This is a genomic window from Klebsiella sp. R445, from assembly GCF_051131755.1.
In the GTDB taxonomy this organism is placed as follows: Bacteria; Pseudomonadota; Gammaproteobacteria; order Enterobacterales; family Enterobacteriaceae; genus Klebsiella; species Klebsiella lignicola.
Map to the genome: position 1 here is coordinate 2,754,655 of NZ_CP180446.1, position 57,671 is coordinate 2,812,325.

At 55.9% G+C, this 57,671-nt stretch carries 54 protein-coding genes and 1 tRNA gene (2 of these 55 only partly in view); 43 read left to right on the plus strand and 12 right to left on the minus strand.

All coding sequences use genetic code 11. From position 1 onward, the window contains the following. From ACMYSN_RS12905 to ACMYSN_RS12920, 4 genes are all read left to right on the plus strand, one after another. Positions 1–1,086 carry the 3' portion of a protein-disulfide reductase DsbD gene (locus ACMYSN_RS12905; RefSeq protein WP_462495117.1) on the plus strand. Its footprint begins 726 nt before the window's first position, so the window shows 1,086 of its 1,812 coding nt (coding positions 727–1,812); its start codon lies beyond the left edge, outside the window; it ends in the stop codon at positions 1,084–1,086. 35 nt (positions 1,087–1,121) lie between these two features. Continuing rightward, a complete protein-coding gene (locus tag ACMYSN_RS12910; RefSeq protein WP_123757980.1) occupies positions 1,122–1,697 on the plus strand; it encodes a transcriptional regulator in 576 nt (191 codons plus the stop codon). 151 nt (positions 1,698–1,848) lie between these two features. Further along, positions 1,849–3,936 (plus strand): DUF1176 domain-containing protein, encoded by a 2,088-nt coding sequence (locus ACMYSN_RS12915; RefSeq protein WP_462495118.1) that lies wholly within the window; start codon positions 1,849–1,851, stop codon positions 3,934–3,936. Between the two features lie 115 nt (positions 3,937–4,051). Next, positions 4,052–4,127: transfer RNA gene (locus ACMYSN_RS12920), tRNA-Phe, on the plus strand. Positions 4,128–5,436: 1,309 nt separating this feature from the next. Here the strand turns inward: ACMYSN_RS12920 and ACMYSN_RS12925 are convergent. Together ACMYSN_RS12925 and ACMYSN_RS12930 are read right to left on the minus strand one after the other, a co-directional pair. After that, positions 5,437–5,955, minus strand: a complete 519-nt coding sequence (locus tag ACMYSN_RS12925) for a hypothetical protein (RefSeq protein ID WP_462495119.1) — start codon at positions 5,953–5,955, stop codon at positions 5,437–5,439. Continuing rightward, positions 5,945–6,805, minus strand: coding sequence for a winged helix-turn-helix domain-containing protein (locus tag ACMYSN_RS12930; RefSeq protein WP_462495120.1), 861 nt, complete (start codon positions 6,803–6,805; stop codon positions 5,945–5,947). Before ACMYSN_RS12930 ends, ACMYSN_RS12925 begins: the two co-directional genes overlap by 11 nt. A 586-nt stretch (positions 6,806–7,391) precedes the next feature. Here ACMYSN_RS12930 and ACMYSN_RS12935 point away from each other — a divergent pair. The 9 genes from ACMYSN_RS12935 to ACMYSN_RS12975 are packed head-to-tail and all read left to right on the plus strand — an operon-like array spanning position 7,392 to position 16,474. Further along, positions 7,392–7,940: a fimbrial protein gene (locus ACMYSN_RS12935; protein ID WP_462495121.1), complete on the plus strand. Its 549-nt coding sequence runs from the start codon at positions 7,392–7,394 to the stop codon at positions 7,938–7,940. 21 nt (positions 7,941–7,961) lie between these two features. Further along, a complete protein-coding gene (locus tag ACMYSN_RS12940) occupies positions 7,962–8,558 on the plus strand; it encodes a fimbrial protein (protein WP_462495122.1) in 597 nt (198 codons plus the stop codon). Between the two features lie 40 nt (positions 8,559–8,598). Next, the gene (locus ACMYSN_RS12945; RefSeq protein ID WP_462495123.1) at positions 8,599–11,085 is read left to right on the plus strand and encodes a fimbria/pilus outer membrane usher protein; all 2,487 of its coding nucleotides are present in this window, start codon (positions 8,599–8,601) and stop codon (positions 11,083–11,085) included. Further along, positions 11,082–11,870 carry a fimbrial biogenesis chaperone gene (locus ACMYSN_RS12950; RefSeq protein WP_462498253.1) on the plus strand — a complete coding sequence of 263 codons (789 nt, stop codon included), beginning with the start codon at positions 11,082–11,084 and terminating at the stop codon, positions 11,868–11,870. Before ACMYSN_RS12945 ends, ACMYSN_RS12950 begins: the two co-directional genes overlap by 4 nt. Before the next feature lie 23 nt (positions 11,871–11,893). After that, a complete protein-coding gene (locus tag ACMYSN_RS12955) occupies positions 11,894–12,499 on the plus strand; it encodes a fimbrial protein (protein WP_462495124.1) in 606 nt (201 codons plus the stop codon). Beyond that, the gene (locus ACMYSN_RS12960; protein ID WP_462495125.1) at positions 12,496–13,560 is read left to right on the plus strand and encodes a fimbrial protein; all 1,065 of its coding nucleotides are present in this window, start codon (positions 12,496–12,498) and stop codon (positions 13,558–13,560) included. The genes ACMYSN_RS12955 and ACMYSN_RS12960 overlap by 4 nt, the downstream gene beginning before the upstream one ends. A gap of 26 nt (positions 13,561–13,586) precedes the next feature. Continuing rightward, a complete protein-coding gene (locus ACMYSN_RS12965) occupies positions 13,587–14,111 on the plus strand; it encodes a fimbrial protein (protein ID WP_462495126.1) in 525 nt (174 codons plus the stop codon). Position 14,112: 1 nt separating this feature from the next. Beyond that, the gene (locus ACMYSN_RS12970) at positions 14,113–15,756 is read left to right on the plus strand and encodes a PglL family O-oligosaccharyltransferase (protein ID WP_462495127.1); all 1,644 of its coding nucleotides are present in this window, start codon (positions 14,113–14,115) and stop codon (positions 15,754–15,756) included. A 1-nt stretch (position 15,757) separates the two neighbouring features. Next, the gene (locus ACMYSN_RS12975) at positions 15,758–16,474 is read left to right on the plus strand and encodes an EAL domain-containing protein (protein WP_462495128.1); all 717 of its coding nucleotides are present in this window, start codon (positions 15,758–15,760) and stop codon (positions 16,472–16,474) included. 112 nt (positions 16,475–16,586) lie between these two features. On the opposite strand, the gene ACMYSN_RS12980 is transcribed toward ACMYSN_RS12975, so the two are convergent. Beyond that, a complete protein-coding gene (locus ACMYSN_RS12980; RefSeq protein ID WP_123757806.1) occupies positions 16,587–17,378 on the minus strand; it encodes a DsbA family protein in 792 nt (263 codons plus the stop codon). Between the two features lie 182 nt (positions 17,379–17,560). On the opposite strand from ACMYSN_RS12980, the gene ACMYSN_RS12985 reads away from it, so the two are divergent. From ACMYSN_RS12985 to cbpM, 3 genes are all read left to right on the plus strand, one after another. Then, on the plus strand, positions 17,561–18,244 hold the full coding sequence (locus ACMYSN_RS12985) for a TerC family protein (protein ID WP_462495129.1): 684 nt from the start codon (positions 17,561–17,563) through the stop codon (positions 18,242–18,244). Between the two features lie 137 nt (positions 18,245–18,381). Further along, complete coding sequence (cbpA, locus tag ACMYSN_RS12990) at positions 18,382–19,299, plus strand: curved DNA-binding protein (RefSeq protein WP_462495130.1); 918 nt, start codon at positions 18,382–18,384, stop codon at positions 19,297–19,299. Then, positions 19,299–19,604, plus strand: coding sequence for a chaperone modulator CbpM (gene cbpM / locus ACMYSN_RS12995; protein WP_174509922.1), 306 nt, complete (start codon positions 19,299–19,301; stop codon positions 19,602–19,604). Before cbpA ends, cbpM begins: the two co-directional genes overlap by 1 nt. Positions 19,605–19,659: 55 nt before the next feature. Here the strand turns inward: cbpM and melA are convergent, their stop codons facing one another. After that, entirely contained in the window at positions 19,660–21,006 is a 1,347-nt protein-coding gene (gene melA, locus ACMYSN_RS13000; protein WP_462495131.1) for an alpha-glucosidase/alpha-galactosidase, read from the minus strand. Between the two features lie 241 nt (positions 21,007–21,247). Between melA and melR the strand changes: the two genes are divergently transcribed. Then, a complete protein-coding gene (gene melR / locus ACMYSN_RS13005) occupies positions 21,248–22,156 on the plus strand; it encodes a transcriptional regulator MelR (protein WP_462495132.1) in 909 nt (302 codons plus the stop codon). A 59-nt stretch (positions 22,157–22,215) separates the two neighbouring features. Here melR and proP read toward each other — a convergent pair whose 3' ends face one another. Then, a complete protein-coding gene (gene proP, locus ACMYSN_RS13010) occupies positions 22,216–23,718 on the minus strand; it encodes a proline/betaine transporter (protein ID WP_462495133.1) in 1,503 nt (500 codons plus the stop codon). A gap of 543 nt (positions 23,719–24,261) precedes the next feature. On the opposite strand from proP, the gene ACMYSN_RS13015 reads away from it, so the two are divergent. The 12 genes from ACMYSN_RS13015 to phnP all read left to right on the plus strand — a co-directional run bounded on the left by ACMYSN_RS13015 (position 24,262) and on the right by phnP (position 33,070). Then, complete coding sequence (locus ACMYSN_RS13015; protein ID WP_123757800.1) at positions 24,262–24,597, plus strand: zinc ribbon domain-containing protein YjdM; 336 nt, start codon at positions 24,262–24,264, stop codon at positions 24,595–24,597. 197 nt (positions 24,598–24,794) lie between these two features. Further along, positions 24,795–25,229, plus strand: a complete 435-nt coding sequence (gene yjdN / locus ACMYSN_RS13020) for a VOC family protein (protein WP_462495134.1) — start codon at positions 24,795–24,797, stop codon at positions 25,227–25,229. Between the two features lie 162 nt (positions 25,230–25,391). Further along, positions 25,392–26,117: a phosphonate metabolism transcriptional regulator PhnF gene (phnF, locus tag ACMYSN_RS13025; protein WP_462495135.1), complete on the plus strand. Its 726-nt coding sequence runs from the start codon at positions 25,392–25,394 to the stop codon at positions 26,115–26,117. Further along, the gene (gene phnG, locus ACMYSN_RS13030) at positions 26,118–26,570 is read left to right on the plus strand and encodes a phosphonate C-P lyase system protein PhnG (RefSeq protein ID WP_174509926.1); all 453 of its coding nucleotides are present in this window, start codon (positions 26,118–26,120) and stop codon (positions 26,568–26,570) included. Next, a complete protein-coding gene (gene phnH / locus ACMYSN_RS13035) occupies positions 26,567–27,151 on the plus strand; it encodes a phosphonate C-P lyase system protein PhnH (RefSeq protein ID WP_123757796.1) in 585 nt (194 codons plus the stop codon). The genes phnG and phnH overlap by 4 nt, the downstream gene beginning before the upstream one ends. Continuing rightward, the gene (locus ACMYSN_RS13040) at positions 27,151–28,215 is read left to right on the plus strand and encodes a carbon-phosphorus lyase complex subunit (protein ID WP_462495136.1); all 1,065 of its coding nucleotides are present in this window, start codon (positions 27,151–27,153) and stop codon (positions 28,213–28,215) included. The genes phnH and ACMYSN_RS13040 overlap by 1 nt, the downstream gene beginning before the upstream one ends. Next, on the plus strand, positions 28,208–29,056 hold the full coding sequence (locus ACMYSN_RS13045) for an alpha-D-ribose 1-methylphosphonate 5-phosphate C-P-lyase PhnJ (RefSeq protein ID WP_123757976.1): 849 nt from the start codon (positions 28,208–28,210) through the stop codon (positions 29,054–29,056). The genes ACMYSN_RS13040 and ACMYSN_RS13045 overlap by 8 nt, the downstream gene beginning before the upstream one ends. Continuing rightward, positions 29,053–29,811, plus strand: a complete 759-nt coding sequence (gene phnK / locus ACMYSN_RS13050; RefSeq protein WP_462495137.1) for a phosphonate C-P lyase system protein PhnK — start codon at positions 29,053–29,055, stop codon at positions 29,809–29,811. Before ACMYSN_RS13045 ends, phnK begins: the two co-directional genes overlap by 4 nt. A gap of 50 nt (positions 29,812–29,861) precedes the next feature. Continuing rightward, positions 29,862–30,548 (plus strand): phosphonate C-P lyase system protein PhnL, encoded by a 687-nt coding sequence (phnL, locus tag ACMYSN_RS13055; protein WP_462498254.1) that lies wholly within the window; start codon positions 29,862–29,864, stop codon positions 30,546–30,548. Continuing rightward, complete coding sequence (gene phnM, locus ACMYSN_RS13060) at positions 30,545–31,681, plus strand: alpha-D-ribose 1-methylphosphonate 5-triphosphate diphosphatase (RefSeq protein WP_462495138.1); 1,137 nt, start codon at positions 30,545–30,547, stop codon at positions 31,679–31,681. Before phnL ends, phnM begins: the two co-directional genes overlap by 4 nt. Further along, entirely contained in the window at positions 31,681–32,250 is a 570-nt protein-coding gene (phnN, locus tag ACMYSN_RS13065; RefSeq protein ID WP_462495139.1) for a ribose 1,5-bisphosphokinase, read from the plus strand. The genes phnM and phnN overlap by 1 nt, the downstream gene beginning before the upstream one ends. A gap of 61 nt (positions 32,251–32,311) precedes the next feature. Continuing rightward, positions 32,312–33,070 carry an MBL fold metallo-hydrolase gene (phnP, locus tag ACMYSN_RS13070; protein ID WP_462495140.1) on the plus strand — a complete coding sequence of 253 codons (759 nt, stop codon included), beginning with the start codon at positions 32,312–32,314 and terminating at the stop codon, positions 33,068–33,070. Positions 33,071–33,095: 25 nt separating this feature from the next. Here phnP and yjdP read toward each other — a convergent pair whose 3' ends face one another. Together yjdP and rpiB are read right to left on the minus strand one after the other, a co-directional pair. Further along, positions 33,096–33,446, minus strand: coding sequence for a DDRRRQL repeat protein YjdP (gene yjdP / locus ACMYSN_RS13075; RefSeq protein ID WP_174509930.1), 351 nt, complete (start codon positions 33,444–33,446; stop codon positions 33,096–33,098). 69 nt (positions 33,447–33,515) lie between these two features. Next, entirely contained in the window at positions 33,516–33,965 is a 450-nt protein-coding gene (gene rpiB, locus ACMYSN_RS13080; RefSeq protein WP_462495141.1) for an RpiB/LacA/LacB family sugar-phosphate isomerase, read from the minus strand. A gap of 364 nt (positions 33,966–34,329) precedes the next feature. Between rpiB and ACMYSN_RS13085 the strand changes: the two genes are divergently transcribed. From ACMYSN_RS13085 to ACMYSN_RS13120, 8 genes are all read left to right on the plus strand, one after another. Next, on the plus strand, positions 34,330–35,217 hold the full coding sequence (locus tag ACMYSN_RS13085) for a MurR/RpiR family transcriptional regulator (RefSeq protein ID WP_123757787.1): 888 nt from the start codon (positions 34,330–34,332) through the stop codon (positions 35,215–35,217). Between the two features lie 63 nt (positions 35,218–35,280). Further along, positions 35,281–36,216 (plus strand): D-allose ABC transporter substrate-binding protein, encoded by a 936-nt coding sequence (gene alsB, locus ACMYSN_RS13090; RefSeq protein ID WP_462495142.1) that lies wholly within the window; start codon positions 35,281–35,283, stop codon positions 36,214–36,216. 76 nt (positions 36,217–36,292) lie between these two features. Next, positions 36,293–37,825 (plus strand): D-allose ABC transporter ATP-binding protein AlsA, encoded by a 1,533-nt coding sequence (alsA, locus tag ACMYSN_RS13095; protein ID WP_462495143.1) that lies wholly within the window; start codon positions 36,293–36,295, stop codon positions 37,823–37,825. Beyond that, a complete protein-coding gene (gene alsC / locus ACMYSN_RS13100; protein WP_462495144.1) occupies positions 37,804–38,784 on the plus strand; it encodes an ABC transporter permease in 981 nt (326 codons plus the stop codon). The genes alsA and alsC overlap by 22 nt, the downstream gene beginning before the upstream one ends. A 10-nt stretch (positions 38,785–38,794) precedes the next feature. After that, positions 38,795–39,490, plus strand: coding sequence for a ribulose-phosphate 3-epimerase (gene alsE / locus ACMYSN_RS13105; RefSeq protein WP_462498255.1), 696 nt, complete (start codon positions 38,795–38,797; stop codon positions 39,488–39,490). After that, a complete protein-coding gene (gene alsK, locus ACMYSN_RS13110) occupies positions 39,474–40,385 on the plus strand; it encodes an allose kinase (protein ID WP_462495145.1) in 912 nt (303 codons plus the stop codon). The genes alsE and alsK overlap by 17 nt, the downstream gene beginning before the upstream one ends. A gap of 262 nt (positions 40,386–40,647) precedes the next feature. Further along, the gene (fdhF, locus tag ACMYSN_RS13115) at positions 40,648–42,795 is read left to right on the plus strand and encodes a formate dehydrogenase subunit alpha (protein WP_462495146.1); all 2,148 of its coding nucleotides are present in this window, start codon (positions 40,648–40,650) and stop codon (positions 42,793–42,795) included. A 160-nt stretch (positions 42,796–42,955) separates the two neighbouring features. Next, complete coding sequence (locus ACMYSN_RS13120; RefSeq protein WP_462495147.1) at positions 42,956–43,639, plus strand: tetratricopeptide repeat protein; 684 nt, start codon at positions 42,956–42,958, stop codon at positions 43,637–43,639. A 36-nt stretch (positions 43,640–43,675) separates the two neighbouring features. On the opposite strand, the gene gltP is transcribed toward ACMYSN_RS13120, so the two are convergent. Then, positions 43,676–44,989 carry a glutamate/aspartate:proton symporter GltP gene (gltP, locus tag ACMYSN_RS13125; RefSeq protein WP_123757779.1) on the minus strand — a complete coding sequence of 438 codons (1,314 nt, stop codon included), beginning with the start codon at positions 44,987–44,989 and terminating at the stop codon, positions 43,676–43,678. Positions 44,990–45,400: 411 nt separating this feature from the next. On the opposite strand from gltP, the gene acs reads away from it, so the two are divergent. The 3 genes from acs to actP all read left to right on the plus strand — a co-directional run bounded on the left by acs (position 45,401) and on the right by actP (position 49,501). Then, the gene (gene acs, locus ACMYSN_RS13130) at positions 45,401–47,359 is read left to right on the plus strand and encodes an acetate--CoA ligase (RefSeq protein ID WP_123757778.1); all 1,959 of its coding nucleotides are present in this window, start codon (positions 45,401–45,403) and stop codon (positions 47,357–47,359) included. 181 nt (positions 47,360–47,540) lie between these two features. Continuing rightward, positions 47,541–47,855, plus strand: coding sequence for a DUF485 domain-containing protein (locus ACMYSN_RS13135; protein ID WP_434586755.1), 315 nt, complete (start codon positions 47,541–47,543; stop codon positions 47,853–47,855). Beyond that, positions 47,852–49,501, plus strand: a complete 1,650-nt coding sequence (actP, locus tag ACMYSN_RS13140) for a cation acetate symporter (RefSeq protein ID WP_462495148.1) — start codon at positions 47,852–47,854, stop codon at positions 49,499–49,501. Before ACMYSN_RS13135 ends, actP begins: the two co-directional genes overlap by 4 nt. Before the next feature lie 212 nt (positions 49,502–49,713). Here the strand turns inward: actP and ACMYSN_RS13145 are convergent, their stop codons facing one another. Beyond that, positions 49,714–51,291 carry a hypothetical protein gene (locus ACMYSN_RS13145; RefSeq protein WP_462495149.1) on the minus strand — a complete coding sequence of 526 codons (1,578 nt, stop codon included), beginning with the start codon at positions 51,289–51,291 and terminating at the stop codon, positions 49,714–49,716. A gap of 47 nt (positions 51,292–51,338) precedes the next feature. On the opposite strand from ACMYSN_RS13145, the gene ACMYSN_RS13150 reads away from it, so the two are divergent. Both ACMYSN_RS13150 and ACMYSN_RS13155 read left to right on the plus strand, forming a co-directional pair. Then, positions 51,339–52,634, plus strand: coding sequence for a Gfo/Idh/MocA family protein (locus tag ACMYSN_RS13150; protein WP_462495150.1), 1,296 nt, complete (start codon positions 51,339–51,341; stop codon positions 52,632–52,634). A gap of 108 nt (positions 52,635–52,742) precedes the next feature. Further along, entirely contained in the window at positions 52,743–54,020 is a 1,278-nt protein-coding gene (locus ACMYSN_RS13155) for an ABC transporter substrate-binding protein (protein WP_462495151.1), read from the plus strand. A 50-nt stretch (positions 54,021–54,070) separates the two neighbouring features. On the opposite strand, the gene ACMYSN_RS13160 is transcribed toward ACMYSN_RS13155, so the two are convergent. Both ACMYSN_RS13160 and ACMYSN_RS13165 read right to left on the minus strand, forming a co-directional pair. Continuing rightward, positions 54,071–54,760, minus strand: a complete 690-nt coding sequence (locus tag ACMYSN_RS13160; protein ID WP_462495152.1) for an LrgB family protein — start codon at positions 54,758–54,760, stop codon at positions 54,071–54,073. After that, on the minus strand, positions 54,753–55,163 hold the full coding sequence (locus tag ACMYSN_RS13165) for a CidA/LrgA family protein (RefSeq protein WP_462495153.1): 411 nt from the start codon (positions 55,161–55,163) through the stop codon (positions 54,753–54,755). The genes ACMYSN_RS13160 and ACMYSN_RS13165 overlap by 8 nt, the downstream gene beginning before the upstream one ends. Before the next feature lie 103 nt (positions 55,164–55,266). Between ACMYSN_RS13165 and ACMYSN_RS13170 the strand changes: the two genes are divergently transcribed. Next, positions 55,267–56,148: a LysR family transcriptional regulator gene (locus ACMYSN_RS13170; RefSeq protein WP_123757769.1), complete on the plus strand. Its 882-nt coding sequence runs from the start codon at positions 55,267–55,269 to the stop codon at positions 56,146–56,148. A 95-nt stretch (positions 56,149–56,243) separates the two neighbouring features. Here the strand turns inward: ACMYSN_RS13170 and ACMYSN_RS13175 are convergent, their stop codons facing one another. Next, on the minus strand, positions 56,244–57,671 hold the 3' portion of the coding sequence (locus ACMYSN_RS13175) for a Na+/H+ antiporter (protein ID WP_123757767.1). The gene runs 219 nt beyond the window's last position; only the last 1,428 of its 1,647 coding nucleotides appear in the window; the start codon falls outside the window, past its right edge — the gene reads right to left on this strand; its stop codon occupies positions 56,244–56,246.

Genomic DNA, 57,671 nt, shown 5'->3' on the forward strand with positions numbered 1-57,671 from the left:
GCCCGGGCGTTGCTACTGGCGTTTATCTACGTCCAGGGGATGGCGTTGACCTATACCGCGCTGGGCCTGGTGGTCGCCGCCGCCGGTTTACAGTTCCAGGCGGCGCTGCAGCACCCCTATGTGCTGATTGGCCTCTCGGTGGTCTTTATCCTGCTGGCGCTGTCGATGTTTGGCCTGTTTACCCTACAACTCCCCTCTGCCGTGCAGACCCGCCTGACGCTGATGAGCAACAAACGCCAGGGTGGTTCCCCCGGCGGCGTCTTTGCGATGGGGGCCATTGCCGGGCTGATCTGCTCGCCCTGCACCACCGCGCCGCTGAGCGCCATCCTGCTGTATATTGCCCAAAGCGGTAATCTGTGGCTCGGCGGCGGCACGCTGTATCTCTATGCGCTGGGCATGGGGCTTCCACTGATCCTGGTGACCGTTTTTGGCAACCGCCTGTTGCCGAAGAGCGGGCCGTGGATGGGCCACGTGAAGAGCGTATTTGGTTTTGTGATCCTGGCGCTGCCGGTCTTTTTACTGGAGCGTATCGTCGGTGAACCCTGGGGGCTGCGCCTGTGGTCGCTGCTGGGCGTAGCCTTCTTTAGCTGGGCCTTTATTACCTTGCTCGGTGCCACCCGTCCGTGGCTGCGTATCGCGCAAATCATGATGTTCGGCGCCGCGCTGGTCAGCGCTCGCCCGCTGCAGGACTGGGCATTTGGCGCGCCCGCCGCGCAACAGCAGGCGCACCTGGCCTTTACGCGCGTCGGTAACATCGCAGAACTCGATCGCGCGCTGGCGCAGGCAAAAGGCAAGCCGGTGATGCTCGACCTGTACGCCGACTGGTGCGTAGCCTGCAAAGAGTTCGAGAAATACACCTTTAGCGCGGCAGAAGTACAACAGGCCCTGAAAGGGACCGTTCTGCTGCAGATCGATGTGACGAAGAACAGCGCCGACGATGTGGCATTGCTGAAGCACCTGCAGGTGCTCGGCCTGCCCACGATTCTGTTCTTTAATGCACGGGGAGAAGAACAGCCCGCGCAACGTGTGACCGGGTTTATGGATGCAGCCGCATTCAGCGCCCATTTGCGTGATTGGCAACCGTGAACGACACTTTAGGAGGAAAAATGGAGGAGAAGACCGTGCAACGTGAAGATGTCCTGGGTGAAGCCATACAAATTCTCGAAATAGAAGGTATTGCCAACACCACGCTGGAAATGGTCGCCGAACGCGTCTCTTACCCGCTCGATGACCTCAAACGTTTTTGGCCCGATCGCGACGCGCTGCTGTACGATGCGCTGCGCTATCTCAGCCATCAGGTTGATGTCTGGCGTCGGCAGTTGCTGCTCGACGACTCGCTCACGCCGGAACAAAAGCTGCTGGCTCGCTACGGCGCATTGACCAAATGCGTGAGCAACCATCGCTATCCCGGCTGTTTGTTTATCGCCGCCTGCACCTTTTTCCCGGATGCGCAGCATCCTGTTCATCAACTGGCGGAACAGCAAAAACAGGCCTCGCTGGCCTATACTCACGAGCTGTTGACGCTGCTGGAAGTGGACGATCCGGCGATGGTCGCCAAACAGATGGAGCTGATCGTCGAAGGCTGCCTGAGCCGTATGCTGGTCAAACGTAGCCAGGAAGATGTCGATACCGCGCAGCGGCTGGCAGAAGACATTCTGCGCTTTGCCCAGTGCCGGAGCGGCGGTGCGTTAACCTGATAGTAGTCGGCAGGTCGTCGTTCCACGCGCCTGAAATTCAGGGCGACGCCCGTTGGTGGGTAAACGGGGAATGAACGGCCGACTAACACAGATGCAACTTGATGTCCGCAGCGTATAATCCCCCTACACCACTCTGTCTACCGGGATTGAAATGCGACGTCTCCTTTGGGCTGCTATCATCGGGCTGTGTCCGTTATTGCTCCAGGCAGCACCACTTCAAGGGTTTTCTTTCGCCTATAAAGACTGGGAAGTCGCCTGCGATAACACCGGCACCTGCCGGGCCGCTGGCTATGGCGTCAACATCGGTGAGATTAGCGTTCTGCTGACCCGTGACGCCGGCGCCGGGCAACGCGTAAACGCCCAGGTGACCTTCGCCCAGACCGATAATGATATTCCCTCCGATGCCACGGTGAGCCTGCAGATCGACGGCCAGGATCGCGGCACCCTGGAGGCGAAAGACGACAGCCACTTCCGTTTCGATAGTACCCAGACCGCCGCGCTAATTGAGGCACTGGAGCACAGCCGGCAGATCGAAATCGCGCTCAATGGCCAGCGTAAGCCGCTCTCCAGCGCCGGCAGCAGCGCGGTATTCCTCAAGATTGATGAATTTCAGCAGCGACTGGGTACCGCAGATGCGCTGGCCCGCAAAGGCGATGCCGACGATGACGGCACGCTTAACCCACTTCCTGCGCCGGAGATTATCGCCGCCCCAACGCCACACAACGCGTCGGCCGAGCCGTTGACGGCAAAACAGCGCCAGAAGCTGTTGCCAGCGCTCATCCCTCAGTTGAACAGCCACTGTGACGACTGGCAGAATAACGCGATTCCAGCGCAGGAGCGCCAGATAACATCTACGCCGCTGGATAAGAGCCATTCGCTCATTCAGGCACTGTGCTGGCGTGCGGCCTATAACGACGGCTACGCGATGTGGGTGGTGGATAACGCCCTGCGTACGCCACCTGTCGCCATTACCACCGATGCCTCCAGCTACGCCGACGGCGTGATCACGTTCTTCAATAAAGGCCGCGGCATCGCCGACTGCGTCAGCGGTGAAGAGCGGGTCTGGGACGGCACCACCTTTGTTCAGAGCCTGAAGTACAGCACCGGGATGTGCCGTGAAATCACGCCCGGCGGCACCTGGATGTTGCCAACCTTCGTCAGCCAGGTACGGCCAAAACAGCAGAAAGAGGCCGATAACATCGCGCTGAAAGCGTTGTATAACGCGGTGCTGAAAGAGCAGAAGGCCAACCCGGAGCTGGCACTAAAAAAGGTGGCCGAGCAATTCCCCCTGACCGGGCACATCACCAACTTCACGCTGACCTACGCCGATGATTCTCTGGTGTCGACCAACAAACCCGCTGTCGGTATCAGCGACGATGAATGGCAGGCGTTCCTCCACTCCGATATCGACGCCGACTCGGAAAACGGCAAGGTCAGCTTTACGCTTGTCGATCTGGATAACGACGGCAAGCGCGATTTAATCATCGACAGCTATATCGGCGGCACCGGGCTCTTCAGCTATACCGGGGTACTGAAACGCGGCGACAGTACGTTTGATAGCGTCGATCGGGGCGACAGCGACGACGACGATGATTTTGACGCCGGGGTGCCTGGCGCACTGTTTTCACTCAACGGGCGCGGCGCCAATCAGTGGAACCAGTGGGTCAGAATCAACGGGCAGGTGTATGCGCTGTGGTACAACGGCCAGTTTGGCGAGGACAATCTTTATCTGCTGCGGCCCTTCAGCCCGACCGACAGAACGCCAGCAGTGACGATTCGCTATCGTTACGAGCTGAAAACCCTGAGTTCACCAGAACAGGGCCAGCCGCTCTCCCCGGCGCTGAATGCCCAGGATCAGGCGGACCTGCTCAAGTCGCTGGATCTGATGCAAAGCAATCTGCTGAAAGACAAAAAAGGCAACGCTGAGGATGAGCCAATCTGTCCGATACCGCCCGGCACCTCATCTGATGAAGCGGATAACTACTACAGCGGCGTGGCCTCTTATTATGTCTATGAAACGGTAGCCTATATTCCCGTCTGGATCGCCGGAAAATGCTTTATCGGCACGGTGGTCAGCCATCACGGCGCCTACCGTCACGGCGTCGATGCCGAGATCATGATCAGCTCCCCTCGCGAAGACGAAGACGTCATCGGTGGCTACACGATTTCCGGCGTACGCCATATGATCTCGGCCATCAGCGGCTGGAAACCCCGTGAAGGCGACAACGGGATGATGTGATACACAGGGAAAATCCCCCTTTTGCGGCGTAACTGCCGCAAAGTTAAGCAATCAGCAGGAAAATCAAGAAATTTGGTTGACGCACAGAGTGGATTACGGTTTAATGCGCCCCGTTGCCCGGATAGCTCAGTCGGTAGAGCAGGGGATTGAAAATCCCCGTGTCCTTGGTTCGATTCCGAGTCCGGGCACCACTAATTTAAAGAAACCAGCCTAAGGGCTGGTTTTTTGCTTTCTGCGATCCGGACTCTCCATCGAACTCCGTTCGATTATTCGCGATAAACCGCTCACCCCTTCGGGGCCAGCGCGACAAGCGCGCTGTTCAACGCCTGCGGCGTTAGTCCGAGTCCGGGCACCACTAGCCGTAAAAATGAAAAAGCCCCAGTAATAAAATACTGAGGCTTTTATGATACTTTCAAATTAATATCTAACATTAATCAACTTAGTTATTTAATACTACTGCTAAAGATGTACATGTTTTCACAGGATATATCAGTACTTCAGATGCTGCTATCCTCCTGAAATCCTATTAGAAAAATTTCTATCCTGTTTATTTCATTGAGAATTATCCTTACGACGCTTCTCAATAAGTACATCGCCCGCGCGATATATACTCTTTGATGCGTTGCCTTACTATCTTCGCCATCTTCTGGTTGCCGTAACAGCTACCTATCGAACCGCGAAATAACTTTCAACAACAAGGCCTTACATCATCGCGCCATCGTCCACATTATGCGATTGTAGAGCTTTACTACGTGGCCTTAAAACCTCTTCACACGCGGCATAAACTTTCTGCTCAATGCTGAAGAGCCCAAACAACAATTACTTCGTGGCCTTTATCGCATCTGACTTACTTTATCAGGTAAGTTTTACCTGATAAATCATACCGGTTAATAACACTCTAGCTAAATTAATTCCTTATCGGCCTTAAGGTCAATTTACTCGTTATTAACTCTCTGTCAATACTGTATTTTAACACAGTGTTGATTAGGTAATTCGCACTAAACCGCTCACCCTTTCTGGTCCGCTCGACAGGCGTGCGGGCAGGACCATTAAATTTCCCGCAGAGCTACTTTTCCAGACCGATAAAGTGGACCCGGGCTTTCGGCGGCATCAGCTCCGGATGGCGATATCCCGGATCCCTAAGTCGCCGACCTGTTCATTACAGGCCACCCTAATCCAGCAATTGTTCATGCCAGGCCGTAATCTTTTTATCTTTAACGGTCAGGGTGAGTTGTCCCAGATATCCGGCACGGCATCAGTCAGTTTCATGATATTCACCTCGGGGTCTGTTTTCCCCAGATGAGCCATCACAATGATAAGGTCGGTCTGGCTTTTAATCCGGAGTCGCAACCATCGCAATTTGTAGTTATAAACAACGCTGCCAGACCTCCACGTAAATGTTCCAGTCTCTCACCAAAAGAGACTAAAGGAGGAGAACACAACATCCTCCCTATCGCCTCTCACGGATTCGCCCTTATGTCAGAAAATATGACGCGAGCGCTAGTGGGTAAAGTGGTTCATCACACAGGCGTAGCGCGGTGAGAACTGGTCTCCGATGATGACCGTTTCGCGATCAATGCGTTTGACCATATATAGCTTATCCCCACGCTCATAGGCATCAAAGAAAAGATAATCGATGGCATCTGGCGCATTATCATCCGGCGAATTTTCACGACCTGATGGATTAATGTTGTACACGCCCGCCGCGTGCCCCAGTGGCCGGGAATAGCGAAAGAAAAGTTTGCGGTTAACAACATACTGGCCACCTTCAGCTTTCAGCGTTCCCTGTACAGACAAGGAAAAATTACCGGAGTGATAGCTGGTAATCAACAAAATCCCCTCAAGATTCATCTTTGATTTATGGATATCAAGGGATGAGCTGAATTCAGATGAACAGGAAAAGCTAATTTCATTTTTTTTGGCATCACGGCTTACCAGTAAAAAAGCTATCACCGCCCCTCCAATAATGATGATCACCAGTGACCAAAAAAATGGCGACAGATCCCTCTCAGTCTTCATACCACTCCTCGCGATGATGATACTGGCTGTGGCAATAGTAATAGCCATTGTTACGCCCACACTCAGCTGCAAATTTCCAGTTTATCAGGTCATGATTACTGGCCCAGGCATTGAGATACAGGTCTTTTTTCACAGAACAGTCCGGTGCAATCCCGGTATCCTTAAAAATATCCTGAGCACTTTTATCCGTAATATTGTCGGTGCTGGCATTCCCGAGAATATGAATATGGCATTGTTGCCACTCGATGGTCCTCAGGACCGAAACGTCAATCATCGGAATGTTATTGGGTATCCAGGTCCACCAATATGTTGCCAGCACCGCAATGCTGGTAATTAATCCCGTCAGTCCGATCGCCCAGCGGCTTGTTTTCCTGCTGTGTTCTTTTACGTTACCGGCATCAACAGTGAGTCCCTTATCGTTTTCAGGTGCTTCGAGCAACTGAAAATTAATACCAAACTCGCCGATTTTGAATCCCATTCGAGGTACCGTCACAATCACCTCAGCCGGATGGCCAATAGAGGTGATCACTTTACGTATAAAAGAGATATGCTGATTCAGGTTCGCATCCGTTGCCCTGGCGCCATTACGTTGAAAAACATTAAGCAGAACCTCATCGCGTGTGGACACTTCACTACCGTTTTGCAACAAATAAAGTAGTAATTGTGATGCGACATTATTGAGATGACCTGTCTTCCCGGACCCAACGTCTTTTAACGAATTCTTTTGCGGCCTGAACACCAGCCCGCCGTCAATTATCACAGATTTAATCTTGCATATTGGGATATGAGAAACCAATGATGTCTCCTTGATACAGGAATCTCCCTGAATAAATGATTGAGGCGTAAGCATATCACAATTCATTTATCATTTTTGCGTTTACCAAAGATCGCTTTATTATCCACTTAATAACATTTTATTAACTCCCACCTCATGACTGAATACTCCGCATGCAAAAAGTGGCTATCTTATTGTCACCCCTACACTTTGATATCCCAGTTTTTATTTACAAAGAATTTATAAATACCTGAAGACAGGGATACACAGATAAATAAAAATCACAAAGACAGATAAAAACACTATAAAAATAGATAAATACAGAATATAAAACCATATTCAGTATAATAATACAGCTAAATTCGCATAAAAACGCACCACAACGTCATCACTGCAACAGGTTCCCCTGAGTTTGATTCAAACCCTAACTTTGCATTGCCTCATTTTCTTACCGACTTAATATAGGTCACCGAAACGATGCACATGGCAGCTCATGATAATGACAGTTTAATTATTTACCGGCTGACACACAGACCATCTTCACCAGAAGATGTAAAGAAACTGACGTGACCATTCGCTAAAAAGGTATTTCTGGCGAAGAAATATCTTTTGCAGAAGCATCGTTGTAATAACCCAAAACAGAAACAAGGTTAGAATAAACATGAATATGAAAAATGTAGCTGTCGCCTGTGCGCTGATGGCCGGTATGACAATGACTGCAACCTCTGCTTTCGCGGCAAAAAATGTTGACCCGACCAATGGTAAAATTCAGTTTAGCGGCACCCTGGTCAACTCTGCGTGCGGTCTGGCTCCGGAATCCAGCCCGGTACAGGTTAATTTTGGTGAAATCCCGACATCGCAATTAAAAGACAATCAGCGCGCCGGAACCAAGCATGCAAAAATTATGCTGCAGGGCTGCGATACTACCGTCGCTAAAACGGCAACCGTGACTTATACCCCGGCAACCATCGACCCGGACAATGCCGCTCTCGCCGCCTTCACTTCCGGTACCGCCCATGGCGCAGGTATTGGCATGATTGACAGCGGTAACCAGGACGTGAAATGGGGCGAAGCAGCATCCCAGGTCAATATTACTGACGGCAAAACCGATATCGACTTCGTTGCTTATTTGCAGGCAAATAATGCCTCCGATACCGTAACACCTGGTGACTTTGAGTCCACCGTGAACTTCCAGATCGATTACCAGTAACGATATCGGGCAGGTGCCTCAGTGCACCTGCTCAAAACGTTTTATCAATGCGATAAAGGGAGTGCGGTGATGCCTGGATGGCGGATGCTCTTGCTTTTTATTTTCCTTCCATCGACATGGACTCTGGCTAATACCGGCAACAACGCCAAAACGCCAGGGAAAATGCATTTGCAGGGAACAATAATCGAAGCCGCTTGTTATGTTGATCATAATGACCAGGATCTCACGGTGGAATTCAATAATATTTCAGCAAGAGATATTAGCGGCTCCCCTAAAAACATTTCAGCACATGATTTTAGCATTCATTTACTGGGATGTTCCTTAGGCGACTCACAACATCCTGGCAGTATATTTCATAGTGCCAGTATTACTTTTTATAGTGTCTCAGATCGCCAGCGCAAAGATCATTTAAATGTGAAAACTGATGCTGGAGATTTATCAATCACGATATTTGATAAATATGGCAATCCCATTCAACCTGGCGTTCCCTCGCCGGATTATGCGCTAAATCCAGGGAAAAATACGCTCAGATTTACCGCACATTTAATTTCCGAAGATGGACATATCAGCTCCGGTGAATTTAACGCCAACATGCATTTTGTTGTGAATTATCTCTAAGCAGTTCTGGTAATAAAGGTCCTGAAGGTGAGTAAAAAAGATGACTAATCTGAATACATCCAAAACGCTTCTGGCACTTTTTATTACCCTGGCCTGCTCTTCTCCAGCCACCGCTGACGATGCCGTGGAATTCAATACTGCCGTACTGGATGCCAGCGACCGACAAAATGTTGATTTACAGCGTTTTTCAGAAGGTAACTATGTGGCTCCGGGTGATTATTTGCTGGATGTGCACATCAACGGCCAGGAGATCGCTCAGCAGCAGATCCACTACATTACCGATGCCGACCACCCGCATAAAACACTGGCCTGCCTCAGTGCAGAACAACTCGACCTGTTAGCGCTAAAGGAAGAGGCGCTGACCTACGTCCGGGCGCATTCTGAACGTTGCCTCGACATCTCGCACTTACCCGGCATTGTGCTGAACAATAGCGCCGGGGTCCTGGACATCACCATCCCCCAGGCATGGATGAAATATAGCGACCCAAACTGGACGCCACCTGAACGTTGGGACAACGGTATCGCCGGGCTCATTTTTGACTACAACCTGTCTGGCCAGGCAACACGCTATCAGCAGGATGGCGGTAGCTACCAATCCCTGTCCGGCTATGGTCAGACGGGATTTAACATCGGTGCCTGGCGTTTTCGTAGCCAGTATCAGGCTAATTACACCTCCGATACGCAAGGCACACGCTTTGACTGGGATCAGTTTTACGCCTATCGCCCACTGCCCATGCTGGCGGCAAAGCTCACGCTTGGTGAAATCTACCTGAATTCACAGCTCTTCGATTCTATTCGTTTTACCGGCGCTAACCTCGCCAGCGACGAGCGTATGCTGCCGCCGAATCTGCAGGGCTATGCTCCGCAGGTGCACGGCATTGCCAGAAGTAATGCCAAAGTGACGGTGAGCCAACAACAACGCGTGATCTATCAAACCACCGTCCCTGCAGGCCCCTTCAATATCGAAGACTTACGCAGTTCGGTGCGCGGTACTCTGGATGTCCGGGTGGAAGAGCAGGATGGGACAGTGCAGACCTTTCAGGTCAATACCGCGGATATTCCCTATCTGACGCGCCCGGGCTATGTACGTTACAACACCTCGGCAGGGAAACCTTCGCGCTACAATCACGACCTCCAGGGGCCTACGTTTTACAGCGGTGATTTCTCATGGGGGGTCAGCAACGCGTGGTCCCTGTATGGCGGCGCGCTGCTGACCGGTAATCGCTATAACGCCTGGTCTCTGGGGATCGGGCGTGACCTGAGCCTGCTTGGCGCGCTCTCGGCGGATGTCACCCAGTCGATAAGCCGGGTAAAAGATCAAAACCAACAAAAAGGCTTGTCCTTCAAGCTCAGCTACGCCAAGACCTTTGACGAGTACAACAGCGCCATTACCTTTGCCGGATATCGTTTTTCCCAGAGAAATTTCCGCTCTTTCTCGCAGTTCCTCGATGAGCAGTATGAAAACAATGACAGCTCCGGGCGTGAAAAAGAGATGTATACCCTCACCGGGAATAAAACTTTTTTTGCTGACGATCCGCGCCTTGCCACCACGCTGTATCTGACCTATGCCCACCAGAACTACTGGGATCGGCGCTCGCAGGACCGCTATGGCCTGTCCGTCGGGCATACCTTCTCGTTCGCCGGTGTGGAAGGGGTCAGCGCCAACCTTGCAGCGTATCGTTCTGAATATCAGGGAAAGCGCGATGACAGCTTTTCTCTGTCCCTGTCCATCCCGTGGCGAGACGGGCGATCGACTGAATATCAACTGCAAAACAGCGGCAACCGGACCAGCCAGATGGTTTCCTATTCGGATAACCGCGATCGCAATAACCCATGGCGCATACGTGCAGGCCTGTCAGATGAAGGGCGAACGGCCTTTGATGGTTACTACCAGCACCGCAGCATGATGGCGGAACTGGAGTCCAACGTCAGCTGGCAGCAGGATCGCTACCTTTCCATCGGGGGAACCGTGCGCGGTGGTTTTACCGCCACGCGGCATGGTGCCGCGCTGCACAACAGCCAGGCCTCGATGAACACCGCCCGTGTGATGGTCGATACCGATGGCGTCGCCAACGTCCCGCTTAACGGCGAACAGGCACACTCCAACCGCTATGGGATTGCGGTCGTGCCAGACATCGTCAGCTACAACAGCTTTGATACCCGGATTGATGTCGATGCCATGGATGAAGATATCGCCGCCACCAAAGCGATTGTCACCAGCACGCTAACGGAAGGAGCCATCGGCTACCAACGCTTTGCCGTGGCGCAGGGGGAAAAGATGATGGCCATGCTGCGTCTTGCCGACGGTTCTGCCCCTCCTTTTGGTGCAGAAGTGTTTAATGCCAACGGCGTCAGCGTCGCCATGGTCATGGACAACGGTGAAAGCTGGATCGCTGGCGTTAAACCGGATGAAACGCTCTCCGTTGCATGGGGAGGCCGGACGCAGTGTCACCTGCAGGTTCCCCGACAAATCAACCCCCAGGGCAATGTCTTACTGCCTTGCCAATTCTCTCAACCAGCAAAATGAATAGCGTGATGAAAAAACAATCTTATTTATCTGTCCGGCGTTGGCTGATGTCCGTTACATGCGGCCTGCTACTGGCCGCCGCCGTCGATTCCGCCTGGGCAGGCGTTGCCCTTGACCGCACCCGGCTCATCATCAACGACAACGATCGCTCGGTGAGCGCGAATTTATTGAATACCAGCTCCACAACCCCGTTCCTGGCGCAATCCTGGGTGGAGGATGCCAGCGGCGCCAAAGTGACATCGCCGCTGATGGTGCTCCCGCCTTTGCAACGCATTAATGGCGGCCAGAAAGGGATTGCCCGCGTCACCAAAACCAGTGGGATTGCCGCGTTACCGCAGGACCGCGAAAGCCTGTTCTACCTTAACGTGCGTGAAATTCCCCCCAAGCCGGATAAGCCCAATGTGCTGCAGCTGGCGATGCAGTCCCGCATCAAACTGTTCTATCGCCCTTCCGCCATTGTGCCGCCGGAGCCCGGTGCGGTGTGGCAAAACCAGGTGGTGTTTCACAAAAAAGGGCGCCAGTGGTCAGTGGAAAACCCGACCCCCTACTTTGTGACCGTGATTGGGCTAAGCCGCAAACCTGAAGCAGAAGGCAGTGGCAGGCTGACGGATTTCCCGGGAATGATGGTGGCCCCCAAATCCTCGATGGACTTCAAGGTCACCGACGCCAGCATCAGCCAGTTCACCATGATGTACGTGAATGATTTTGGCGGTCATCCGGAACTCAAATATCGCTGCACAGGCGACACCTGCCGGGCATTGCCGGCCGCCCAGCAGCCCAGGTAACACGTGTGATCGGGGGTTCAACAATGAAAAAGCATCTATGTGCGCTGCTGCTGGCCGGCTACGCCTGCGCTGTTCAGGCCGATAACGGTCGTCGGGATATGAGCCATGTCTCTGGTGAATATGGCAACGTTCACTTCCACGGCCGTGTTTATGTTTCTCCGTGCGTACTGGACATGGCATCGCGCGACCAAAGCATCGATCTCGGGGAGATTTCCGCCAGGGCTTTTCATCAGGCAGGCGATCGCAGCCACCCGGTGCTGGTGACCTTAAACCTCAACGATTGTCTGAAAGGGTCGGGCCACAAGCTCCAGGACGTCGCCGGGCAAACCTCTGCCGCCCCGTTGTTCGCACACAGTACAACGGGACAAGGGGTGTCATTAACGTTGATGGCGGAGAGCGCGCGGGAAAATAGCGATCTCGCGCGTATTCATGGTGATGTCGAGGGAGCAGGCATCCGCGTGATGAATGAAGGCCAACAGCTGATCCACCTCAGCCAGCCACAACGCATGTGGATCGTTAAGCCTGGCAACAATGCGATTCACTTTCTCTCCGCGCTGGAATCGACCGGGACGGAAGTGAGCGCGGGTGAGTTTCACGGATTGCTCAGACTGCAGCTGGAGTATTTATGACCGTATTTTTCAACGCACTGCTCGGCTCGGCGTTATTACTCAGCCCTCTGGCCGCGTCAGCTTTCACGCAAGGGGAAGGTGAGCCGCAGGGGGGAATGCCGCACCAGTATGATATCGAACTGAAATCGTTAGATATGAGCAAGAACCATATCGGTGGCCGGACTAACCCTTTCACCTGGAATCTGAACGGCCAGTATACGGTCAATTTCCACTGCCCCCTGGAGAATATTCGCCGGGGAGCTATCCATTACTCCACGCTTTCAACCATGCCGCTCTCATCAGAGGGGCCCAATCGCTATCGCCTGAATGAATACCTGGACGTTGAAGTGTCGGTGTGGATTGCCGGAAATTACCGCGACTACGTCCGGGCGCCGTTCACCAATGTATCCAATCGCCTGACCAACAACTCGTGCTCGACGCGTACGGGTGTCGCGAAGATCAGAAACGTGGAAAGCGGCTCCAAAGGAAAAGTAGTCTTTATCGTCACCAAACCGATTATTAACGGCATCAACATTGCCTCTCAGTCGCTGCTCGACGTGGCGGGACGAATGGGCACGGCCGGTCCCACGCCGACCACCTCCATTTCTCGCGTGGTGATTAAATCCGGGATTATTACCGTACCGGACAAATGCACCTTTAACCGCGGTGACAAAATCACGATTGAATTCGGTAACTTACCCGGCTCTGGCGATAAGCTCAACGGCACCAACTTTAGCAAATCCATCCCCATCCATGTTGAATGCGAGGGCGGGAGCTTTGACCAGGGCGCGCTGAATATCAATCTGGCGGTCCAGACCAGTACCGCCTCCGGAACCGCCAGTTTCAACAACCAGTTTCTCGGAACGCTGAGCAACGGACAAAAGCGCGACGATCTCGGCATCATCCTCAAAGAAGAAAGCGGCCGCACCGTGGTACCCAATCAGTTCTATAACATCAAAGGGTTCTATCAAAACCAGGGGGACTGGAATCTCACCGCCGCGCCGGTTGCCAATCCCGGGGCCGGCAGTGTGAAAGAGGGGGAATTTGAAGCCTCTGCCACCGTCGTGGCACAGTTTCAGTGAGGTACCTGATGACATACCGGCTATTCATGACGTTGCTCCTTCTGCTGCCCGTCAGTCCCGTCAAGGCGGATACCAAACTCGTTGGCGGCGATATGCATTTTCACGGCACCGTCATGGCGCTGGCCTGCAGCCTTGCGCCCAACGCGGACAAAATTGAAGTTGATTTCGGCCATATCGCCGTAAAAGACCTCTACCTGACCGGGCGCAGCCAGCCGCACGCATTCACCCTCTCATTGCGGGATTGTAATCCCAACGTTTTTGCCACCCTGTCCGTCACCTTTAACGGCACGGAAAATGCGCACCTGCCCAATCATCTGGCGTTAAATTCCGCGGGGCCAGGCAGCGCATCGGGCATCGCCATTGGGCTGAGTGAGCAGAATGGCACAGCCATTCAACTGGGCCAAAGCACTTCCCGCCAGACCGTTACCGAAGGGCCCATGGATTTAACCTTCCTGAGCTGGGTAGAAGCGGAGCCCGAGGCCCTGAAAAACCAGACCATCGAATATGGTCCTTTCAGCGCCAGTGGAACCTGGACCCTGAATTATCAATAGCATGAGCATTCTTTTTTCTCCGGCACGCCGCGTCCTGCTGGGCCTGAGTCTGGCATTCTGGGGAGCGGCGCTCCCTCTTTACTGGCCCAATAACGGAGGAAGTGGCCTGTCGCTACCGCTGAATATTATCGCCTGGATCTATGCCGCGCTGGTGATGGGCGGCGTCTCCTGCGTGCTACGCCGACACCCCTGGCGCATCACCACGCCATTGCGCTTTATACTCGCGGGTACGTTCCTGCTGACGGTGCTGTGTTTGCTGACGGCGGCGATCTGGCGTGCAGAGGCCACACTTGTCGGCGGTGCGCTCATCGGTGGAGCCCTATTTTACCTGGTACTGCTGCAGATACCGCTCACGGGAAAAACGCTGACCGCCCTGCTCTCAATGCTATGGGGAGCCAACCTGATCCAGTGCCTGGTGTTTCTCATCCAGTACCTGCATCTGCCCCTCGCGCAGCTCTGGGAATTTCCGTTATGGCGAGAGACTCGTCCGTATGGCGTTTTCCAGCAGGTCAATCTGATGGCCAGCTTCACGGCCAGCGGCACGCTGATCTCCGCCATACTGGCCTTGCGAACCGGCTCCCGATACCGTATCGGTACCGGCATGGTACTGATGGGATTCGTGGTGCATGGGTGCCAATCGCAAACTGGATACCTGGCCCTGTTTATCGGCTGGCCCCTGCTGCTGCTGGTGTCTCCTGCACGCCAGCCGTTGCTCCGGTTATTGCTGCTGCTGTTACTGGGGGTCGCCGCAGGCGAAGCCGTACACCGCTTGCTGTCCGTCGCAACAATTGACCATCTGACGTCCGCCTCGACACGCTGGGAGATCCTGCGCTTTTCGTGGGCGTTGATTGCCCGTCATCCCTGGCTGGGCTCAGGGGTTGGCAGCTTTCCGTCTCTGTTCCTGACGCAGTATGGCCACACCGGGCTGAGCCGGATTTCGCACCCGCATAACGAGTTGATACTGTGGTGGGTGGAAGGAGGCATTGTCGGGCTACTCGGGGTTGCCTGTTTTATCGCCGGCGGCCTCTGGCTCTGGCTGACGGGTAATATCTGGCATCGCACCTGTTTACTGGCCGGGACGCCGGTCTTGATTCATATGCTAACGGAATACCCCGTTTGGCAATCAACGCCGCACTGGCTGCTACTGATCATCCTGATACGCTGTGCCGATCGCCCGGTTCAGGGAAAGCGGCTCACCGGGACCGCAACGGCGACGATCCGCATCGCAACACTAATCCTGACGCTGCTGCTCATCCCGCTTCTGCTAACCACGCTGCACACCCAACAGCGCCTGACCGCCCTTGAAAGACTTGGCGAACAGTATCGACTTCAGGCACCGGTCCCCCCTGACGCCTGGCTGCTTGCCACTCGCTACCGGTTCGATATCAACATGGGCTATCTGCAGCACTACCAGCAGACGAAAGACGAGCGCTGGCTCCTCGCGTTTCACCGCTGGGCAACCGACTACGTCCGCATTCATCCCGATCCGAATGTCTCTTTCACACGCATTCTGATTGCCCTGCATCAGCAAGATGTCACCACGGCCCGCCAGCTGGCGGCCCGCTTTTATCTTGAATACCCGCTTGACCGTCGGATCGCCTGGCTACAGGACAGACGACGCCCTTTCAATCAACGGAATGATTAACATGAGCAGACAGAGAGAAAACACCCTGACCCCACCGGCAGCGGAGCGCCATCATGAACTGGAGCAAATTTGCGGTATCCGGCTGGAAATGATCCACTTCTTCGCCGATGTTGAAACTAACGTCCGGGAAGTCTTAAGCCAGGTGAAGACGCACGATTCACTGGATGCGTTCTTTCGTCATCTCTCTGCTCAGGCGAAACAGCAGCTCTTTTTGTGGCAAGTCCGCCAGGTTACCCCTCTCTCAGGGCGATTCTCGATCAATCTATCTCTCAACATGATCATCCAGCCGACCTTTGTGCAGTCGCTGGTAACCCAGGCGGACCCGGCGCGCATTATCATTGAAATCCAAGATCCGGGGACCCTGCTGCACCTCGGCCACAGCGAACAACACAATGTGCTGACCTCCCTGCGCATACTCCGTCGGGCAGGGTTTAACGTCTGGCTGGATGATCTATATCCGCAGCAACTGCCCGCCTGGCAATCATCTGGGATGCGCTTTGATGCCGTAAAAATCTCGAATACGCTGTTCCACCAGTTCAGAGCCGAAGAGCACCAGCTGACGAGGCTGATCGCCCGCTATCGCCAGGTAGGCCGCCGTGTGGTGATTGAAGGGGTAGAGACCCGGCAAGATTATGCCCTCAGCCTCGAGAGCGGCGCCGATGCGGTACAAGGATTTTTACTTCGCGACACCATGCCGACGTCCCATCAACACGCGTGATGCATCGCGCACCACAACCAACATATTGCAAACGGGGCAGCAAGACGGGGATGCCGTGACGATAAAAAAACCCGCCGAATGGCGGGTTCGCGGTGCTGTCGACGACCAGCAATCAGTTGCCGCCGGCCTTCTTAATCGCCGCTTCCAGCGAGTCTTTATCTGCAAGCCCCGGGAAGACGGTAATAGTAGCTTCGGTCGCGCCGGTGGTCGGCATGACGATCACGCCTGGCGTGCCGCTCAGACCAATCTCCTGGGCCAGCGTGTTGGTGCTCTGCAGTACTGCGTCAACATCCGCCGCTTTTTTGGCGTCGAAATTCACTTTCTTCGCCTGCTGCTGGACATCTGCCGCCGTCAGCTTGCCTTCGTTATGCCCGGTAGCATAAATCCCGTTATGGTAGGTCAGGTAAGCTTCTGCCCCTTTCTGCTGATAAATTTGCAGGCCAGTCTTCGCGGCGGTCAGCGAGGTTTCCCAACGGCTGCCGAAAATAGGCCACTCTTTAAACGCAAAACGGGTCTGCGGATGCGCTTTGATCACCTGCTCCATCACCGGCGCCAGACGGCTGCAGTAGATGCACTGGTAGTCAAAGAACTCGATAACGGTGACCTTGCCATCCGCCGGACCATAGGTCGGGGTATTTTTATCCTGGGTCAGCGCAGCCTGGTTTTTCATTACCGCCTGGGTTGCCGCGCTCGCCTGCTGCTCTTGCTGAATTTGCTGCAGCTTCTGGCTGGCCTGTAACAGCACCTCCGGGTGCGCGACTAAATAATCCGCGGCAATTTTGCCAATGCGAGCTTCTTGCTCCGGCGTAAACGTTGCGGCGGGAGCCTCTGCGGCCGTTGCCAGAACCGGAAGTAACGTGACGCCAAGCAATGCGCCAGTCAGTATTTTTTTCATGCCAGCCATGAAGGTAATCCTTGCGATGAGTAAAACGGCAGGTGAGCCTAACGGGACAAGGTAGCACTCTTTGCCGGGGAATCATCGTGACACGATGCATTGATTAGTAACTTTGTTTTTCAATATGACACGATGGCGCATCAGGGGTACGCTTTGCCGTTGAGATCTTTTTTTAATGATATGAGTCAGGCATGAATGAGTTAGTTAATCAGTGGGATATCGTCGTCATTTTGCTGCAAATCATCGCTATCGATCTGCTGCTTGGCGGTGACAACGCGGTGGTGATTGCCATGGCGTGTCGTAAGCTGCCGCCGGAACTGCGGACCAAAGCCATTATTATTGGCACCGCCGGCGCCATCGTGGCGCGGGTTTTGCTGCTGGCCATCGCCCTCTACCTGCTCTCACTGCCGTGGCTGAAAATTGTTGGTGCCCTGCTGCTACTGTGGATCGGCATCAAGCTGGTTGCCAATCAGGAAGAGAATGAAGAGATCAGCAGCTCAGGCAGCCTGTGGCGGACCGCCGTCACCATAACCGTCGCCGATGTGATCATGTCGCTGGATAACGTGCTGGCCGTCGCCGCCGCCGGTAAAGGCCATCTGCTGCTGGTAGCGCTGGGCGTGCTGATCAGCATCCCGATTATCGTTGCCGGTAGCAAACTGGTGCTGGCTATCCTCAACCGCTTCCCGGTGGTTATCCTGCTGGGCGGCGCGCTGATCGGCTGGATTGCCGGGTCGATGTGGGTGACCGACCCGACCATCGTGCGCCTGTTCCCGCACGCGTCCGGCTCACTCTCGCTGATTGCCGGCGCCCTTGGCGCCGCGCTGGTGCTGCTGGAAGGGCTGCGCCGCAACTACCGGACCCGCCCGGCCAAATAACCGCCCTGCCCGCGACACACGCCGTCAACCCCGACGGCGTCAAGTTTCCCGCACATTCCTGCTCCGCGTGTCCTCATTTGCCCTAAGCTTAGAGGTGAAAGCTGTGACCACTGCATCAATCCAAATGAGATAACGCCATGGAATTAAAGGACTATTATACTATTCTAGGGGTTAAGCCAACGGACGATCTAAAAACCATCAAGACCGCCTACCGCCGTCTGGCACGCAAATATCACCCCGATGTCAGCAAAGAAACCGATGCCGAAGCGCAATTCAAAGACCTCGCCGAAGCCTGGGAAGTGCTCAAAGATGAACAGCGTCGCGCCGAGTATGACCAGCTCTGGCAGCACCGTAACGATCCGCAGTTTGGCCGTCAGCAGCAGACCCACGAGCAGAGCTACAGCCAGCAGGACTTTGACGATATCTTCTCATCGATGTTTGGCCAGCAGGCGCACCACGCCCGCCGCCAGCATGCCGCGCGCGGCCACGATCTGGAGATTGAAGTCGCGGTCTTCCTCGAAGAGACCCTCGCCGAGCAGACCCGCACCATCAGCTACTCCCTGCCGGTCTATAACGTCTTCGGGATGGTCGAGAGCGAAACCCCGAAAACGCTGAATGTGAAAATCCCCGCCGGGGTCAGCGACGGCCAGCGTATCCGCCTGAAAGGCCAGGGGACGCCGGGAGAAAACGGCGGGCCGAATGGCGATCTGTGGCTGGTTATCCATATCGCTCCGCATCCGCTGTTCGATATTGTCGGTCATAACCTGGAAATCGTCCTGCCGCTGGCGCCGTGGGAAGCCGCGCTGGGTGCGAAGGTCACCATCCCAACGCTCAAAGAGAGCATCCTGCTAACCATCCCGCCGGGCAGCCAGGCGGGGCAACGCTTGCGCATCAAAGGTAAAGGGCTGGCAAGCAAAACGACGACCGGCGATTTATATGCAGTGATAAAAATCGTCATGCCGCCGAAACCGAACGACAAAACCAGCGCGATCTGGCAACAGCTGGCCGATGCAGAGGCTGGCTTCGCGCCGCGTAAAGCATGGGAGAAAGCATAATGGCTAAGATGACGGTGACGTTCACCATAAGCGAAGTTTGTCTGCATACCGGCGTGTCTGAGGATGATCTGAGGGAGATCGTCGGCCTGGGCGTGATTGAGCCGCGCCAGCCGCAGGCTGAGGCCTGGCTGTTCGATGACAGCGCGGTGGTGATTGTCCATCGCGCGCTGCGCCTGCGCCGGGAGCTGGAGCTGGACTGGCCGGGCATCGCGGTAGCCTTAACGCTACTGGATGAAAACGCCCGCCTGACCCGCGAGAACCGGCTGCTGCAGCAACAGCTGGCCCGCTTTCTGACTCACGGTTAACCCCGCGCAACAGCAACGTCGGGCCAGACGGCCCGACGGTTCTTTAACGATTCCTTTAACGATGAATCCACTCCGGCAACCAGTCGCCGTGGCTGGCAATCAGATCGTCCACCAGAGCATAGATCTCCTCGATCCCCAGCACCGCCGCTGTGTGCGGATCCATCATTGTCGCATAATAGATATAGTCGCGATTTTCAGTGAGGATCGCCTCGGTCAGCAACGTCTGGACGTTAACGTTGGTCTGCATTAAAGCGGCCAGATGGGCCGGCAGTTTCCCGACTTTGGTGGGCTGAATGCCGTTAGCATCCACCAGGCAGGCCACCTCCACGCAGCAGCCCTGCGGCAGGTTATCGATTAACCCGTCGTTGCGAACGTTGCCGTAAACCACGCTCGGCTCGCCGGTCCAGATCGCGTTCATGATGGTGCTGGCATATTCACGAGACGGCTTAATCTCAATCCGCTCGCTGGATTTATACAGCTCCAGCTCTTTATGCCAGTTCGCCACCTGCTCTACGCAGCGTTTCGGGTACTCATCCAGCGGGACCTGGTAACGGGTAATCAGGTCTTCCCGTCCCGGCTTGATAAACCACGGCGTATATTCGGCGAAGTGCTCAGAGGACTCGGTGACGAAGTAGCCAAGCTTTTTGAACATCTCATAGCGCACAATATTCTGGCAGCGCGAGTTCTCGCGATGTTTCGGCGCCCGCCCGTCGGCGTAGGCCTGGAGCATCTCCGGGTACAGGTCAGTATAGCTGCCGTCCGCCAGCTTTTTCTCCAGCGACAGATAGAACGCCATATGGTTGATCCCCGCGCAACGATAGCGTAAATCCGCCGGGTCGAGGTCAAGGTCATGCGCCAGCTCTTCCGCCGTCCCCTGCACCGAATGGCACAATCCCACCTGCTTGATATGCGGGTAACGCGCGTACATCGCCCAGGAGTTCATCGCCATCGGATTGACGTAGTTCAGCATGGTGGCCTGCGGGCACACGTCGGTCATGTCGTCGCAAATCTGCCACAGATGCGGAATGGTGCGTAACGCCCGCATGATCCCCCCTGGCCCCAGGGTATCGGCGATCGTTTGCTCCAGGCCGTGCAGCTTACAGACTTCAAAATCGGTCACGGTACAGGGCTGATAGCCGCCAATCTGGAAGGCCACCACCACAAAATCCGCATCCTGCAGCGCGACCCGCTGGTCACGATGGCAGCTGATTTCACCATCGGCACCGACGGAATCCATCAGCTTGCGCACCACGATATGCGACTCTTCCAGCCGCGTCGTGTCGATATCCATCAACGCGATATGGGCCGATTTCAGCGCCGGGCGCTGAAAAACGTCACCAAGGATATTTTTAACAAAAACCGTTGAACCCGCGCCGATAAAGGTAATTTTTGGGGCAGACATAGAGCGTTCTCCATCATGTCATTGTGTCCATGTAGAGTGACATGCCCGCCGCTCGCCTCGCTGCCCCCTTCACCACGGAGCATTCCCGAAAACTCAGATCGCCGGTGGGCGCACACAAAATCTGAGTTTATGAGAATAATTTGGCGGAAAAGGAGAGAAAACGGGCCGTTTTCTCCGCTAAGATAGGCGCATGTCGGTGCAAAAAAACAGCAACTGTGACGATTCAGGAACCTATTTCTGCATGGAAAAACATCACGATCCGTACATGAGCAGCAGCGACGAGAAGGACACCCGCAGCCCGCTGGCGCTCTACTCCGAATACCAGCGGATGGATATTGAGCTGCGCCCGCCGCACGCCATGGCCACCAGCCACTGGCACGGTCAGGTTGAGGTCAACGTCCCCTTTGACGGCGATGTCGAATACCTCATCAACAACGAAGCGGTGCAAATCAAACAGGGCTATATCAGCCTGTTCTGGGCCTGTACGCCGCATCAGCTGACGCGCCCCGGCAATTGCCAGCAAATGGCGATCTTCAACCTGCCGATGCACCTGTTTTTGTCGTGGCCGCTCGACCGCGAGCTGATCAATAACGTCACTCACGGGATGGTCATCAAATCGCTCTCCGCCCAGCAGCTCAGCGCCTTTGAAGTGCAGCGCTGGCAGCAGGAGCTGAACAGCGACAACGAACAGATCCGCCAGTTGGCCATCGATGAAATTGCCCTGATGCTTAAGCGCTTTAGCCTCTCCGGCTGGCAGCCGATTCTGGTGAACAAAACCTCGCGCACCCACAAGCACAGCGTCTCGCGACATGCCCAGTTTTACGTCAGCCAGATGCTCGAGTTTATCGCCAGCCACTACGATCAGGCGCTGACCGTCGCCGACGTCGCCGAACATGTCAAACTCAACGCGAATTATGCGATGGGGATTTTTCAGCGGGTGATGCAGCAGACCATGAAGCAGTACATCACCGCGATGCGGATTAACCACGTCCGCGCCCTGCTCAGCGATACCGACAAAACGATTCTCGACATTGCGCTGATCGCCGGGTTTCGCTCCAGCAGCCGATTCTACAGCACCTTTACCCGCTACGTCGGCATGCCGCCGCAGCAGTACCGCAAACTCAGCCAGCAGCGGCGACAGGGCCTGTAAACCGGCAAAAAAAATGCCGCCGGGGAAGCCCACGGCGGCATGTTTAGCAGAGACAGCGCTTACTCGTTGATACGCGGATGCTGCTGTACCAGACGGGAACGTTTTTCCTGCAGTTCCGCGATTTCCTGGTCGAGATCTTCGATTTTGTGCTCAATATTATCGTGATGCTCGCGCAGGATCTCTTTCGCTTCCTGGATATCCGATGCGGCAGGCGTCGCCCCTTTCAGCGGGCGGTTTGCCGTCTCTTTCATCGTCAGGCCGGTCATCAGGCCGATAACCGCAATCACCATCAGATAGTACGCCGGCATCATCAGATTCTGCGAGGTTTCAACCAGCCAGGCCGCCAGCGTTGGCGTCAGACCCGCCACCAGCACCGAAATGTTAAAGGCACTCGCCAGGGCGCTAAAGCGGATATGGGTCGGGAACATCGCCGGCAGCGATGAGGCCATCACGCCGATGAAGCAGTTAAGCACCACCGCCAGCAGCAGCAGACCGGCGAAAATCAGGCTGATCACGTTACTGTTAATCATGATAAAGGCCGGAATTGACAACACGAACAGCGCGACGCTACCGATAAGAATAAACGGGCGGCGGCCAAAACGGTCGCTGAGCAGGCCGATAATCGGCTGGACGAACAGCATCCCGATCATGATGGCGATAATAATCAGCACCCCATGATCTTCCGAGTAATGCAGGTTATGCGACAGGTAGCTCGGCATGTAGGTGAGCAGCATGTAGTAGGTCACGTTGGTGGAAATCACCAGACCAATACAGGTCAGCAGGCTACGCCAGTGTTTGGTCGCAATCTCTTTGAACGAGACTTTTGGCCCTTCCTGCAATCCTTCACGGTCGCCCTGCTCCAGGGTTTCAACATGCTGCTGGAACGCCGGGGTCTCTTCCAGCGCATGGCGCAGATAGAGGCCAATCAGCCCTAACGGCAGCGCCAGGAAGAACGGCAAGCGCCAGCCCCACTCGAGGAAGCTCTCTTCACCCACGATGCTGGAGATCAGCACCACCACGCCGGCACCAAGCACAAACCCGGCTATCGAACCGAAGTCCAGCCAGCTGCCCATAAAGCCACGCTTACGGTCAGGTGAGTATTCGGCAACGAAGATCGACGCACCGGTGTACTCTCCGCCGACCGAAAAGCCCTGCGCCATTTTACACAGCAGCAGCAGAATCGGTGCCCAGATACCAATCGAGGCGTAGGATGGAATCAAGCCGATACAGAAGGTACTGATCGACATAATGACAATGGTGATAGCCAGTATTTTTTGTCGACCATATTTATCCCCCAGCATGCCGAAGAACAGGCCACCTAGCGGACGGATTAAGAACGGAACGGAGAATGTCCCAAGCGCGGCAATCATCTGCACGCTGGGGTCGGCACCGGGGAAGAAGACTTTACCTAAGGCATACGCCACAAAACCATACACACCAAAATCAAACCACTCCATCGCATTACCCAGCGATGCTGCGGTGATGGCTTTCTTAAGCTTACCATCGTCAATGATGGTGACATCACGCAACGTGATTGGCTTTATTTTTTTTCTTTTAAGCATATTTTTCCTCTAAAGCTTCGCCGTGAGCGCACAGATCACCGCCATACGGCAAAGCCGTGGCGTTGTGCGTTGGGAGCGGCGAGTTGCTGTGCTCCTCTTTTCAAGCGTAGCAGGTTTGCCTGCACTGTCTGCTGACAGTCCGTACAACCGAACCTGTTGACGCCTGCTCTATGGCATTTATCAATAAATAGCGTTAGTCATAAATTTGCTGAATTTACGAACTCTCCTTTTTTACCCTAACAGCGTTTAAATTTGGGATCAACTTCACGAAAAATTACAGACCGTATAGTTTAGTCGAGAAAAATTAATAGCTTCCATGAACATAACCGCAGAATGGTTTATTTCTGGATAAGCAGGGTGATAGCCAGCGCGCCATATTTCTGGCATAACTGCTGGTTAATTCGGCCATTTCCTTCGTGCTATTATCATAAAAAAAGGCCCGACAAAAGTACGTGAATAGGCTATAATCACCCTCACTTTCGGCTATCAGCCGCTGTTTAAAGGGCCAACGCCCTGTTTTCATCAGCCATCACGAGGAACGCCATGCAACTTCCACACTGCCCACAATGCCAATCTGAATACACCTATGAAGATAACGGCATGTTTATCTGCCCGGAATGCGCCCATGAATGGAACAATGCCGAGCCATCTGAAGATAATGACGCACTGGTGGTAAAAGATGCGAACGGCAATTTACTCGCCGATGGCGATAGCATCACCGTGATTAAAGATCTGAAGGTCAAAGGCAGCTCTTCGATGCTGAAAATTGGCACCAAAGTGAAGAATATCCGTCTGGTCGAAGGCGATCATAACATCGACTGCAAAATTGATGGTTTTGGCCCGATGAAGCTGAAATCAGAATTCGTGAAAAAGAATTAATCTTATTCCCTACCCCCAGCGGCGTTATTTCTCTGCGGCGGAAAAAGATGACGGATTAAATTAACGAATATCATAGTGCAGTACCGTCCACTTATTTCCGCTGTAACGCCGTGCCCACACCAGGATTTTACCGCCTGGCCTGAAGTGCTCATCTTCCTCTACGCTTAAAGGGTCTTTCGTTATCTGAGGTCATCACCATGCCCCTGAGTCCCTACCTCTCCTACAGTGGCAACTGCGCGGAGGCGATAGCGTTTTACCAACACGCGCTGGGCGCCGAGCTGGTCCACAAAATTACCTACGGCGAAATGCCGCAGAACAGTCAGGATGCCCAGGACGGCTGCCCTTCCGGCCTGCAAATCTCCCCGGATTGCATCGCCCATGCCAGCCTGCGCGTCGCGGGCAGCGAACTGATGCTCGGCGACAGCCCCGGCGAAGATAGCGGCCGTTATAACGGATTTAACCTGGTGCTCGACACCCAGGACCTGGCCGAAGGGAAGCGCTGGTTTGACAACCTCGCCGACGGCGGGCGGGTCGAAATGGCCTGGCAGGAAACGTTCTGGGCCCATGGTTTTGGCCGGGCCATCGATCGCTTTGGCGTGCCGTGGATGGTCAACGTCGTCAAACAATCCTAACCGCAGTCCACTTCGGGCGGGGTCTCCCGCCCTGTCACCCTGCTGGCATTCACTCTTCATCCATCGGTCATTATGCGTTAACCGAAATGTAACAAAAACGCGTCAGGATCGGGCCACTCTCAGAAGGAAATCCCTTCTTCTGCTCAGTGAGGCTCGATTGACATGCACTTATCCAGACATCCGACCAGTTATCCGACCCGGTATCAGGAAATAGCCGCCAAACTTGAGCAGGAGCTGCGTCACCACTATCGCTGCGGTGACTACCTGCCCGCCGAACAACAGCTGGCGACGCGCTTTGACGTCAACCGCCACACCCTGCGTCGGGCGATCGACCAGTTGGTAGAGCGCGGCTGGGTCCAGCGCCGCCAGGGCGTCGGGGTGCTGGTGCTGATGCGCCCTATCGATTACCCACTCAACGCCCAGGCCCGCTTTAGCCAGAACCTGCTCGAACAGGGCAGCCACCCGACCAGCGAAAAGCTGCTGTCGGTGCTGCGCCCGGCCAGCAGCCACGTCGCCGAGGCCTTTGGCATTCACGAAGGGGATAACGTCATCCACCTGCGCACCCTGCGCCGCGTCAACGGTGTCGCGCTGTGCCTGATCGATCACTACTTCGCCGACCTGCGCTTCTGGTCCGCGCTGCAAACCTTTACCCAGGGTTCGCTGCACGATTTCCTGCACCAGCAGTTGGATGTCGAACTGACCCGCACGCGAACCAAAATCAGCGCCCGCCGCGCCCAGGCCAAAGAGAGCAACATTCTCGGGATCCCCAACATGGCGCCGCTGCTGTGCGTAAGAACTCTCAACCACCGGGCCGGCGAGCAGCAGGCCACGGAGTACTCCGTCAGCCTGACCCGGGCGGACATGATTGAATTCACCATGGAGCACTGAATGCACTTTGATACCGCCACCCGCCAGCGCTGGATGTCCGTGCTGGCCCACAGTGAACCACAAGAACTTGAAGCGCGGATGCAGACCCTCAAGCTGGCGCCGTCATATGAGCTGATTCGCACGCCGGAAACCGGCCTGGTTCAGCTGCAGGCCCGCATGGGCGGGATCGGCGACCGCTTTTTCGCCGGCGATGCCACCTTAACCCGCGCGGCGGTTCGCCTGACCGACGGCACCATCGGCTACAGCTGGATCCTGGGGCGCGATCGTCCCCACGCCGAGCGCTGCGCAACCGTCGACGCGCTGATGCAATCGCCCCACCATTTTCACACCCTGATGGAAACCCTGATTACCCCGCTGGAAGCACAACGAAGCGCGCGCATTGAAGCCCGACGCGCCGAAGTCAACGCCAGCCGGGTCGACTTCTTTACTCTGGTTCGCGGAGATAACGCATGACCTTACAAACCGCTTTTACCCTACCGGTGCAGGATGCCCAACACAGTTTTCGTCGTCTGCTGAAAGCCATGAGCGAGCCTGGCGTGATTGTCGCCCTGCAGCAGCTCCAGCACGGCTGGCAGCCCCTGAGCATCGCCTCAACCAGCCTGCTGCTGACCCTGGCGGACCATGACACGCCGGTGTGGTTCTCGTCGGCGCTGCATAACGACCTGGTCGGCCAGAATTTGCGTTTTCATACCGGCGCTCCGCTGGTGGAGCTGCCGCAGCAGGCGGTGTTTGCCGTCACCGACGATCGCATCAGCAGCGAGCAGCTTAACGTCCTCTCCGCCGGCACCGTTGCCGCCCCGGAGACCGGCGTCACCCTGATCGTCCAGCTTGCCAGTCTCAGCGGCGGGCGCATGCTGCGCCTCACCGGCGCCGGTATCGCCGAAGAGCGAATGATCGCCCCGCAGCTGCCGGACTGCATTATTGATGAACTGACTGAACGCCCGCACCCGTTCCCGCTCGGTATTGACCTGATCCTGACCTGCGGTGAGCGGCTGCTGGCGATCCCTCGCACCACCCACGTGGAGGTTTGCTAATGTATGTTGCCGTCAAAGGCGGGGAAAAGGCGATCGTCGCCGCTCACGCCTTACAGGAACATAAACGCCGGGGCGATGGCGGGCTTACGGAACTGAGCGTTGAGCAGATTGCCCAGCAGTTTCACCTGGCCGTCGACCGCGTGATGACCGAAGGCGGCATCGCCGATCGCGAACTGGCGGCGCTGGCGCTGAAGCAAGCCAGCGGCGACAACGTCGAGGCGATTTTTTTACTGCGCGCCTGGCGCACCACCGTGCCCCGACTGGCGGTCAGTGAACCGGTCGACACCGCCAGCATGCGCCTGGAGCGGCGTATTTCGGCGGTTTATAAAGACATTCCCGGCGGCCAGATGCTCGGCCCTACCTACGATTACACCCACCGCCTGCTGGATTTCACGCTGCTGGCACAGGGTGAAACGCCGCCGCTACGCACCGCCGCGTCGCCGCAGGAATCCACGCCGCATGTGTTCAACCTGCTGGTGCAGGAGGGGCTGGCGAAAGCAGAGCAGGATAGCCACACCCCGCCGGACGATATTACCCGCAACCCACCGGTCTACCCGGGCTCCCGTTCATCACGCCTGCAGCAGCTGGTACGCGCCGATGAGGGTTATCTGCTGGCGCTGGCCTATTCCACCCAGCGTGGCTATGGCCGCAACCACCCCTTTGCCGGCGAGATCCGCAGCGGCTACGTCAGCGTGGAGATCGTGCCGGAAGAGCTGGGTTTTGCCATCAGCATCGGCGAATTGCTGATGACCGAGTGTGAAATGGTCAACGGCTTTGTCGCCCCTGAGCAGGAGCCACCGCACTTTACCCGCGGCTACGGCCTGACCTTCGGCATGAGCGAACGTAAAGCGATGGCGATGGCGCTGGTGGACCGCGCGCTGCAGGCACCGGACTACGGCGAGGAGATTGCCGGCCCGGCGCAGGATGAAGAGTTTGTCCTCGCCCATGCGGATAACGTCGAGGCGGCCGGTTTTGTCTCGCACCTCAAGCTGCCTCACTATGTCGATTTCCAGGCCGAACTGGCGCTGCTGAAACGCCTGCAACGGGAGAATGAACGTGGCTAATTCCCTCACTGGCTACAACTTTGCTTATCTTGATGAGCAGACCAAGCGCATGATCCGCCGGGCGATTCTCAAAGCGGTGGCGATCCCTGGTTACCAGGTCCCGTTCGGCGGTCGCGAAATGCCGATGCCCTACGGCTGGGGAACCGGCGGGATCCAGCTGACCGCCAGCGTTATCGGCGAGCATGACGTCCTGAAGGTGATCGATCAGGGCGCCGACGACACCACCAACGCGGTGTCGATTCGCCAGTTCTTTCAGCGCGTCACCGGCGTTGCCACCACCGAGGCGACCTGCGATGCCACGCTGATCCAGACCCGCCACCGGATCCCAGAGACGCCGCTGACCGAAGATCAGATCCTGATCTTCCAGGTGCCGATCCCCGAGCCGCTGCGCTTTATAGAGCCGCGCGAAACCGAAACCCGCACCATGCACGCGCTGGAAGAGTACGGCGTGATGCAGGTGAAGCTGTATGAAGATATTGCCCGTTTTGGCCACATCGCCACCACCTATGCCTACCCGGTCAAGGTGAACGGCCGCTATGTGATGGACCCCTCGCCCATTCCAAAATTCGATAACCCGAAGATGCACATGATGCCCGCGCTGCAGCTGTTTGGCGCCGGACGTGAAAAACGTATCTACGCGGTGCCGCCGTATACCCCGGTGGAAAGTCTCGATTTCGACGACCACCCGTTTACCGTGCAGGAGTGGGATGAGCCCTGCGCCATCTGCGGTTCCCGCCACAGCTATCTTGATGAAGTGGTGCTGGATGACAGCGGCAAACGGATGTTTGTCTGCTCCGATACCGACTATTGTCGCCAACAGAGCGAGGCGCTGAACAAATGAGCCATCCGTTACTCGCGGTCAATCAACTGACCCATCTCTATGCGCCAGGCAAGGGCTTCAGCGACGTCTCTTTTGAGCTATGGCCCGGCGAAGTGCTGGGCATCGTCGGCGAATCCGGCTCAGGGAAAACCACCCTGCTGAAAGCCATCTCCGCGCGTCTGGCGCCGCAGCAGGGCGAAGTGCACTACGACAACCGCTCGCTGTATGGCATGAGCGAAGCGGAACGTCGGCATCTGCTGCGCACCGAGTGGGGCGTGGTGCATCAGCATCCGATGGATGGCCTGCGCCGTCAGGTGTCGGCAGGAGGCAACATCGGCGAGCGTCTGATGGCGACCGGCGCGCGCCACTACGGCAGTATTCGCGCCACCGCCGAACAGTGGCTGAATGATGTGGAAATTCCGCCGTCGCGCATCGATGACCTGCCCACCACGTTTTCCGGCGGGATGCAGCAGCGCCTGCAAATTGCCCGCAACCTCGTCTCCCAACCAAAGCTGGTGTTTATGGATGAGCCAACCGGGGGTCTGGATGTGTCAGTACAGGCACGTCTGCTCGACCTGCTGCGCGGTCTGGTGGTGGAGCTGAACCTGGCGGTGGTGATTGTCACCCACGATCTGGGCGTCGCGCGCCTGCTGGCCAACCGGCTGCTGGTCATGAAGCAGGGTCAGGTGGTGGAAAGTGGGCTAACCGATCGGGTGCTGGACGACCCGCATCACCCCTATACCCAGCTGCTGGTGTCATCAGTGTTGCAGAACTAACCCCCCGGCGTCACGCCGCCGGGAAGGCACAAATGCAAAAGAGGCAAAAAATGAACGCGATCCGCGTCGAAAACGTACACAAAACCTTTGTTCTGCATCAGCAGCATGGTATTCGTCTGCCGGTCCTTGCCGACGCCTCTTTAACCGTCGACGCCGGAGAATGCGTGGTGCTGCACGGGCATTCCGGTAGCGGAAAATCCACCCTGCTGCGTTCGCTCTATGCCAATTACCTCCCGGATACCGGCCATATCCACATCCGCCACGGCGACGAATGGGTAGATCTGGTCAGCGCCTCGCCGCGTAAGGTGCTGGAAGTCCGCAAGCGCACCATCGGCTGGGTCAGCCAGTTTCTACGGGTGATCCCGCGCATTTCGGCCCTCGACGTGGTAATGCAGCCCCTGCTCGACCTCGGCGTTGCGCGCGATACCGGCGCCTCCCGGGCTGCCAGCCTGCTGACGCGCCTGAACGTCCCGGAACATCTGTGGCATCTGGCGCCGTCGACCTTTTCCGGCGGTGAACAGCAGCGCGTCAACATCGCCCGTGGTTTCGCGGTGGATTACCCGATTTTGCTCCTCGATGAACCCACCGCCTCGCTGGACGCCAAAAACAGCGCCGCGGTGGTGGCGTTAATTCACGAAGCCAAAGCGCGCGGCGCGGCTATCGTCGGCATTTTCCATGATGAAACGGTGCGCAACCAGGTCGCTGACCGGCTGCATCCGATGGGAATCACAGCATGATTATCAACAATGTAAAACTGGTGCTCGAAGACGAGGTAGTGCACGGTTCTCTGGAGGTTCAGGACGGCACAATTTACGCCTTCGCAGAGGGCCAAAGCCAGCTGCCACAAGCGCTCGACGGCGAAGGCGGCTGGCTGCTGCCCGGCCTGATTGAACTGCATACCGATAATCTGGATAAATTCTTCACCCCGCGACCGAAGGTCGACTGGCCGGCCCACTCGGCAATGAGCAGCCACGATGCGCTGATGGTCGCCAGCGGGATCACCACCGTGCTGGACGCGGTGGCCATCGGCGACGTGCGTGACGGCGGCGATCGGCTGGAAAATCTGGAAAAGATGATCAACGCCATCGAAGAGACGCAGAAGCGCGGTATCAACCGCGCCGAGCACCGTCTGCATCTGCGCTGCGAGCTGCCGCACCACACCACCCTGCCGTTGTTTGAGAAACTGGTGGGCCGCGAGCCGGTGAGCATGGTCTCGCTGATGGATCACTCGCCGGGACAGCGCCAGTACGCCGACCGCAGCAAGTACCGTGACTACTATCAGGGCAAATATCATCTGACCAACGAAGAGATGGACCGCTTCGAAGAGGAGCAGATGGCGCTGGCGGCAACCTGGTCACAGCCGAACCGTCAGACCATCGCCGCGATCTGCCGCGAGCGTAACATCGCCCTCGCGAGCCACGATGATGCCACCCCGGAACATGTGCTGGAATCGCATCAACTTGGCAGCGTGATTGCCGAATTTCCCACTACTTTAGCCGCCGCTGCCGCATCGCGTCATCACGGCATGAACGTGCTGATGGGCGCCCCCAATATCGTGCGCGGCGGTTCGCACTCGGGCAACGTCGCCGCCCACGCCCTGGCGGCCGACAACCTGCTCGATATTCTGTCGTCGGACTACTACCCCGCCAGCCTGCTGGATGCAGCATTCCGCATCGCCGATGACGAGCGCAACAGCTTCACCCTGCCGCAGGCCATCCGGCTGGTCAGCACCAACCCTGCCAGGGCCCTGGGGCTACGCGACCGCGGCGTGATTGCGGAAGGCAAACGGGCCGACATGGTGCTGGCGCACCGGCGCGGCGATCACGTCCATATTGACCATGTCTGGCGTCAAGGAAAGAGGGTCTTCTGATGACGGGAAAATTGATCTGGCTGATGGGAGCCTCTGGCTCCGGAAAAGACAGTCTGCTGGCCGCGTTACGCCAGCGCGAACATCCTCAGCTGCTGGTAGCGCACCGCTATATCACGCGTCCGTTCAACGCCGGCAGTGAAAACCATATTGCCCTCAGCAAGTCGGAGTTTTTTAACCGCGCCGAGCGCCAGCTTTTTGCCCTCAGCTGGCATGCCAACAACAATTATTACGGGGTCGGTATCGAGATAGATCTGTGGCTGCACGCTGGTTTTGACGTGGTGGCGAACGGCTCCCGCGCGCATCTGCCACAGGCGCGAGCGCGCTACGCCGACGCCCTGCTGCCCATTTGTCTGCAGGTCACCCCAGAGGTGCTGCGCCAGCGTCTGGAGCAGCGCGGACGGGAGAGCGAGAGCGACATCGCCCAACGCCTGGAACGCGCATCACGCTATACCCCCACCGACTGCCTGACCCTCAACAACAACGGCAGCCTGGGGCAATCGGTCGAGCAGTTCTTCACGCTGTTGCGTCGCCAGTATGCCCAACAAGAGGATCAGTATGCCTGCCAGTGAACTCCGCGAAGGGTATACCCACAGCCACCTGCGTTTTAAAAAAACGCGGTGAGGAGGAGCCATGAGCCTGACTATCCGCTTAACCGGGACCGGCGGCGCCCAACTGGTCCCGGTCTTCGGCTGCTGCTGCGCGGCCTGCCAGCGCGCGCGTAGCCATGACGCCCATCGCCGCCGCCCCTGCAGCGCGGTGGTAAAGTTCAATGAGGCGGTCACCCTGCTGGACGCCGGGCTACCCGACCTGATGGAACAGTGGCCCGCCGGCCAGTTTCAGCAGTTTTTGCTGACCCATTACCATATGGACCATGTGCAGGGACTCTTTCCGCTGCGCTGGGGCGTGGGGGCAACCATTCCGGTATATGGCCCTCCGGACACCGTGGGCTGCGACGACCTGTTTACCCATCCCGGTGTGCTGGATTTCAGCCATACCGTCGAGCCGTTTGTGGTGTTTGAATTGCAGGGATTGCGGGTCACGCCGCTGCCGCTGAACCACTCGAAGCTGACGTTCGGTTATCTGCTGGAATCAGCCCACAGCCGGGTGGCCTGGCTATCGGATACCGCCGGACTGCCGGACAAGACGCTCAAGTTCCTGCTGAACAACCAGCCGCAGGTGATCGTTATCGACTGCAGCTACGAACCACGTCCGCAGACCCCGCGTAACCATTGCGATTTGAATACGGTGCGGGCCCTCAATCTGGTGATTGGCTGCCCGCGGGTCATCCTGACCCATATCAACCACCAGTTTGATCTCTGGATGATGGAGAACGCGCTACCGTCGGGGTTTGAAGCAGGTTACGACGGCATGGAGATCGTGCTGGATTAAGCCCGGCCCTGGCATCAGGAGATCATCAATAGTCGTCTTCCAGCCGGCGTCGATCGCTCTCTAACTGGCGACGATCCTGATCCAACTGCCGCTGACGATCGTCAAGCTGACGCCGGCGATCATCGAGCTGGCGCTGCCGATCGTCATACTGCCGCTGGCGATCGCTGCTTTGCTGTCGGCTGTCCTGGTAGCGTCCGTCATCATAACGATCGTCGCGATCGTCATCATCGTCCGCGCGGCTGCTGCTGGGGTTGTATGCGTCGTTAATCGCCTGCTGAATATTACCGATAGCGTCGTCGATAATATCGGCGCGCGCCAGCGGGCTGTTCAGCACCAGAGTGCAGAGGATCAAAGCGGTAGCATAACGTGGTTTCATAGGGCCAGTCTCTTCGGGGGGCTGGCTCTACGTTAATCAACGGCCCTCAAGGCGAGTAGTGGAGGAATCTCAAATCCGCTGTTGTTCTATCGCGCCGATGGCATCAATCCGCCCCTGATGGCGACCGCCCTCGAATTCGGCAGCCAGCCAGGCATCGACGATCATTTTTGCCAACTCAAGGCCGATTACCCGCGCGCCAAAGGCCAGAATATTGGTGTCATTATGCTGGCGTGAAAGCTGCGCGGAATAAGGTTCACTACAGACAACCGCTCGAATACCAGGGTGCTTGTTGGCAGCGATAGAAATACCCACGCCGGTGCCGCAGATCAGGATCCCGCCGTCAACCTCACCGGCGGCAACTGCCTGCGCGACTGCGCTGGCGTAACGCGGATAATCGGTGCGTTCCGTGGACCATGCGCCTTTATCTACCACCTCAATACCGCGATGACGCAGGTGCATCAGAATATCGTCTTTCAGGATAAACCCGACATGATCGCAGCCAATTGCAATCCTTTTCATACTTAACCTCGCCTGTAGTTAACTTTACGAACTTAGGTTTCCTTGTGATTTAAACGGCACTTTTTGCCGATTTAAACATCAAATCTACCGTGATGTGCGCTTGTTCTACACGGCGTCATTTCACAAAGCAAGTGTAAAAAACCATTTAAACCAAATACCTGCTATTTTAATAATGTTAATAAATTAAATATAACACTATGATTTTAATGAATTTAAATTAAAAATACATTACCTAAATCATTCATTAAACTTCACGAAATACATAACTTTATAAAAATATATTTTTTGTGAAGTTGATTGTATCTTTTCTGATTCGCCTGTGGTGATATAGTGACGTCTTCATTTTATGGACATAGAGAAAGCGATGAATCAGTCAGAACCCAGTTCGCTCCCCAACGGTATCGGCCTTGCGCCCTGGCTACGTATGAAGCAGGAAGGCATGACCGAAAACGAAAGCCGCATCGTCGAATGGGTACTCACTCCCGGCAATCTCAGCGATGCGCCGGCAATCAAAGACGTCGCGGAAGCGCTATCAGTATCCGAGGCCATGATCGTCAAGGTTTCCAAGCTGTTGGGTTTTAGCGGTTTTCGTAATCTGCGCAGCGCGCTGGAGGACTATTTTTCGCAGTCAGAGCAGGTGCTTCCGGCTGAGCTTTCCTTTGATGAGGCGCCGCAGGATGTGGTGAATAAGGTGTTTAACATCACCCTACGCACCATTATGGAAGGTCAGTCGATCGTCAACGTTGATGAAATTCACCGGGCGGCGCGCTTCTTTGCCCAGGCTAACCAACGCGACCTGTACGGCGCGGGCGGATCTAACGCCATTTGTGCTGATGTGCAGCACAAGTTTTTACGCATCGGCGTGCGCTGCCAGACTTATCCAGACGCGCATATCATGATGATGTCCGCCTCATTGCTGAAAGAGGGTGACGTAGTGCTGGTTGTGTCGCACTCGGGGCGCACCAGCGATATTAAATCGGCAGTAGAATTGGCTAAAAAGAACGGGGCCAAAATTATCTGCATCACCCACAGCTATCATTCACCGATTGCTAAATTAGCTGACTTTATTATTTGTTCGCCAGCACCAGAGACGCCTTTATTAGGACGAAACGCCTCAGCGCGTATATTACAACTAACGTTATTAGATGCTTTTTTTGTTTCCGTTGCACAACTAGATATTGAACAAGCGAATTTAAACATGCAAAAAACGGGCGCGATTGTTAATTTATTTTCACCCGGCGCGCTGAAGTAAATAAAAAACCGATCCCACATTAGTGGGATCAATATAACTGTATCCTACATCGAGAATACTGCCATGAATAAATATCTGAAAATTTTCAGCGGCACGCTCATGGGCGTAATGTTATCCACCAGCGCCTTTGCCGCCGCCGATTACGCTGTCGTATTGAAAACCTTATCGAACCCATTTTGGGTTGATATGAAAAAAGGCATTGAAGATGAAGCCAAAGCGTTGGGCGTCAGCGTCGATATTTTTGCTTCCCCTTCTGAAGGCGATTTCCAGTCGCAGCTGCAGCTGTTTGAAGATCTGAACAACAAAAACTACAAAGGTATCGCCTTTGCACCGCTCTCCTCCGTAAACCTGGTGATGCCGGTGGCTAAAGCCTGGAAAAAGGGCATCTATCTGGTCAACCTCGATGAAAAAATCGATATGGATAACCTGAAGAAGGCCGGCGGCAACGTGGAAGGCTTTGTTACCACCGATAACGTGGCGGTAGGGGCAAAAGGGGCGGAGTTTATCGTCGACAAGCTGGGCGCTGAAGGTGGTGAAGTCGCTATTATTGAAGGCAAAGCCGGTAACGCCTCCGGCGAAGCTCGCCGTAACGGCGCTAGCGAAGCCTTCAAAAAAGCAAGCCAGATCAAGCTGGTTGCTAGTCAGCCAGCCGACTGGGACCGTATCAAAGCACTGGACGTTGCCACTAACGTGCTGCAGCGTAACCCAAACGTCAAAGCGATTTACTGCGCTAACGACACGATGGCAATGGGCGTTGCCCAGGCCGTCGCCAATGCCGGCAAAACCGGCAAAATTCTGGTTGTCGGTACCGACGGTATTCCGGAGGCACGCAAAATGGTCGAAGCCGGACAGATGACCGCCACTATCGCGCAGAATCCAGCGGATATTGGTGCAACCGGTCTGAAGCTAATGGTTGATGCAGAGAAGAGCGGTAAAGTCATCGCGCTGGATAAAACCCCGGAATTTAAGCTGGTGGATTCCATTCTGGTGACGAAATAATTCAGGCCTTGTCCGCTCGGTTGCCCTCACCCGGTCCTCTCACCACAGGGTGGGGGTGAAAACATAAGGAATCTCTATGCTCACGCCATATATTTCAATGGCGGGGATCGGCAAATCCTTTGGTCCGGTTCACGCATTAAAATCGGTTGATTTAGCTGTTTACCCCCACGAAATACATGCGTTATTAGGGGAGAATGGTGCCGGTAAATCAACGCTGATGAAAGTTCTGTCTGGAATACATGAACCGACCAAAGGAACCATTACCATTAATAACGTCAACTACGACAAACTTGACCATAAATTAGCGGCCCAGCTTGGTATCGGTATTATTTATCAGGAACTCAGCGTTATTGATGAATTAACGGTGCTGGAGAATTTATATATTGGTCGGCACCTGACAAAAAAAGTCTGCGGCGTCAACGTTATCGACTGGAAAGAGATGCGCGTACGGGCGGCAATGATGCTGCTACGCGTCGGGCTGAAGGTCGATTTAGAAGAAAAGGTGGCGAATCTCTCTATCAGCCATAAGCAGATGCTGGAGATTGCCAAGACGCTGATGCTGGACGCCAAAGTGCTGATCATGGATGAACCCACCTCCTCGCTGACTAATAAAGAGGTGGATTATCTGTTCCTGATCATGAACCAGCTGCGTAAAGAGGGCACCGCTATCGTGTATATCTCGCACAAGCTGGCGGAAATCCGCCGCATATGCGACCGCTACACGGTGATGAAAGACGGCAGTAGCGTATGCAGCGGGATGGTCAGCGAGGTTAACAATGACGACATCGTGCGCCTGATGGTCGGTCGCGAGCTGCAAAACCGCTTCAATGCCATGAAAGAGAGCACCGGCAATATCGCTCGCGAGACGGTGTTCGAAGTGAAAAACGTCACCAGCCATGACAAGAAAAAGGTCCGGGATATCTCCTTTAGCGTTAATCGCGGCGAAATTCTCGGTTTTGCCGGACTGGTTGGTTCCGGACGTACCGAATTAATGGACTGCCTGTTCGGCGTCGATAAGCGCAGCAGCGGCGAAATTCACCTCAACGGCAAGGAGATTTCTCCTCGCTCACCGCTGGATGCCTTAAAGAAAGGCATGGGCTACATCACGGAAAGCCGCCGTGAGAATGGTTTCTTCGGTAATTTCACTATCGCACAGAACATGGCAGTGAGTCAGAGCCTAAAACGTGGTGGTTATAAAGGTGCAATGGGGTTGTTTCATGAAGGAGAAGAACGCAAAACGGCGGAAGAACAACGCAAGCTGTTGGCCCTGAAGTGCCATTCCGTCGATCAGAACATTACCGAACTTTCCGGTGGAAACCAGCAAAAGGTACTGATTTCTAAATGGTTATGTTGCAACCCTGACGTCATTATTTTTGATGAGCCCACGCGCGGTATCGACGTTGGGGCGAAAGCCGAAATTTATAAAGTGATGCGCCAACTGGCCGATAACGGAAAGGTCATTTTGATGGTGTCGTCTGAACTTCCTGAAATTATCGCCGTCTGCGACCGCATCGCCGTGTTCTGCGAAGGGCAAATGACGCAAATTCTGACCAATCGTGACGACATGATCGAAGAGGAGATTATGGTATGGGCACTGCCTCAAGAGTAAAAGGCGAAACCGGTGAGAAAAAGCCGTTTAACTTCGCGTTGTTCTGGGATAAATACGGCACCTTTTTTATCCTCGCCATTATCGTAGCGATTTTCGGCACCCTATCGTCAGAGTACTTCCTGACGACCAACAACATTACGCAGATCTTCGTTCAGAGTTCCGTCACCGTCCTGATCGGCATGGGCGAGTTCTTCGCGATCCTCGTCGCCGGGATCGACCTGTCGGTCGGGGCGATTCTCGCACTCTCCGGGATGGTCACCGCTAAGTTGATGCTCGCGGGCGTCGATCCGTTCCTCGCCGCGCTGATCGGCGGCGTGCTGGTAGGCGGCGCGCTGGGTGCTATCAACGGCTGTCTGGTCAACTGGACCGGCCTGCATCCGTTCATTATTACGCTCGGCACTAACGCTATTTTCCGCGGTATTACGCTGGTTATCTCTGATGCCAACTCGGTGTACGGCTTCTCATTTGACTTCGTTAACTTCTTTGCCGCTACGCCGCTTGGGATCCCGGTTCCGGTTATCTTCTCACTGATTGTGGCGGTGATCCTGTGGTTCCTGACTACCCGTACGCGACTGGGTCGCAACATCTATGCCCTTGGTGGTAACAAAAACGCAGCCTTCTACTCCGGTATCGACGTCAAGTTCCACATGCTGCTGGTCTTTATCATCTCTGGCGTCTGTGCCGGGTTGGCTGGCGTGGTCTCCACTGCGCGACTGGGAGCGGCGGAACCACTGGCCGGGATGGGCTTTGAAACATACGCCATTGCCAGTGCCATTATCGGCGGTACCAGCTTCTTCGGTGGTAAGGGACGTATTTTCTCAGTGGTGATAGGTGGTCTGATCATCGGCACCATCAACAATGGATTGAATATTCTGCAGGTACAAACCTACTACCAACTGGTGGTGATGGGTGGATTAATTATCGCGGCTGTCGCCCTCGACCGTCTTATCAGTAAGTAAGGAATTTATGATGAAAATTGCTCCCTCGTTAATGTGTATGGACCTTCTGAAATTTAAAGAACAGATCGAGTTTATCGACCGGCATGCAGACTATTTTCACATCGACATCATGGACGGTCACTTTGTGCCGAACCTCACTCTGTCACCGTATTTCGTCAGCCAGGTGAAAAAGCTGGCCAGTAAGCCACTGGACTGCCATCTGATGGTCACTCGTCCGCAGGATTACATTAGCCAACTGGCGCAGGCAGGCGCGGACTTTATCACCCTGCACCCGGAAACCATCAACGGCCAGGCCTTCCGCCTGATTGAGGAGATTCACCGCCACGGCATGAAGGTCGGGCTGATCCTGAATCCGGAAACGCCGGTTGAGGCTATGAAGTACTACATTCATAAAGCCGACAAAATCACGGTGATGACCGTCGATCCGGGCTTCGCCGGACAGCCGTTTATCCCGGAGATGCTGGAAAAAATTGCAGAACTGAAAGCCTGGCGCGAGCGCGACGGTCTGAGCTACGAAATTGAAATCGACGGTTCCTGCAACAAAGCCACCTATGAAAAGCTGATGGCGGCGGGCGCGGATGTCTTTATCGTCGGCACTTCCGGTCTCTTTAACCATGCCGACCAGATTGATGACGCGTGGCAAATCATGGAACAGCAGATCCTGGCGGCGAAAAACGAGGTACTGCCTCATGCAAAAACAGCGTAACGTCGTCGCGGGGGTGGATATGGGGGCGACCCATATCCGTTTTTGCCTGCAAACATCGCAGGGCGAAGCGCTGCACTGCGAAAAGCTGCGTACTGCTGACGTGATAAACTCTGATGGCCTGGTCAACGGCATTAAAAATCTGTTGCAGCAGCATCTTAGCCATCATGCAGCCCATTGTAGCGGGCTGGTGATGGGGTTCCCGGCACTGGTGGCAAAAGACAAACGGACGATTATCTCAACGCCTAACCTGCCTCTGGCCGCTGACGACCTGTATAACCTGGCTGACCGGCTGGAAGCGGCGCTTGACTGCCCGGTTGAGTTTTCTCGCGATGTAAATCTACAGCTCTCTTTTGACGTGCAGGAAAACGATCTCGAGGATCAGGAGGTACTGGCGGCCTATCTCGGCACCGGCATGGGCTTCGCCGTCTGGCTGAACGGCGGGCCGTGGACCGGTGCGCACGGCGTTGCGGGCGAGTTGGGGCATATTCCTCAAGGGGATGGCGCTCTCACCTGCGCCTGCGGCAACCCTGGGTGCCTGGAAACCGTCTGTTCCGGTATCGCGTTAAAGCGCTGGTATGAACAACAGCCGCGCACGTATGAGCTAGGCGAGCTGTTTGTCCACGCCGCACAGGAGCCGTTTGTGCAGGCGATGCTAAACCACGCAGCCCGCGCTATCGCCACCAGCGTCAACCTGTTTGACCCGGATGCGGTGATCCTCGGCGGCGGCGTGATGGATATGCCCGCCTTCCCGCGCGACGCGCTAATCGCCATGGTTAAAACCTACATTCGCCGTCCGCTGCCGTACCAGGTCGTACGCTTTGTTAGCGCCTCGTCCTCAGCATTTAACGGCGCTCAGGGCGCAGCAACGCTAGCACGTAGCCGTTACTTAACCTAGAGCCGGTTACACCGATAAGTGCAGTAACGCCTCCGAGCCTGAATCCCCGGAGGCGGTGCTGCGCACCTGTTACACCTCTTACCCACGTCACATCCCTCCACTTCGACACGTCAAAACTGACGATTGCCTGCTTTTCGTCAGCATTCAGACCAAAAAATCGACGTATTATCAGTGAATACACACAATGAAAACATGGCATAGAAGATGCATATTGAGGGCGAGATAGCGCGTATGCGCCCATTGATTAACTGGAGCAAGACCGATGAAAAAAGTCGTCACGGTTTGCCCGTATTGCGCATCAGGTTGCAAAATCAACCTGGTGGTCGATAACGGCAAAATCGTCCGGGCTGAGGCGGCACAGGGGAAAACCAATCAGGGAACCCTGTGCCTGAAAGGCTACTATGGCTGGGACTTTATTAACGATACCCAGATCCTCACCCCGCGTCTGAAAACCCCGATGATCCGCCGTCAGCGTGGCGGCAAACTGGAATCCGTCTCCTGGGAAGAGGCCCTCGACTACGTCGCCACCCGCCTCAGCGAGATTAAAGCCAAGTACGGCCCGGATGCTATCCAGACCACCGGCTCATCCCGCGGCACCGGCAATGAAACCAACTATGTGATGCAAAAATTCGCACGCGCCGTTATTGGTACCAATAACGTCGACTGTTGCGCGCGCGTCTGACACGGCCCTTCGGTTGCAGGTCTGCACCAGTCGGTCGGTAATGGCGCCATGAGTAATGCCATCACAGAGATTGATAACACCGATCTCGTGTTTATCTTCGGGTACAACCCGGCAGATTCACACCCCATCGTGGCGAATCACGTGATTAACGCCAAACGCAATGGGGCGAAAATTATCGTCTGCGATCCGCGCAAAATTGAAACCGCGCGCATTGCCGATATGCACATCGCGTTGAAAAACGGCTCGAACATCGCGCTGCTCAACGCCATCGGGCATGTCATCATCGAGGAAGATCTCTACGATAAATCCTTCGTGGCCAGCCGTTCTGAGGGCTTCGAGGAGTATCGCAAAATCGTCGAAGGCTACACGCCGGAGTCGGTGGAAGCGATCACCGGCGTCAGCGCGCAGCAAATCCGCGAATGCGCCCGGATGTACGCCAGCGCCAAATCCGCCGCGATCCTGTGGGGCATGGGCGTCACCCAGTTCTATCAGGGGGTGGAAACCGTCCGCTCGCTGACCAGCCTGGCGATCATGACCGGCAACCTCGGTAAACCGAGCGTCGGCGTCAATCCGGTGCGCGGGCAGAACAACGTCCAGGGTGCCTGCGATATGGGCGCGCTGCCGGATACCTATCCGGGCTACCAGTATGTGAAGTTCCCGGAAAACCGCGAGAAGTTCGCCAGAGCCTGGGGCGTCGACAGCCTGCCGGAACACACCGGCTACCGCATCAGCGAGCTGCCGCACCGCGCGGCACATGGCGAAGTGCGGGCGGCTTACATCATGGGGGAAGATCCGCTCCAGACCGACGCCGAGCTGTCCGCCGTGCGTAAAGCGTTTGAAGAGCTGGAACTGGTTATCGTCCAGGACATCTTTATGACCAAAACCGCGTCGGCGGCGGATGTGATTTTACCGTCAACGTCGTGGGGCGAGCATGAAGGCGTCTATACCGCCGCCGACCGTGGCTTCCAGCGCTTCTTTAAAGCGGTAGAGCCGAAGTGGGACCTGAAAACCGACTGGCAGATCATCAGTGAAATCGCCACCCGGATGGGCTACCCGATGCACTACAACAACACCCAGGAGATCTGGGACGAGTTGCGGCATCTGTGCCCGGATTTCTACGGTGCCACCTACGAGAAAATGGGCGAGCTGGGCTACATCATGTGGCCGTGTCGCGACGAGTCCGATGCCGATCAGGGGACCTCTTATCTGTTTAAAGAGAAGTTTGATACCCCGAACGGTCTGGCACAGTTCTATACCTGCGACTGGGTTGCGCCGATTGACAAGCTGACCGACGAGTACCCGATGGTGCTCTCAACGGTGCGTGAAGTAGGCCACTATTCGTGTCGTTCGATGACCGGCAACTGTGCGGCGCTGGCCGCGCTGGCGGATGAACCGGGCTATGCGCAAATCAACACCGCCGACGCCGCGCGTCTGGGGATTGAAGATGAAGCGCTGGTGTGGGTCAATTCGCGCAAAGGGCGGATCATTACCCGTGCCCAGGTCAGCGACCGGCCGAATAAAGGGGCGGTCTATATGACCTACCAGTGGTGGATTGGCGCCTGTAACGAGCTGGTGACCGAGAACCTGAGCCCGATTACCAAAACGCCGGAGTACAAGTACTGCGCCGTGAACGTTGAGCGCATCGCCGACCAACGCGCCGCCGAGCAGTATGTCATTGACGAGTACAGCAAGCTAAAAGCCCGCCTGCGCGAAAGCGCCATGGGTTAACAAAGCCGCCTCCCCGGAGGCGGCCGGACTGCACGACCCGTAACCCGGGCAAGGCGCGTTAGCGCCCCCCCGGGTTTCACCAAACCTGCCAGTTGCTGCCATTTTCTTCTTTTTCGCCTCCCTTTATACTGCTCGCTGTGTCCCTGACTGATAATAAAAAATGAAATACCTCTATTTACTTCTGGCATTATTTTCACTCACCGCTGGCGCCATGGAACCCGGAAGCCAGTACAAACAGCAGGCGGAAGCTGGCGATCCGCGTGCGCAATACTATCTTGCTGATACCTATGTCAGTTTCGGCGATTATCCGCAGGCTGAATACTGGGCGCAAAAGTCGGCCGATAACGGCGACGGTGACGCCCTGGCGCTGCTGGCTCAGTTAAAAATACGCAATCCGCAGCAGGCCGATTACAAACTGGCCCGGCAGCTGGCCGAGAAATCGGTACAGACCGGCAGTAAGGCCGGAGAGATCGTCCTTGCCCGGGTGCTGGTCAACCATCAGGCCGGCCAGACGGATTACTCCCACGCGATCTCGCTGCTGCAGGATGCCGCGCAGGACCCGGAAAGTGACTCTGCCGTTGATGCCCAGATGCTGCTGGGATTAATTTACGCCAGCGGCGTGCAGGCGGCGGAAGATGATGCGATGGCGACGGACTATTTTAAACGCAGCTCCTCGCTGTCGCGCACCGGGTATGCCGAATACTGGGCCGGGATGATGTTCCTGCAAGGAGAAAAAGGGTTCATCGAGCCGAATCACCAGAAAGCGCTGCACTGGCTGAACGTCAGCTGTCAGGAAGGATTTGATACCGGTTGTGAAGAGTTCGACAGAATAAGCAAAGGATAAGAACAGGCCCGGAGCGATGGCACCGGGCCTGTTATGTTATTGGGCCGTCTTATCAAATTTGCCCAGCACCTCGCGTTCATACGCCAGCGCTTTTTTACGGTCAAACTTGTGTTCCCAACGGGCAATCACCAGCACCGCCAGAGCATTACCCACCACGTTCAGTGCGGTACGCGCCATATCGAGGATACGGTCAACGCCGGCAATAAAGGCCAGGCCTTCCAGCGGGATCCCCACGCTACCCAGCGTCGCCAACAGCACCACGAAGGAGACGCCCGGCACGCCAGCAATCCCTTTCGAAGTCACCATCAGCGTCAGCACCAGGGTAATTTCCTGCCACAAAGAGAGGTCAATCCCGTACAGCTGTGCGATGAAGATCGCTGCGATGCTCTGATACAGCGTCGAGCCATCGAGGTTAAAGGAGTAACCGGTCGGTACCACGAAGCTGGTAATCGAAGCCGGGGCGCCATAGGCCTCCATCTTCTCAATAATTCGCGGCAGCACGCTTTCAGAACTGGCGGTTGAGTACGCCAGAATCAGCTCATCTTTCAGGATGCGGATCAGGATCCAGATGCTCAGCCCGCATAACCGCGCCACGGTCCCCAGCACCACCAGCGCGAAGAACAGGATCGCGAAGTACACCAGAATCACCAGCTTCGCCAACGGCCACAGCGAGGCGAAACCAAAGGTCGCCACGGTGACCGAGATCAGCGCAAACACCCCGACCGGCGCATAGCGCATCACCATGTGGGTCACTTTAAACATGGTTTCGGAGATGGAACGGAAAACGGTGACCAGCGGTTCGCGATGCGTCGCTGGCAGCGAAGAGAGCCCCAGCCCGAACAGCACCGAGAAGAAGATAATCGGCAGCATTTCGCCTTTCGCCATGGAGGCGACGATATTGGTCGGCACCAGAGACAGGATCGTCCCCATCAGACCATGAGCATGGTTTTGTACTTCCGCCGTGGTGCTCTGATATTTTGAAATATCCACCGCCGCCAGCTGCGACATATCAATGCCGCTTCCCGGCTGGAATACGTTCGCCAGGGTAATCCCCAGCACAATCGCCACCGTGGTGATCACTTCAAAATAGATAATGGTTTTGGCGCCGATGCGGCCCAGTTGCTTGGCATCGCCCACGCCCGCAATCCCGACGATCAGCGTCGAAATAACAATCGGTACGACGATCATCTTGATCAGATGGATAAAGATATCGCCCGCCGGCGTCAGGAAGTTCGAAATGATCCATTCGCGACTTTCGGCGTGATAGTGCAGGTAGCTACCCAATAGGATACCCAGCACCAGGGCCAGCAAAATTTGCCAGGCCAGACTGACGTTTGTTTTTTTCTTCACTACAGACTTCCTCAATGAAAGGCAGCATTCCCAGAGGTAATGACGCCCACTGAAAGGGGTATGAATTGTGTTGCGTTGCTTTATGGGGTTTTTTAACGCGCGGTATCAGTATCATTTGCACGGCATGCTACGCAAGCGTTTAAGAACAGGGCTTTCCGCTGGTTTTGTGCATAAATTCACGAACTTTCCCCACTTATATTGCATAAGTATTTGTTATAAAAAAAATTTCATAAATTCAATTTCTATAAATACATCTCCGAAATTATTCCACTTCAAAGTTTCATTTGATTGATTTTCATTCAGTTGAATTAATGCGTGATCTGCCCCCCAAATAGCAAACAAAGCCGCTAAAGCCCCTACAATTAACGTTTACTTGACATATATTTAACAATCTAAAGGAGAAAAAAAGCCATGAGCCAAATACATAAACACTCTATTCCCGCTAACATTGCGGACAGCTGCCTGATTAACCCGGAACAGTACAAGGCAAACTATCAACAATCGATTACTGACCCCGAGAGTTTCTGGGGTGAGCAGGGCAAAATCCTTGACTGGATGCAGCCCTACACCCGCGTGAAGAACACCTCGTTCGCGCCCGGTAACGTCTCTATCAAATGGTATGAAGACGGCACCCTGAACCTCGCAGCGAACTGCCTCGATCGCCACCTCGCCGAACGCGGCGACCAGACCGCGATTATCTGGGAGGGCGACGACGCCAGCCAAAGCAAGCACATTACCTATCGCGAACTGCATCGCGACGTGTGCCGTTTTGCTAACGTCCTGCTTAATCTTGGGATTAAAAAAGGCGATGTTGTCGCCATCTATATGCCAATGGTGCCAGAAGCAGCCGTGGCCATGCTGGCCTGCGCCCGTATCGGTGCTATCCATTCGGTGATCTTCGGTGGCTTCTCCCCAGAAGCGGTTGCCGGGCGCATCATCGACTCCAGCTCTCGCCTGGTGATCACCGCTGACGAAGGCCTGCGTGCCGGTCGTGCCATCCCGCTGAAGAAAAACGTCGATGACGCGCTGAAAAACCCGAACGTCACCACCATCGAACACGTGGTGGTCCTCAAACGCACCGGCGGCAAAATCGACTGGCAGGAAAATCGCGACCTGTGGTGGAGCGACCTGCTGGAAAAAGCCAGCGACCAGCATCAGCCGGCCGAGATGAATGCCGAAGATCCGCTGTTCATCCTCTATACTTCCGGTTCTACCGGCAAGCCGAAAGGGGTGCTGCACACCACCGGCGGCTATCTGGTCTATGCGGCCACCACCTTTAAATACGTCTTCGACTACCATCCTGGCGAGATCTACTGGTGCACCGCCGATGTGGGCTGGGTCACCGGTCACAGCTATCTGCTGTACGGCCCGCTGGCCTGCGGCGCCACCACGCTGATGTTCGAAGGCGTGCCAAACTGGCCGACCCCGGCGCGCATGTGCCAGGTGGTCGATAAGCATAAGGTCAATATTCTCTACACCGCGCCAACGGCGATCCGCGCGCTGATGGCGGAAGGTGATAAGGCTATCGAAGGCACTGACCGCTCTTCCCTGCGCATTCTGGGCTCCGTCGGCGAGCCGATTAACCCGGAAGCCTGGGAGTGGTACTGGAAGAAGATCGGCAACGAAAAATGCCCGGTGATGGACACCTGGTGGCAAACCGAAACCGGCGGCTTCATGATTACGCCACTGCCGGGGGCTATCGAGCTGAAAGCCGGTTCCGCCACGCGGCCTTTCTTCGGCGTGCAGCCGGTGCTGGTCGATAACGAAGGCACCCCGCTGGAAGGCGCAACGGAAGGCAATCTGGCGATCGCCGACTCCTGGCCGGGTCAGGCGCGCACGCTGTTTGGCGACCACGAGCGCTTTGAACAGACCTACTTCTCCACCTTCAAGAATATGTATTTCAGCGGCGATGGCGCGCGTCGTGATGAAGACGGTTATTTCTGGATCACCGGACGCGTGGATGACGTGCTGAACGTCTCCGGCCACCGCCTGGGCACCGCGGAAATCGAATCGGCGCTGGTTTCGCACCCGAAAATTGCCGAAGCGGCAGTGGTCGGCATTCCGCATAACATTAAAGGCCAGGCGATTTACGCTTACGTGACGCTGAATCACGGTGAAGAGCCGACGCCGGAACTGTATGCCGAAGTGCGCAATTGGGTACGTAAAGAGATTGGTCCGCTGGCCACGCCGGATGTGCTGCACTGGACCGACTCATTACCGAAAACCCGCTCCGGTAAAATCATGCGCCGTATTCTGCGCAAAATTGCCGCGGGCGATACCAGCAACCTCGGCGATACCTCAACCCTGGCGGATCCGGGCGTAGTGGAAAAACTGCTCGAAGAGAAGCAGGCCATTGCCATGCCGTCATAAACCAACGCATTCCCTACACCCTCTCCCCTTCAGGGGAGAGGACATAAATAATAGCCCCTAAGGATTCCACGTAGCAGGACAGCGCAAGCCCTCCTCTTCCCGACAGCACGCTGCCGGGCGGATAAGTGCTGCCAATGAATGGCGCGTGGATGACAAAAGGGATACCTCTGGAGACGCTGTAATGAATGAACAAATTTGTCAGCGGATAGAAGATAGTGCGCATTTCAGGGAGTTAGTTGCTACCCGGCAAAGGTTTGCCGCCATCTTGTCACTGATTATGTTGGTTATCTACGTGGGTTTTATTTTGCTCATCGCCTTCGCCCCGGGCTGGCTCGGCACACCGCTGCATGCCGGAACCAGCGTAACCCGAGGCATCCCCATTGGCATCGGCGTTATCGTTATCTCTTTTGTACTGACCGGGATCTATGTCTGGCGGGCAAACGGTGAGTTTGATCGCCTGACGAAAAGTGTGATTAACGAGGTGCACGCATCATGAAAAAAGTTTTGACGGCGATTGCCGCCACACTCCCTTTTTCCGTGAGCGCCGCTGACGCTATTTCCGGTGCGGTGCAGCGCCAGCCGACAAACTGGCAGGCGATTATAATGTTCCTGATTTTTGTCGCCCTCACGCTGTATATCACTTACTGGGCGTCAAAACGGGTACGCTCGCGCAACGACTATTACACTGCGGGCGGTAATATCACCGGTTTCCAGAACGGGCTGGCGATTGCCGGCGACTTTATGTCGGCGGCCTCCTTCCTCGGTATTTCTGCACTGGTCTACACCTCCGGCTACGACGGGCTGATTTATTCCCTTGGCTTCCTGGTTGGCTGGCCGATTATTCTGTTCCTGATTGCCGAGCGTCTGCGTAACCTCGGGCGCTACACCTTCGCCGACGTCGCCTCGTATCGCCTGAAACAGGGGCCGATTCGTACCCTTTCCGCCTGCGGCTCGCTGGTGGTGGTGGCGCTGTATCTGATTGCGCAGATGGTCGGTGCGGGCAAGCTGATTCAGCTGCTGTTCGGTCTGAACTATCACGTGGCGGTGGTGCTGGTCGGCGTGCTGATGGTGCTCTACGTCCTGTTCGGCGGCATGCTTGCCACGACATGGGTGCAGATTATCAAAGCGGTTCTGCTGCTGTGCGGCGCCAGCTTTATGGCCTTTATGGTCATGAAACACGTCGGTTTCAGCTTCAATAATCTGTTCAGCGAAGCCATGGCGGTTCACCCGAAAGGGGCGGCCATTATGAGCCCTGGCGGACTAGTGAAAGACCCGATATCCGCGCTGTCTCTTGGCCTTGGTCTGATGTTTGGTACCGCCGGCCTGCCGCATATTCTGATGCGCTTCTTCACCGTGAGCGATGCGCGTGAGGCACGGAAAAGCGTGTTCTACGCCACCGGCTTTATGGGCTATTTCTATATTCTGACCTTTATCATCGGCTTCGGCGCGATCATGCTGGTCGGGGCAAACCCGGCGTTCAAAGACTCGGCGGGCGTGCTGATTGGCGGCAATAACATGGCAGCGGTCCACCTGGCTGACGCGGTGGGCGGTAACCTGTTCCTCGGCTTTATTTCCGCCGTCGCCTTCGCCACGATTCTGGCGGTGGTCGCGGGCTTAACCCTGGCAGGCGCGTCGGCGGTCTCTCACGACCTGTACGCCAACGTCTTCCGCAAAGGTGCCAGCGAGCGTGACGAACTGCGGGTGTCAAAAATCACCGTGCTGTTGCTGGGGGTGGTGGCGATCCTGCTGGGGATTCTGTTCGAAAACCAGAACATCGCCTTCATGGTGGGTCTGGCCTTCTCGATTGCAGCCAGCTGTAACTTCCCGATCATTCTGCTGTCGATGTACTGGTCGAAACTCACCACTCGCGGCGCGATGATCGGCGGCTGGCTGGGGCTGTTGACGGCGGTTATCCTGATGATCCTCGGCCCGACAATTTGGGTGCAGATCCTCGGGCATGAAAAGGCGATATTCCCGTATGAATATCCGGCGCTGTTCTCTATCGCCATTGCCTTCGTGGGTATCTGGTTCTTCTCTGCCACCGACAACTCTGCCGAAGGGATGCGCGAGCGCGAGCAGTTCCGCGCGCAGTTTATCCGTTCGCAGACCGGCATCGGCATCGAACGCGGCCAGGCGCACTAGTCTGACCCTCCCCGGCCGCATGGCCGGGGATCACATTTTTTTCCGCTTCAGGTGATGTTTATCACGTCATTTAAATGAAAAAAGCCAACGCGCATCACAAGCTTTATCTGCGATTCGCGAAGGCTATCACGCTTTTCCGCTTTTCACGCCCATCCCCGGTTTTCCCTCCACGCCAATTGCAGACAACACCCGCCACAGTTTTTATGCTTACTTCACAGCGAACGGCTCAGGCTGCTGGCAAAACGAGCCAACCGCTCCGGGCTTAACAGCAGCGGCAGAAACAGTGGGCCGCTGGCCGGTGGGTTAGCCAGCCAGCGATCCATCGTGTCGGTGTAGCGAAGCAGCCGTTGCTGGTGCTTTGGTAGTACATCCGCCGGCAGGCTTTGCTGACCGTAGCGATCGATCCACAGGACATCTGTCATCGCAGCGGCCACGCGAGAGAACATCTGGCTGTAGATTTCCGCGCTGCACCAGGCGGCCAGCAGGACCTCCAGCGAGTCGTTTGGGCAGGTAATACGCGGCATCAGCTCACGCAGGTTTTGTACCGTGCGCGAGGCCAAAAAGCAGGCGGCCTCTTTTTCCAGCACCACCAGCTCGCGCTGCTCTTTAGCGAGTCCCGGGGCGTCGGTGGGCATCAGCGGTTGCCAGGCATGCATCCAGTTAGCGCTGCGGGTGTCCATGTGCAAAAGCTGTTGTGCCTGCGCCACGCTTTCCGGGATCTGGCTTTGGTAGTGCAGACGGCGGCCCAGGAAGTTCGGCGTTTTACACAGCCAGTCGTAGCTGGCGTGAACGATGGCCGCCAGCTGGCGTTTGTCCTGCATTGAGCGAAAGCCGAGCTGCTGATGATCGGCCCAGCGCTCAAACGCAGAAGGCTGGGACGCATCTGCGGTCTGATTGGCGGCCGAGAGGCCAAACAGATTCACCGCGTTGGCGGAGTCCATCACCCGGCTGTCAGGCAGCCACTGCCAGCTGACGCGTGACGTGATGGCTTCAATTTCGTTTTCGGCGGCGCTAAGCGCCCAGCTTAAACGGCCGCTGATCTCATCGGCCAGATAGCACGGCAGCGCTGTCCAGCCGTAGCCGGTGCCAAAGAGATCGTACTCGATCCACTTTTTATGCCCCGGCAGCGTGGCAATGTGCGGGTGGTTAGCAAAACCGGGGTGATAGTCCAGCTCCGTGGCTTTGACCGAGGCGCGAACGTCGTCGGGAAGCGTCGCCAGCATGTTGGCAAGCTGCTGCCGGGGCCAGCTGTCATCGATATAGTCGCGCAACACCAGTTTTTTGCCCTGGGCGCGCAGCAGGCTCCAGACATCGTGCAGGCTTTGCTGCCAACGGGCGGTCTGAAAATCCGGCGTGGTCAGGCTCAGGATCAGCCCGCTGAGATGCGGCAGAGTGTGAAGTAGCGGATGCAATATCGCCGCATAGAAATGCTGCCAGAAATCCGGGGCGCTTTTTTCGTCGAAAGTCAGCTCGGGAAATTTACGCTTAATAATATCGTCGTTTGGCGCGGCTTCACCCTGCAACCAAAAGGATAAATTATTTTCCGCCAGATATTGGTCGACGCGTTTTAAATATTGCAGCGCGTAATTTTGTTGATGAATCAGGTTCTCGACGTTGAGCTTTTGACTCAACGGCGAGGGCGTCGCAAGAAAAGAAAGCAGTTCCTGTTGGTGCAGGATGATGCCGGTGAAACCGTGCTGTTTCGCGCTTTTAACGCCCTGAACAAACCAGGGCCAATGCCAAATAAAAGTGCTGTTCAGCTCCATCAATTGATGCGGAATACGTTTCATGGCGTCGCCTTGCTGACATTCAAATTTTTATTTTAAGCGAGGATGCCATGAAAACATATGCTCTGGTCGGTACTGGAGGTCGTGCAGGTTTATATATTTCCGCCATTGCTGGAAGCTGGCGAGATAATGCCAGAATGGTCGCTTTCTGCGATACCAACCAGACCCGCATGAACTATGCCAATAAATTGTTGCAGCACGAAGGCGCAGAGCCGGTATCTACCTGGAAAGCGGCGCAGTTCGAAGAGATGATCCGTGAAACGCGCCCGGATATCATCATCGTCACCACCATGGATCGCACCCACGATGACTATATCGTCCGGGCGCTGCATGCGGGCTGCGACGTCATCACTGAAAAACCGATGACCATCGACGAAAAACGTGCGCTGCGTATTCTCGACGCCATTGAAGCAACCGGCCATACCGTGCGCGTGGCCTTTAACTATCGCTACGCGCCGCATCATAGCAAAGTGCGCGAGCTGCTGATGCAGGGCGTGATTGGCAACGTGACCTCCGTCCACTTTGAGTGGCTACTCAACACCGAGCACGGCGCAGATTACTTCCGCCGCTGGCATCGTGAAAAACGCAACAGCGGCGGCCTGCTGGTGCACAAATCCACTCACCATTTCGACCTGATGAATTTCTGGCTGGCCAGCTATCCGGAGCGCGTTTACGCCGAGGGCAGCCTGCAGTTCTACGGCAAAGAGAATGCAGAGCAACGCGGAGTCTCGCAGTTCTACCCGCGCACCCACGGTTTTGCCGAAGCTAAAGACGACCCGTTCGCACTGAATATGGCGGACAACGAACAGCTAAAAGCGCTGTACCTCGACGCCGAGCATGAAGACAACTATTTCCGCGATCGGAGCGTATTTAGCGACGGTATCACCATCGAAGACACCATGTCGGTGCTGGTGAAGTACCAAAACCAAGTCCAGCTCACCTACTCGCTTAACGCCTATCTGCCGTGGGAAGGGTTGAACGTGGTATTTAACGGCACCGAAGGCCGTCTGGAGATGAAAATCGTCGAGAAGTCCTACGTCAACGCCGGCGGGAAACGCGAAAATGAAGGCAGCCTGGAGCAATGCGATATCACCGTCTTCCCGATGTTTGCTGAACCGTGGAAAGCACAATTCACCCTCGGTGAAGGCGGCCACGGTGGCGGCGACAACGCCATGCTGGCGGATCTGTTTGGCGAGCCGGGCCACGACCCCTTGCAGCGTGCCGCCGACCACCGCGCAGGCGCGATGTCTATTCTCACCGGCATTGCGGGCAATATCTCTATGCAGCAGCAGCGCCCGGTGAATTTTAAGGAGTTCGAACTGGTTTCCCGCCTGGCGAAACGCTAAGTCCCTCTTTCCGGCGCGGCAGAAAGCTGTGCCGGAAATAATAGTCAGTATTAAGTTGTTACTCACCTGTTTAATAACAATATTTTTGCCTCTTCCCGGAGACAAGTAATGAATAAACTTGCGTCAGGTGTTATCGCATCGCTGTTACTGTCCTGTACCTCTGCCTGGGCACAGCAGCCCGTTGAATTACGTATGTCATGGTGGGGAGGCAATAGCCGCCACCAGGCGACCCTGAAGGCGCTTGAAGCCTTTGAGAAAGCGAACCCCGAGATCAAAGTGAAGGCTGAATATACCGGCTGGGACGGGCATCTTTCGCGTCTGACAACCCAGATGGCCAGCGGCACCGAGCCGGACGTGATGCAAACCAACTGGCCGTGGCTGATTATTTTTTCCAAAAATGGCGAGGGATATTACGACCTGAACACGCTCAAAAATGAGCTGAATCTGGACCAGTATCAGGCCAAAGATTTGCAGTCCACCACCATCAAAGGCAAGCTCAACGGCCTGCCAATCTCGGTCAACGCGCCAGTGTTCTACTACAACGACGTCACCTGGAACAAAGCCGGCCTGACCTACCCGACAACCTGGGACGCGCTTTTTGCCGCCGGGAAAAGTTTCCAGCAGAAGCTGGGCAATCACTATTATCCCTACAGCATGGTCGATCAGGACGTCATCCTGTTGCTTAACACCTACATGATGCAGAAATACCAGAAGCCGATGTTCGATAGTCGCGGCAAATTTACCTGGAACGATGCGCAGTGGGAGGAAGCGTTCAGCTTTGTGAAACGTCTCAGCGAGGACCACGTGGTACCATCGCCGAAAACGCTCTCCTCTTACGGCAAAGGCAATCTGTACGAAATGAAGCCGTGGATCAATGGCGAATGGGGCGGGACCTTTACCTGGAATATTTCTATTCGCATGTATATCAACAACCTCACGCCACCGGCCAAACTGGTGCTGGGCGATTACGTGATGCTGCCCGGCGTGACCGAGTCAGGCGTGTACTTCAAGACCGCGCAGATGTTCTCCGTGGCGAAGTCGACCCGACATCCTAAAGAAGCGGCGATGCTGGTCAATTTTTTGCTCAACGACCCGCGGGCCATTGAGGCGCTTGGCCTTGAGCGCGGCATTCCCTTGAGTAAAACCGCCGAGACGCTGTTAACGGAGAAAGGGGTAATTGACCCGAACGATCCGGTCGTCGCAGGTTTGAGGCAAGCACAATCGCTGCCGACCACCGCTGTCGCGACGCCATATATTGAGGATTTACAGGTCATCGACCAGTTTATGTCCGCTCGCGAAAAGCTCGATCAGGGCCAGCCGGTGGCCCAGGTCGTCAGCGATTTTCGCCAGCAGGTTGAACGTATTGTTCGCCGTCTGAATCGTTAATTCTGATCGGGCCTGCAGCGCCGTAACCGGCTGTAGGTCCGATCAGCCACTCAGAACATCAACCAGCCGACCAGCGGTGCTGCCAGCACCGTCACCACGCCGGACAACATCATCACCAGGCTGGCAACGACCCCTTCCTGTGGTCCTAGCTCATACGAATGCGCGGTGCCCGCCCCGTGAGATGCCGCGCCAAAACCGGCCCCTTTTGCCATCCCGCCGCGAATGGCGAGCCGCATAAACAGCACATCCCCCACCGCCATGCCAAACACGCCGGTAATCACCACAAACAATGCCACCAGCTCCGGCTGGCCGCCGATCGGTTTGGCTGCCGCCAGCGCAAACGGCGTGGTGATCGACCGCACCGCCAGGCTGCGCTGGATCTCGTCCGGCAGGGTGAACAGCCGGGCCAGCCAGACCGAGCTGGTCACCGCCACGACCACCGCGGTGGTCACCCCGGCGCTCAGCGACATCCAGTGACGTTTAATCACCGCCAGGTTGTCATACACCGGGACCGCAAACGCGATGGTCGCCGGCCCCAGCAGCCATAACAGCCAGTGGGCTTCGCCCATATAGTTTTGATAGGAAATATGGCCAAAGACCAGGATCAGCACCAGCAGCAGCGGGGTAAAAACCAGCGGCATCAGCGGCAGCTTGTGAAAACGGCGATACAGGCGCTTATTGGCGAAATAGAGTACCAGCGTAACGATCAGACACAGCAGGCTCAGTTGAAAATTACTCATGCTTCATCCTGCTGATTTCATAGCGATATACTTTATCCACCACCCATGCGGTGGCCCCCAGCACCATCATGGTACTCAGGGCAATCACCAGGAAGATTCGCCAGCCATCCACCATCAGCAACTGGGTGTAATTCACCACCGCCACCACCGCCGGAACAAAGAACAGCAGCATCTCGGCCAGCAGCCAGCGGGAGCCTGCCCGCACCCAGTTTAACGGGATCACCCGGCAGACGATTAACGCCAGCAGCAGCAGCATGCCGACCAGATTCGCCGGCAGGGGCAGATGCAGCCAGTTCACCAGATAGTCAGCGCAGACAAACAATCCGGCATAAATAAGCACCTGAACGGGTACCTGAAGGCGTTGTACAACGAGGGGGGTCACACGAGCTGGCGCGAAGGCCATGAGCGAAATTCCTGAAAAAGAAGCGAGGTGAGCAGTATAGAGAGCCGCCGGAACGGACAGAAATGAATTAAAATCATCACAGGTATAGTCTCTGGGAATAATTATGGATATCCGAACGCTGCGCTATTTTGTCGAGGTGGTGCGCCAGCAGAGTTTTACGCGCGCTGCGGAAAAACTGTTTGTGACGCAACCCACGATCAGCAAGATGCTCAAAAATCTGGAAGATGAGCTGAACTGCACCCTGTTGATTCGCGATGGCCGCAAGCTCCTGCTGACCGACACCGGCCGGGTGGTTTTCGAACGCGGACAGGCGATTCTGGGTGAGTTCCATCAGCTGGAATCGGAGCTGAGCGATATTAACCATCTCCACAAGGGCATCCTGAGACTGGGGATCCCGCCGATGGTGGGGATGCTGATGGCCGAGCCTATCAGCCAGTTTCGCCAGCGCTACCCGGGCGTCGAGCTGAAGATTTCGGAGTTCGGCGGCCTGACGGTGCAGCAGGCGGTGAGCAACGGCGAGCTGGACCTTGCGATGACGGCGCTGCCGGTTGACGAGAACAGCGGTCTGAGCACCCTGCCGCTGTTCAACCACCCGCTGTGCGTGCTGACCCCAAGGACGGAGCAATGGGCGCAGGTTAAATCGCTGTCACCGGAAGCGCTCGCGGCCCATCCGCTGGTGATTTATAACGAAGATTTCGCCCTCAGCCGCCAGCTGATGGCGCTGTTTACCTACCATGATGTGAAACCCCGTATCGCGGTGCGCAGCGGCCAGTGGGATTTCCTGGCGGCAATGGTGCAGGCGGGCATCGGCGTGGCGATCCTGCCGCAGCCAATCTGTGAGCGCCTCGATGCGCAGGATTTTTGCTGGATACCGTTGCAGAGTGAGCTGCACTGGGAGCTGGGGATGATCTGGCGGGAAGGGGTTTATCTGTCGCACAGCGCCCAGGCGTGGCTGGAGTGCAGTAAGGCCTTCTGGCTGGAATAAGGCCCCGGAGGCGGCGCGTTGCGCCTGTCCGGGCTACCCAATCAACCGCTCCCGTAGCCCGGTCAGCGCAGCGCTACCGGGGAACAGGTACAACGTTACTGATCTTCGATTAACAGCGCTTCCAGCAGGTCCAGGTCGTGCAGCAGCTTCTGCAGCGTCTCGTTGCTGATCTGCCGGGTCGCACGCAGGTGATACAGCTCCCCGCGTTCCGAACGCAGCGCCGCCAGACGGAACCGCCGTTCAAGCTGCTCTTCGAGGATTGAGGTTTCGACATCGTTGCGCCCGTCAACGCGGCGGCGCAGGTTACCGATCACCCTGGAACTGACCTCGGTCAGCAGCTGGTTATCGATATTCTCTTTGGTATCCGCCGCCAGTCGCTCCTCCATTTTCTGAATCGCGACAATAGCAACATCGGCGGTCGCCGCGCGGGCCAGTCGCTCCTCTTTACGCTGCTGGACGTGGTCGCTCGACTCGATATGGCGCAGCAGAATCGGCAGCGCAATCACGCCGACAAACAGCGAGAACAGGATCACCCCCGCCGCCAAAAAGACCAGTTCATAACGTGCCGGGAAGACGTTACCGTCCGGCAGCAGCAGCGGAATCGACAGGACACCGGCCAACGTAATCGCCCCGCGCACCCCGGCAACGGAGGAGATCAGCAGCTCACGGGTGGTCCATGAACCAAACTCCATCGGTTTCTTTTTCAGGAAGCGTTGGCTTAATTTCCGCATCGTCCACAGCCAGCCAAAACGCACCAGCATCAGCGCCGCGTAAATCAGGATAATGTCGGTAAACAGCATCCAGGTTTCAACGTTAGGGTCCGCTTCGGCCGCCACCAGCGAGGTCGACAGAATATCCGGCAGCTGCAGGCCCAACAGCAGGAACACCATGCCGTTAAACACGAACTCCAGCATCGCCCAGGTGCTGTTCGCACGCAGACGCATCGCCAGCGGTGCCGTGCGCATCACTCCGGAACGGGTAATGGTCATCCCCGCCGCGACCGCCGCCAGGATCCCGGAGACGCCAATATGTTCGGCGATCAGGTAGGAGGCAAACGGCAGCAGGAACAGCAGGACAATCTGCGTGGCAGGCTCATCGCCGCCCCAGCGGCTGAGGAAACGCATCGAGCGCCCGTACAGCCAGCTGACCACAAAACCGGCCAGGATGCCGCCGATCGCCACCTTCAGGAATTCGACTGTCGCACCGCCGACGGTAAAGACCATCGTCCCCATCGCCACGGCGACGGCAAATTTCAGCGAGACCAGGCCGGAGGCATCGTTCATCAACGCCTCGCCCTGCAAGATCCCCATAATTTTTTTCGGGATGCGCCCCTCACCCACAATGCCCGACAGCGCAACGGCATCGGTCGGTGACAGCACCGCCGCCAGCGCAAATGCCGGAATCAGCGGAATCCCCGGAACGATCCAGTAAATCAGGAAGCCGATACCCACCACCGTCACCAGCACCAGCGCCAGCGCCAGCCCGAGGATTTCCCGGCCGTGCTCAATAAATTCGCGGGTCGG

Excerpts from the sequence above, each read along its gene's own strand:
- ACMYSN_RS12955 (WP_462495124.1), top strand. The coding sequence starts at position 11,894 with ATGAAAAAGCATCTATGTGCGCTGCTGCTGGCCGGCTACGCCTGCGCT.
- alsA (WP_462495143.1), top strand. The coding sequence starts at position 36,293 with ATGCTCACGCCATATATTTCAATGGCGGGGATCGGCAAATCCTTTGGT.
- phnM (WP_462495138.1), top strand. The coding sequence starts at position 30,545 with ATGATTATCAACAATGTAAAACTGGTGCTCGAAGACGAGGTAGTGCAC.
- phnP (WP_462495140.1), top strand. The coding sequence starts at position 32,312 with ATGAGCCTGACTATCCGCTTAACCGGGACCGGCGGCGCCCAACTGGTC.
- ACMYSN_RS12975 (WP_462495128.1), top strand. The coding sequence starts at position 15,758 with ATGAGCAGACAGAGAGAAAACACCCTGACCCCACCGGCAGCGGAGCGC.
- melR (WP_462495132.1), top strand. The coding sequence starts at position 21,248 with ATGGAAAAACATCACGATCCGTACATGAGCAGCAGCGACGAGAAGGAC.
- ACMYSN_RS13120 (WP_462495147.1), top strand. The coding sequence starts at position 42,956 with ATGAAATACCTCTATTTACTTCTGGCATTATTTTCACTCACCGCTGGC.
- proP (WP_462495133.1), bottom strand. The coding sequence starts at position 23,718 with ATGCTTAAAAGAAAAAAAATAAAGCCAATCACGTTGCGTGATGTCACC.
- acs (WP_123757778.1), top strand. The coding sequence starts at position 45,401 with ATGAGCCAAATACATAAACACTCTATTCCCGCTAACATTGCGGACAGC.
- alsB (WP_462495142.1), top strand. The coding sequence starts at position 35,281 with ATGAATAAATATCTGAAAATTTTCAGCGGCACGCTCATGGGCGTAATG.
- ACMYSN_RS13040 (WP_462495136.1), top strand. The coding sequence starts at position 27,151 with ATGTATGTTGCCGTCAAAGGCGGGGAAAAGGCGATCGTCGCCGCTCAC.
- ACMYSN_RS12960 (WP_462495125.1), top strand. The coding sequence starts at position 12,496 with ATGACCGTATTTTTCAACGCACTGCTCGGCTCGGCGTTATTACTCAGC.
- ACMYSN_RS12985 (WP_462495129.1), top strand. The coding sequence starts at position 17,561 with ATGAATGAGTTAGTTAATCAGTGGGATATCGTCGTCATTTTGCTGCAA.
- rpiB (WP_462495141.1), bottom strand. The coding sequence starts at position 33,965 with ATGAAAAGGATTGCAATTGGCTGCGATCATGTCGGGTTTATCCTGAAA.
- ACMYSN_RS13155 (WP_462495151.1), top strand. The coding sequence starts at position 52,743 with ATGAATAAACTTGCGTCAGGTGTTATCGCATCGCTGTTACTGTCCTGT.
- ACMYSN_RS13150 (WP_462495150.1), top strand. The coding sequence starts at position 51,339 with ATGAAAACATATGCTCTGGTCGGTACTGGAGGTCGTGCAGGTTTATAT.
- ACMYSN_RS13085 (WP_123757787.1), top strand. The coding sequence starts at position 34,330 with ATGAATCAGTCAGAACCCAGTTCGCTCCCCAACGGTATCGGCCTTGCG.
- alsE (WP_462498255.1), top strand. The coding sequence starts at position 38,795 with ATGAAAATTGCTCCCTCGTTAATGTGTATGGACCTTCTGAAATTTAAA.
- ACMYSN_RS12915 (WP_462495118.1), top strand. The coding sequence starts at position 1,849 with ATGCGACGTCTCCTTTGGGCTGCTATCATCGGGCTGTGTCCGTTATTG.
- ACMYSN_RS12925 (WP_462495119.1), bottom strand. The coding sequence starts at position 5,955 with ATGAAGACTGAGAGGGATCTGTCGCCATTTTTTTGGTCACTGGTGATC.
- ACMYSN_RS12935 (WP_462495121.1), top strand. The coding sequence starts at position 7,392 with ATGAATATGAAAAATGTAGCTGTCGCCTGTGCGCTGATGGCCGGTATG.
- actP (WP_462495148.1), top strand. The coding sequence starts at position 47,852 with ATGAAAAAAGTTTTGACGGCGATTGCCGCCACACTCCCTTTTTCCGTG.
- ACMYSN_RS12930 (WP_462495120.1), bottom strand. The coding sequence starts at position 6,805 with ATGCTTACGCCTCAATCATTTATTCAGGGAGATTCCTGTATCAAGGAG.
- phnL (WP_462498254.1), top strand. The coding sequence starts at position 29,862 with ATGAACGCGATCCGCGTCGAAAACGTACACAAAACCTTTGTTCTGCAT.
- alsK (WP_462495145.1), top strand. The coding sequence starts at position 39,474 with ATGCAAAAACAGCGTAACGTCGTCGCGGGGGTGGATATGGGGGCGACC.
- melA (WP_462495131.1), bottom strand. The coding sequence starts at position 21,006 with ATGTCTGCCCCAAAAATTACCTTTATCGGCGCGGGTTCAACGGTTTTT.
- ACMYSN_RS13145 (WP_462495149.1), bottom strand. The coding sequence starts at position 51,291 with ATGAAACGTATTCCGCATCAATTGATGGAGCTGAACAGCACTTTTATT.
- phnK (WP_462495137.1), top strand. The coding sequence starts at position 29,053 with ATGAGCCATCCGTTACTCGCGGTCAATCAACTGACCCATCTCTATGCG.
- ACMYSN_RS13160 (WP_462495152.1), bottom strand. The coding sequence starts at position 54,760 with ATGAGTAATTTTCAACTGAGCCTGCTGTGTCTGATCGTTACGCTGGTA.
- ACMYSN_RS12980 (WP_123757806.1), bottom strand. The coding sequence starts at position 17,378 with ATGGCTGGCATGAAAAAAATACTGACTGGCGCATTGCTTGGCGTCACG.
- yjdN (WP_462495134.1), top strand. The coding sequence starts at position 24,795 with ATGCCCCTGAGTCCCTACCTCTCCTACAGTGGCAACTGCGCGGAGGCG.
- phnH (WP_123757796.1), top strand. The coding sequence starts at position 26,567 with ATGACCTTACAAACCGCTTTTACCCTACCGGTGCAGGATGCCCAACAC.
- ACMYSN_RS13135 (WP_434586755.1), top strand. The coding sequence starts at position 47,541 with ATGAATGAACAAATTTGTCAGCGGATAGAAGATAGTGCGCATTTCAGG.
- cbpM (WP_174509922.1), top strand. The coding sequence starts at position 19,299 with ATGGCTAAGATGACGGTGACGTTCACCATAAGCGAAGTTTGTCTGCAT.
- ACMYSN_RS12965 (WP_462495126.1), top strand. The coding sequence starts at position 13,587 with ATGACGTTGCTCCTTCTGCTGCCCGTCAGTCCCGTCAAGGCGGATACC.
- cbpA (WP_462495130.1), top strand. The coding sequence starts at position 18,382 with ATGGAATTAAAGGACTATTATACTATTCTAGGGGTTAAGCCAACGGAC.
- ACMYSN_RS13165 (WP_462495153.1), bottom strand. The coding sequence starts at position 55,163 with ATGGCCTTCGCGCCAGCTCGTGTGACCCCCCTCGTTGTACAACGCCTT.
- phnN (WP_462495139.1), top strand. The coding sequence starts at position 31,681 with ATGACGGGAAAATTGATCTGGCTGATGGGAGCCTCTGGCTCCGGAAAA.
- ACMYSN_RS12950 (WP_462498253.1), top strand. The coding sequence starts at position 11,082 with ATGAATAGCGTGATGAAAAAACAATCTTATTTATCTGTCCGGCGTTGG.
- ACMYSN_RS12970 (WP_462495127.1), top strand. The coding sequence starts at position 14,113 with ATGAGCATTCTTTTTTCTCCGGCACGCCGCGTCCTGCTGGGCCTGAGT.
- yjdP (WP_174509930.1), bottom strand. The coding sequence starts at position 33,446 with ATGAAACCACGTTATGCTACCGCTTTGATCCTCTGCACTCTGGTGCTG.
- alsC (WP_462495144.1), top strand. The coding sequence starts at position 37,804 with ATGGGCACTGCCTCAAGAGTAAAAGGCGAAACCGGTGAGAAAAAGCCG.
- ACMYSN_RS13170 (WP_123757769.1), top strand. The coding sequence starts at position 55,267 with ATGGATATCCGAACGCTGCGCTATTTTGTCGAGGTGGTGCGCCAGCAG.
- phnF (WP_462495135.1), top strand. The coding sequence starts at position 25,392 with ATGCACTTATCCAGACATCCGACCAGTTATCCGACCCGGTATCAGGAA.
- ACMYSN_RS13015 (WP_123757800.1), top strand. The coding sequence starts at position 24,262 with ATGCAACTTCCACACTGCCCACAATGCCAATCTGAATACACCTATGAA.
- phnG (WP_174509926.1), top strand. The coding sequence starts at position 26,118 with ATGCACTTTGATACCGCCACCCGCCAGCGCTGGATGTCCGTGCTGGCC.
- ACMYSN_RS12945 (WP_462495123.1), top strand. The coding sequence starts at position 8,599 with ATGACTAATCTGAATACATCCAAAACGCTTCTGGCACTTTTTATTACC.